At 65.1% G+C, this 55,410-nt stretch carries 57 protein-coding genes and 2 tRNA genes (2 of these 59 running past the window's edge); 26 read left to right on the plus strand and 33 right to left on the minus strand.

From position 1 onward, the window contains the following. Positions 1-573, minus strand: the 5' portion of a protein-coding gene (gene trpS, locus ACW9UR_RS11275; RefSeq protein WP_458917061.1) for a tryptophan--tRNA ligase. 480 nt of this gene lie to the left of the window's left edge; 573 of the gene's 1,053 nt are visible here — the first part of the coding sequence; its start codon is at positions 571-573; the stop codon falls past the left edge of the window. An 89-nt stretch (positions 574-662) separates the two neighbouring features. Between trpS and ACW9UR_RS11280 the strand changes: the two genes are divergently transcribed. Together ACW9UR_RS11280 and ACW9UR_RS11285 are read left to right on the plus strand one after the other, a co-directional pair. After that, entirely contained in the window at positions 663-1,352 is a 690-nt protein-coding gene (locus ACW9UR_RS11280; RefSeq protein ID WP_458917062.1) for a rhomboid family intramembrane serine protease, read from the plus strand. Between the two features lie 3 nt (positions 1,353-1,355). Next, positions 1,356-1,535, plus strand: a complete 180-nt coding sequence (locus ACW9UR_RS11285) for a hypothetical protein (protein WP_458917063.1) — start codon at positions 1,356-1,358, stop codon at positions 1,533-1,535. On the opposite strand, the gene murJ is transcribed toward ACW9UR_RS11285, so the two are convergent. The 3 genes from murJ to ACW9UR_RS11300 are packed head-to-tail and all read right to left on the minus strand — an operon-like array spanning position 1,532 to position 7,009. Beyond that, the gene (gene murJ, locus ACW9UR_RS11290) at positions 1,532-3,058 is read right to left on the minus strand and encodes a murein biosynthesis integral membrane protein MurJ (protein WP_458917185.1); all 1,527 of its coding nucleotides are present in this window, start codon (positions 3,056-3,058) and stop codon (positions 1,532-1,534) included. The genes ACW9UR_RS11285 and murJ overlap by 4 nt on opposite strands. Before the next feature lie 14 nt (positions 3,059-3,072). Next, positions 3,073-5,907: a [protein-PII] uridylyltransferase gene (locus tag ACW9UR_RS11295; protein WP_458917064.1), complete on the minus strand. Its 2,835-nt coding sequence runs from the start codon at positions 5,905-5,907 to the stop codon at positions 3,073-3,075. Further along, positions 5,837-7,009 (minus strand): penicillin-binding protein activator, encoded by a 1,173-nt coding sequence (locus ACW9UR_RS11300; protein WP_458917065.1) that lies wholly within the window; start codon positions 7,007-7,009, stop codon positions 5,837-5,839. The genes ACW9UR_RS11295 and ACW9UR_RS11300 overlap by 71 nt, the downstream gene beginning before the upstream one ends. 112 nt (positions 7,010-7,121) lie before the next feature. Here ACW9UR_RS11300 and rsmI point away from each other — a divergent pair, with 112 nt between their 5' ends. The 4 genes from rsmI to ACW9UR_RS11320 all read left to right on the plus strand — a co-directional run bounded on the left by rsmI (position 7,122) and on the right by ACW9UR_RS11320 (position 10,224). Beyond that, positions 7,122-7,967, plus strand: a complete 846-nt coding sequence (rsmI, locus tag ACW9UR_RS11305) for a 16S rRNA (cytidine(1402)-2'-O)-methyltransferase (protein WP_458917066.1) — start codon at positions 7,122-7,124, stop codon at positions 7,965-7,967. Further along, positions 7,964-8,317: a YraN family protein gene (locus ACW9UR_RS11310; RefSeq protein WP_458917067.1), complete on the plus strand. Its 354-nt coding sequence runs from the start codon at positions 7,964-7,966 to the stop codon at positions 8,315-8,317. The genes rsmI and ACW9UR_RS11310 overlap by 4 nt, the downstream gene beginning before the upstream one ends. 72 nt (positions 8,318-8,389) lie before the next feature. After that, positions 8,390-9,331: a glutathione synthase gene (gshB, locus tag ACW9UR_RS11315; RefSeq protein ID WP_458917068.1), complete on the plus strand. Its 942-nt coding sequence runs from the start codon at positions 8,390-8,392 to the stop codon at positions 9,329-9,331. Then, positions 9,331-10,224 carry an alpha/beta hydrolase fold domain-containing protein gene (locus ACW9UR_RS11320; RefSeq protein WP_458917069.1) on the plus strand — a complete coding sequence of 298 codons (894 nt, stop codon included), beginning with the start codon at positions 9,331-9,333 and terminating at the stop codon, positions 10,222-10,224. The genes gshB and ACW9UR_RS11320 overlap by 1 nt, the downstream gene beginning before the upstream one ends. On the opposite strand, the gene ACW9UR_RS11325 is transcribed toward ACW9UR_RS11320, so the two are convergent. From ACW9UR_RS11325 to ccrA, 7 genes are all read right to left on the minus strand, one after another. Beyond that, a complete protein-coding gene (locus ACW9UR_RS11325) occupies positions 10,221-11,000 on the minus strand; it encodes a DUF1194 domain-containing protein (RefSeq protein ID WP_458917070.1) in 780 nt (259 codons plus the stop codon). The genes ACW9UR_RS11320 and ACW9UR_RS11325 overlap by 4 nt on opposite strands. A gap of 129 nt (positions 11,001-11,129) precedes the next feature. Then, positions 11,130-11,630 carry a DUF992 domain-containing protein gene (locus ACW9UR_RS11330; protein ID WP_458917071.1) on the minus strand — a complete coding sequence of 167 codons (501 nt, stop codon included), beginning with the start codon at positions 11,628-11,630 and terminating at the stop codon, positions 11,130-11,132. A 93-nt stretch (positions 11,631-11,723) separates the two neighbouring features. After that, complete coding sequence (locus ACW9UR_RS11335; RefSeq protein WP_458917072.1) at positions 11,724-13,247, minus strand: AAA family ATPase; 1,524 nt, start codon at positions 13,245-13,247, stop codon at positions 11,724-11,726. 46 nt (positions 13,248-13,293) lie between these two features. Beyond that, positions 13,294-13,932: an acyl-homoserine-lactone synthase gene (locus ACW9UR_RS11340; RefSeq protein ID WP_458917073.1), complete on the minus strand. Its 639-nt coding sequence runs from the start codon at positions 13,930-13,932 to the stop codon at positions 13,294-13,296. A gap of 93 nt (positions 13,933-14,025) precedes the next feature. Then, complete coding sequence (locus tag ACW9UR_RS11345; protein WP_458917074.1) at positions 14,026-14,736, minus strand: helix-turn-helix transcriptional regulator; 711 nt, start codon at positions 14,734-14,736, stop codon at positions 14,026-14,028. Further along, complete coding sequence (locus tag ACW9UR_RS11350; RefSeq protein ID WP_458917075.1) at positions 14,684-14,881, minus strand: hypothetical protein; 198 nt, start codon at positions 14,879-14,881, stop codon at positions 14,684-14,686. The genes ACW9UR_RS11345 and ACW9UR_RS11350 overlap by 53 nt, the downstream gene beginning before the upstream one ends. Before the next feature lie 220 nt (positions 14,882-15,101). Further along, a complete protein-coding gene (gene ccrA / locus ACW9UR_RS11355) occupies positions 15,102-16,385 on the minus strand; it encodes a crotonyl-CoA carboxylase/reductase (RefSeq protein ID WP_458917076.1) in 1,284 nt (427 codons plus the stop codon). A gap of 271 nt (positions 16,386-16,656) precedes the next feature. Here ccrA and ACW9UR_RS11360 point away from each other — a divergent pair, with 271 nt between their 5' ends. Together ACW9UR_RS11360 and ACW9UR_RS11365 are read left to right on the plus strand one after the other, a co-directional pair. Further along, positions 16,657-18,645 carry a protein meaA gene (locus tag ACW9UR_RS11360; RefSeq protein ID WP_458917077.1) on the plus strand — a complete coding sequence of 663 codons (1,989 nt, stop codon included), beginning with the start codon at positions 16,657-16,659 and terminating at the stop codon, positions 18,643-18,645. 74 nt (positions 18,646-18,719) lie between these two features. Then, on the plus strand, positions 18,720-19,418 hold the full coding sequence (locus ACW9UR_RS11365) for a hypothetical protein (protein WP_458917078.1): 699 nt from the start codon (positions 18,720-18,722) through the stop codon (positions 19,416-19,418). Here ACW9UR_RS11365 and ACW9UR_RS11370 read toward each other — a convergent pair. From ACW9UR_RS11370 to ACW9UR_RS11430, 13 genes are all read right to left on the minus strand, one after another. After that, positions 19,403-20,134 (minus strand): hypothetical protein, encoded by a 732-nt coding sequence (locus ACW9UR_RS11370; protein ID WP_458917079.1) that lies wholly within the window; start codon positions 20,132-20,134, stop codon positions 19,403-19,405. The genes ACW9UR_RS11365 and ACW9UR_RS11370 overlap by 16 nt on opposite strands. A 10-nt stretch (positions 20,135-20,144) precedes the next feature. Then, positions 20,145-20,924 carry a succinate dehydrogenase iron-sulfur subunit gene (locus ACW9UR_RS11375; RefSeq protein WP_458917080.1) on the minus strand — a complete coding sequence of 260 codons (780 nt, stop codon included), beginning with the start codon at positions 20,922-20,924 and terminating at the stop codon, positions 20,145-20,147. 28 nt (positions 20,925-20,952) lie between these two features. Next, positions 20,953-21,717, minus strand: a complete 765-nt coding sequence (locus ACW9UR_RS11380) for a hypothetical protein (protein WP_458917081.1) — start codon at positions 21,715-21,717, stop codon at positions 20,953-20,955. Positions 21,718-21,874: 157 nt separating this feature from the next. Continuing rightward, entirely contained in the window at positions 21,875-22,267 is a 393-nt protein-coding gene (locus ACW9UR_RS11385; protein WP_458917082.1) for a hypothetical protein, read from the minus strand. Between the two features lie 17 nt (positions 22,268-22,284). Continuing rightward, positions 22,285-22,554, minus strand: a complete 270-nt coding sequence (locus ACW9UR_RS11390; protein ID WP_458917083.1) for a hypothetical protein — start codon at positions 22,552-22,554, stop codon at positions 22,285-22,287. Between the two features lie 62 nt (positions 22,555-22,616). Continuing rightward, the gene (gene sdhA, locus ACW9UR_RS11395) at positions 22,617-24,425 is read right to left on the minus strand and encodes a succinate dehydrogenase flavoprotein subunit (protein WP_458917084.1); all 1,809 of its coding nucleotides are present in this window, start codon (positions 24,423-24,425) and stop codon (positions 22,617-22,619) included. 21 nt (positions 24,426-24,446) lie between these two features. Further along, positions 24,447-24,818 carry a succinate dehydrogenase, hydrophobic membrane anchor protein gene (gene sdhD, locus ACW9UR_RS11400; RefSeq protein WP_458917085.1) on the minus strand — a complete coding sequence of 124 codons (372 nt, stop codon included), beginning with the start codon at positions 24,816-24,818 and terminating at the stop codon, positions 24,447-24,449. Between the two features lie 13 nt (positions 24,819-24,831). Beyond that, entirely contained in the window at positions 24,832-25,215 is a 384-nt protein-coding gene (sdhC, locus tag ACW9UR_RS11405; protein WP_458917086.1) for a succinate dehydrogenase, cytochrome b556 subunit, read from the minus strand. A 109-nt stretch (positions 25,216-25,324) separates the two neighbouring features. Then, positions 25,325-25,981 (minus strand): sulfotransferase, encoded by a 657-nt coding sequence (locus ACW9UR_RS11410; protein ID WP_458917087.1) that lies wholly within the window; start codon positions 25,979-25,981, stop codon positions 25,325-25,327. Beyond that, on the minus strand, positions 25,978-27,012 hold the full coding sequence (locus tag ACW9UR_RS11415) for a MaoC family dehydratase (RefSeq protein ID WP_458917088.1): 1,035 nt from the start codon (positions 27,010-27,012) through the stop codon (positions 25,978-25,980). The genes ACW9UR_RS11410 and ACW9UR_RS11415 overlap by 4 nt, the downstream gene beginning before the upstream one ends. Positions 27,013-27,016: 4 nt before the next feature. Beyond that, a complete protein-coding gene (locus ACW9UR_RS11420; RefSeq protein WP_458917089.1) occupies positions 27,017-27,220 on the minus strand; it encodes a DUF1737 domain-containing protein in 204 nt (67 codons plus the stop codon). Position 27,221: 1 nt separating this feature from the next. After that, positions 27,222-27,782: an NnrU family protein gene (locus ACW9UR_RS11425; protein ID WP_458917090.1), complete on the minus strand. Its 561-nt coding sequence runs from the start codon at positions 27,780-27,782 to the stop codon at positions 27,222-27,224. Between the two features lie 24 nt (positions 27,783-27,806). Further along, positions 27,807-28,718 (minus strand): HpcH/HpaI aldolase/citrate lyase family protein, encoded by a 912-nt coding sequence (locus ACW9UR_RS11430; RefSeq protein WP_458917091.1) that lies wholly within the window; start codon positions 28,716-28,718, stop codon positions 27,807-27,809. A gap of 198 nt (positions 28,719-28,916) precedes the next feature. Here ACW9UR_RS11430 and ACW9UR_RS11435 point away from each other — a divergent pair, with 198 nt between their 5' ends. After that, positions 28,917-29,222: a hypothetical protein gene (locus ACW9UR_RS11435; RefSeq protein ID WP_458917092.1), complete on the plus strand. Its 306-nt coding sequence runs from the start codon at positions 28,917-28,919 to the stop codon at positions 29,220-29,222. A gap of 4 nt (positions 29,223-29,226) precedes the next feature. On the opposite strand, the gene ACW9UR_RS11440 is transcribed toward ACW9UR_RS11435, so the two are convergent. Further along, on the minus strand, positions 29,227-29,979 hold the full coding sequence (locus tag ACW9UR_RS11440; RefSeq protein ID WP_458917093.1) for a sulfite exporter TauE/SafE family protein: 753 nt from the start codon (positions 29,977-29,979) through the stop codon (positions 29,227-29,229). 124 nt (positions 29,980-30,103) lie between these two features. Between ACW9UR_RS11440 and mdh the strand changes: the two genes are divergently transcribed. From mdh to ACW9UR_RS11475, 7 genes are all read left to right on the plus strand, one after another. After that, positions 30,104-31,066 carry a malate dehydrogenase gene (gene mdh / locus ACW9UR_RS11445; protein ID WP_458917094.1) on the plus strand — a complete coding sequence of 321 codons (963 nt, stop codon included), beginning with the start codon at positions 30,104-30,106 and terminating at the stop codon, positions 31,064-31,066. 283 nt (positions 31,067-31,349) lie between these two features. After that, positions 31,350-32,543 carry an ADP-forming succinate--CoA ligase subunit beta gene (gene sucC / locus ACW9UR_RS11450; protein ID WP_458917095.1) on the plus strand — a complete coding sequence of 398 codons (1,194 nt, stop codon included), beginning with the start codon at positions 31,350-31,352 and terminating at the stop codon, positions 32,541-32,543. Between the two features lie 72 nt (positions 32,544-32,615). After that, complete coding sequence (sucD, locus tag ACW9UR_RS11455) at positions 32,616-33,497, plus strand: succinate--CoA ligase subunit alpha (protein ID WP_458917096.1); 882 nt, start codon at positions 32,616-32,618, stop codon at positions 33,495-33,497. 22 nt (positions 33,498-33,519) lie between these two features. Next, positions 33,520-34,218, plus strand: a complete 699-nt coding sequence (locus tag ACW9UR_RS11460; protein WP_458917097.1) for a sulfotransferase family 2 domain-containing protein — start codon at positions 33,520-33,522, stop codon at positions 34,216-34,218. Between the two features lie 45 nt (positions 34,219-34,263). Then, positions 34,264-37,221, plus strand: coding sequence for a 2-oxoglutarate dehydrogenase E1 component (locus ACW9UR_RS11465; protein ID WP_458917098.1), 2,958 nt, complete (start codon positions 34,264-34,266; stop codon positions 37,219-37,221). Between the two features lies 1 nt (position 37,222). Continuing rightward, complete coding sequence (odhB, locus tag ACW9UR_RS11470; RefSeq protein ID WP_458917186.1) at positions 37,223-38,755, plus strand: 2-oxoglutarate dehydrogenase complex dihydrolipoyllysine-residue succinyltransferase; 1,533 nt, start codon at positions 37,223-37,225, stop codon at positions 38,753-38,755. Between the two features lie 33 nt (positions 38,756-38,788). Beyond that, a complete protein-coding gene (locus ACW9UR_RS11475) occupies positions 38,789-39,196 on the plus strand; it encodes an MAPEG family protein (RefSeq protein WP_458917099.1) in 408 nt (135 codons plus the stop codon). A gap of 20 nt (positions 39,197-39,216) precedes the next feature. On the opposite strand, the gene ACW9UR_RS11480 is transcribed toward ACW9UR_RS11475, so the two are convergent. After that, positions 39,217-39,399 carry a hypothetical protein gene (locus ACW9UR_RS11480; RefSeq protein ID WP_458917100.1) on the minus strand — a complete coding sequence of 61 codons (183 nt, stop codon included), beginning with the start codon at positions 39,397-39,399 and terminating at the stop codon, positions 39,217-39,219. Positions 39,400-39,536: 137 nt separating this feature from the next. Here ACW9UR_RS11480 and lpdA point away from each other — a divergent pair, with 137 nt between their 5' ends. Continuing rightward, positions 39,537-40,925, plus strand: coding sequence for a dihydrolipoyl dehydrogenase (gene lpdA, locus ACW9UR_RS11485; protein WP_458917101.1), 1,389 nt, complete (start codon positions 39,537-39,539; stop codon positions 40,923-40,925). Positions 40,926-40,935: 10 nt separating this feature from the next. Here the strand turns inward: lpdA and ACW9UR_RS11490 are convergent, their stop codons facing one another. Then, entirely contained in the window at positions 40,936-41,607 is a 672-nt protein-coding gene (locus tag ACW9UR_RS11490; RefSeq protein ID WP_458917102.1) for a GntR family transcriptional regulator, read from the minus strand. Positions 41,608-41,695: 88 nt separating this feature from the next. Between ACW9UR_RS11490 and ACW9UR_RS11495 the strand changes: the two genes are divergently transcribed. Beyond that, positions 41,696-42,253, plus strand: a complete 558-nt coding sequence (locus ACW9UR_RS11495) for an SH3 domain-containing protein (RefSeq protein ID WP_458917103.1) — start codon at positions 41,696-41,698, stop codon at positions 42,251-42,253. On the opposite strand, the gene ACW9UR_RS11500 is transcribed toward ACW9UR_RS11495, so the two are convergent. Beyond that, entirely contained in the window at positions 42,254-42,976 is a 723-nt protein-coding gene (locus ACW9UR_RS11500; RefSeq protein ID WP_458917104.1) for a M48 family metallopeptidase, read from the minus strand. It lies immediately after the preceding gene. Further along, on the minus strand, positions 42,973-44,259 hold the full coding sequence (locus ACW9UR_RS11505) for a polyhydroxyalkanoate depolymerase (protein WP_458917105.1): 1,287 nt from the start codon (positions 44,257-44,259) through the stop codon (positions 42,973-42,975). Before ACW9UR_RS11505 ends, ACW9UR_RS11500 begins: the two co-directional genes overlap by 4 nt. Positions 44,260-44,432: 173 nt before the next feature. Here ACW9UR_RS11505 and ACW9UR_RS11510 point away from each other — a divergent pair, with 173 nt between their 5' ends. From ACW9UR_RS11510 to ACW9UR_RS11520, 3 genes are all read left to right on the plus strand, one after another. After that, positions 44,433-44,765: a TIGR02300 family protein gene (locus ACW9UR_RS11510; RefSeq protein ID WP_458917106.1), complete on the plus strand. Its 333-nt coding sequence runs from the start codon at positions 44,433-44,435 to the stop codon at positions 44,763-44,765. Between the two features lie 83 nt (positions 44,766-44,848). Beyond that, positions 44,849-44,924 (plus strand) — tRNA-Ala (locus tag ACW9UR_RS11515). A gap of 353 nt (positions 44,925-45,277) precedes the next feature. Beyond that, positions 45,278-45,547, plus strand: a complete 270-nt coding sequence (locus ACW9UR_RS11520; RefSeq protein WP_458917107.1) for a hypothetical protein — start codon at positions 45,278-45,280, stop codon at positions 45,545-45,547. Between the two features lie 27 nt (positions 45,548-45,574). On the opposite strand, the gene ACW9UR_RS11525 is transcribed toward ACW9UR_RS11520, so the two are convergent. Together ACW9UR_RS11525 and ppsA are read right to left on the minus strand one after the other, a co-directional pair. Then, positions 45,575-45,751, minus strand: a complete 177-nt coding sequence (locus ACW9UR_RS11525) for a hypothetical protein (RefSeq protein WP_458917108.1) — start codon at positions 45,749-45,751, stop codon at positions 45,575-45,577. A gap of 75 nt (positions 45,752-45,826) precedes the next feature. After that, on the minus strand, positions 45,827-48,208 hold the full coding sequence (gene ppsA / locus ACW9UR_RS11530; RefSeq protein WP_458917109.1) for a phosphoenolpyruvate synthase: 2,382 nt from the start codon (positions 48,206-48,208) through the stop codon (positions 45,827-45,829). Positions 48,209-48,347: 139 nt separating this feature from the next. Between ppsA and ACW9UR_RS11535 the strand changes: the two genes are divergently transcribed. The 4 genes from ACW9UR_RS11535 (at position 48,348) to ACW9UR_RS11550 (ending at position 53,776) form a co-directional block, all read left to right on the plus strand. Next, a complete protein-coding gene (locus ACW9UR_RS11535; RefSeq protein WP_458917110.1) occupies positions 48,348-48,713 on the plus strand; it encodes a hypothetical protein in 366 nt (121 codons plus the stop codon). A 34-nt stretch (positions 48,714-48,747) separates the two neighbouring features. Continuing rightward, a complete protein-coding gene (locus ACW9UR_RS11540; protein WP_458917111.1) occupies positions 48,748-51,327 on the plus strand; it encodes a cation-translocating P-type ATPase in 2,580 nt (859 codons plus the stop codon). Between the two features lie 68 nt (positions 51,328-51,395). Continuing rightward, positions 51,396-53,336, plus strand: coding sequence for an ATP-dependent zinc metalloprotease FtsH (gene ftsH / locus ACW9UR_RS11545; RefSeq protein ID WP_458917112.1), 1,941 nt, complete (start codon positions 51,396-51,398; stop codon positions 53,334-53,336). After that, positions 53,333-53,776 (plus strand): DUF2267 domain-containing protein, encoded by a 444-nt coding sequence (locus ACW9UR_RS11550; RefSeq protein ID WP_458917113.1) that lies wholly within the window; start codon positions 53,333-53,335, stop codon positions 53,774-53,776. Before ftsH ends, ACW9UR_RS11550 begins: the two co-directional genes overlap by 4 nt. A gap of 4 nt (positions 53,777-53,780) precedes the next feature. Here ACW9UR_RS11550 and ACW9UR_RS11555 read toward each other — a convergent pair whose 3' ends face one another. Then, on the minus strand, positions 53,781-54,713 hold the full coding sequence (locus ACW9UR_RS11555) for a metallophosphoesterase (protein ID WP_458917114.1): 933 nt from the start codon (positions 54,711-54,713) through the stop codon (positions 53,781-53,783). Positions 54,714-54,890: 177 nt separating this feature from the next. After that, positions 54,891-54,966 (minus strand) — tRNA-Lys (locus ACW9UR_RS11560). A 115-nt stretch (positions 54,967-55,081) separates the two neighbouring features. Between ACW9UR_RS11560 and dapF the strand changes: the two genes are divergently transcribed. Beyond that, positions 55,082-55,410, plus strand: the 5' end (the start) of a protein-coding gene (gene dapF, locus ACW9UR_RS11565) for a diaminopimelate epimerase (protein ID WP_458917115.1). The gene runs 508 nt beyond the window's last position; the window shows 329 of its 837 coding nt (coding positions 1-329); its start codon is at positions 55,082-55,084; its stop codon lies beyond the right edge, outside the window.

The following is a 55,410-nucleotide window of genomic DNA, read 5'->3' on the forward strand; positions in this document are numbered from 1 at the left end:
GGGCAAAGGGAAGAAGTCGGGCGCACTATAGTCGTTGTTGAACTTCGCCGCGGTGTCGCGCGCGAACTCAAGGTGCTGCTTCTGGTCCTCGCCCACGGGCACGTGGGTGGCGTGATAGGTCAGGATGTCGGCCGCCATCAGCGCGGGATAGGTGTACAGTCCCACGCTGGCGTTTTCCGTGTTCTTCCCGGCCTTGTCCTTGAACTGGGTCATGCGGTTGGCCCAGCCGATCCGCGCGACGCAGTTGAAGATCCAGGCCAGCCGCGTATGCGCCGGGACCTGGCTCTGGTTGAACAGGATCGACTTCTGCGGATCGAGCCCGCAGGCGATGTAGGCGGCGGCCACGGCGCGCGTCGCGTCGGCCAGTTCCTGCTGCCCCGGCCAGCCGGCAGTGATCGCGTGCAAGTCGACCATGCAGTAGATGGTCTCGCAATCGTCCTGCTGGAAATCGACAAAGCGCTTCACCGCGCCCAGATAGTTGCCCAGGGTCAGCTTGCCCGTGGGCTGGACGCCGGAGAAGACGCGCCGAGTGTGATTTGCCGTGGACGTTTCGTCCGTGGTGGCCTCGCGCATGGAATTCGATCCGGAGTTGTGATTAAACCGCGGCGCTTATCGCCCCGTGCCCGATCCGCGTCAACAGGCCGGCTTACAAGGAGCGCCCGATGTACGATCCGAACCACAACGCCTCGCCGATCAACCCGATCCCGCCGGTGGTGCTGGGCATGGTAGCGATCATCGCCGTGGTCGAGATGGCCTTTCAGCTGGGCGCGCGCGGCCTGATCGGCGGCCCAACCGCGATCCAGTGGCGGGTACAGGCGCTGCAGAGCTTCGCATTCTACGACACCATCTGGCATTCCTTCACGGCAACCGGCACCCTGCCCGCCGGAAGCTGGTGGCGATTCCTGACCTACCCGGTGGTGCACGCCAGCTTCACCCACGCGCTGTTCGCCTGCGTGCTGCTGCTGGCGTTGGGGAACTTCACCGCCAGGATATTTCGCCCGGTCGCCTTCGTGCTGGTTCTCGTGGCCTGCACCATTGCGGGCGCGGTCGCGTTCGGGCTGACCAGCGACGCGGGCGCGCCGCTCTACGGGGCCTATCCCGTCGCCTACGGCCTGATCGGCATGTACACTTGGTGCCTCTGGACCATGGCGGACCGGATGGGTCGCAATCCCTATGCCGCGTTCCAGCTGATCGGCATTCTTGTCGGTCTGCAGCTGCTCTTCGTGGTGATCGAGGGACGGTGGTACAGTTTCTTCGCCGAGATCGCGGGCTTCGTGACCGGCTTCGTGCTGGCCGCCCCTGCCGCGCCGGGCGGGGTCCAGAGGCTGCGGGCCAAACTGCGCGGTCGCTGAGCGATGGGGCCGCGTTTCCTGATCATGATGAGCCGCTGGGCGCGGAACCCTCCGTCACCGCACAAGGCGCTGGTGATCGCGATCGTCCTGGGGATCACGCTCGCCGCAGTCGTGGTTGAGAAGACCATCGGATGGCCCGACGCGCTGACCGTCGAGCCGCGCAGCAATCGTATCGTTCGCTAGCCCCGGCGCATCATCTGTCGCATGTCAGTCGCAGTGAACGCGCCCGTGCCGTGGACCGTCAAGGCGTAGACCACCGCACCGCCCAGCACGATACCGACCAGCCCCAGATAGCGCATGCCGCTCGCTTCGAGCACCGGGCCGAGACCCCAAGCCATGGCCGCTATCACCGCCGCCATCACCGCCGAGGCCGCCAGCATGCCCAGCGCCGAACGGCGCAGCCGGGCATCGGGGCGGATCCCGCCTTCGATGCGGCGGGCGCCGCGCAGCAGCAGGAAGAACATCACCCAGCCCGCCGTCGTCGTCGCCACGGGGGCGGCGAGATAGCCCATCACCGGAGCAAGCCCGATGGCGAGCACGGCGTTCACCACCATCGCCACCACGGCATAGCGGAACGGGCTCCGGGTGTCCTCGCGGGCGAAGAACACCGGCTGGACGACCTTCTGCAGAACGAAGGCCGGCAGGCCGAGACCGTAGATCGCCAGCGCCGCCGCCGTCGCGGCGCTGTCCTCGGGGCCGAAAGCGCCACGTTCGAAGAGGACCGAGACCAGCGGGCCGGGGATCACGATCAGCGCCGCCGCCGCGGGCAGGGTCAGCGCGAGGGTGAACTCGGCGGCACGGTTGATCGTCGCCACGCTGCCGCTTTCGTCCCCCGCCGCCAGACGGCGCGAGAGATCCGGCAGCAGCACGACGCCGATGGCAATGCCGACAACGCCGAGCGGCAGCTGGTAGAGCCGGTCGGCATAGCTCAGCCAGGCGACCGCGCCTTCGGTGAACGAGGCGACCTGTCGCCCGACCAGCAGGTTGATCTGCACCACGCCCCCCGCCAGCGCAGCGGGGGCGGCGATAACCGCGAGGCGCTTCAACTCGGGCGTCAGACGGGGGCGGCGCGGCAGCAGGGTGATCCCGGCGCGGCGGGCAGCCTCCCACACGAGGGCAAGCTGCGCGATGCCCGCGACCGGGACTGCCCAGACCAGCGCCGCGACGACGTCCGCGCCCGCAAGCGCCGCGCCGCCCATCGCCGCGATCAGGATCACGTTGAGCATCACCGGCGCGGCAGCGGCGGCCCAGAACCGACCCGTCGCATTCAGCACCCCGCTCGCCAGCGCGGCCAGCGAGATGAAGAGGATATAGGGAAAGACGATCCGGCCCATCGCGACAGCCATGTCCAGCCGCTCGTCCGCCGCAAAGCCCGAGGCCATCGCCAGCACGAAGGCGGGCATGAAAAGCTGCGCCAGCAGAACCAGCGCCAGAACTGCCGCGCCAAGGCCCGTCAGCGCGTCGCGGGCGAAAGCCTCGGCATCGTCGCCCTGCTCGACCCGTTTCGAGAACATCGGGACGAAGGCGACGTTGAATGCGCCCTCGGCAAAGAAACGGCGGAACATGTTGGGCAGGGCAAACGCCACGAGGAAGGCATCGGCGGCGGGGCCGGCACCGAGGAACAACGCGATCAGGATGTCACGGCCGAAGCCGAGCACCCGGCTCAGCATCGTCCAGGCGCCGACGGTCATGAAGGCGCGCGCCATGCGGCGGGTGCCGCTCACGTATCGGCCCTCGCAGCGCCTTCGCGGATGGCGTTGCGCAGGACCGAGGCAATCTGGCTCTGCTTGGTTCGGCTGGTGACCTTCAGCCCGAAAGCGTCCTTGACGTAGAACGTATCGACGGCCTGCTCGCCATATGTCGCGATGATCGCAGACGAGATCCGCATGTGCGTTGCAGTCAAGCTGCGCGCCAGATCGTAGAGGAGCCCGGGACGGTCGCGGGTGTCCACGGTGATCATCGTGTAGATTTCCGAACCGTCGTTGTCGAAGGTGATCTCGGTCGGGACGACGAAACCCTTCTCGCGCTTCTTGAGCCGGTCACGTTCGGCAAAGGCGTCGCGGGCCACCACCTCGCCCGAAAGCGTGCGCTGGATCATTCGGCGCAGGCGCGGCAGGCGGGATTCCTCGAACGGGTGGCCGTCGTTGTCCTGGATCCAGAACACACATGTCGCGATCCCGTCCGACGAGGTATAGGACCGGGCGTCCTTCACATTGGCCCCGGACAGCGCCAGCGCACCCGCGATCCGCGCGAACACGCCCGGATGGTCGGGCATGGCGAAACTCGCACGCGTCGCGTCGCGGGACGGGTCCTGGTCGATGCGGACCGAGGGCTTGTCCTCTGACACTTCGCGGCAGAGCTGCGCCAGGGCGACATGCTCTTCGGTGGTCAGGCCCAGCCAGAACGAGGCGTAGTGGCGGCCCTGCTCGGCGGCGATCTCCTCGGCGCTCCAGTCGGGCAACGCGGCGGCGAAATCGTCCTTCGCCTCCTCGATCCGTTCCGGACGGCTCTGGCTGTCGGTCTCGCCGGTCATGTAGTCCATGGCCTGCCGGTAGAGATCCCGCAGCAGCATGGCCTTCCAGTTGTTCCAGACGCCGGGACCGACGCCGCGGATATCGCAGACGGTCAGCACGGTCAGCAGCCGCAACCGCGCGGGGCTGGCGACGATGTTCGCAAAATCGCGGACCGTGCGCGCATCGGCGAGGTCGCGCTTCTGGGCGAAGTCGGACATCACAAGGTGGTTGCGGACCAGCCAGGCGACGGTCTCGGTCTCGTCCTTGGCAAGGCCCAGGCGCGGGCACAGCTTCTCGGCGATCTCGGCGCCCACCTCGGAGTGCGGTCGGGCGCGGCCCTTGCCGATATCGTGCAATAGAAGCGCGACATAGAGGATCGGCCGGCTGACACCACGTTCGAGGATGCCGCTGGCGATCGGCAGTTCCTCTTGCAGGGCCCCGCGCTCGATATCGTGCAGCACGCCGATACATTGGATCGTGTGCTCGTCCACCGTGTAGTGGTGGTACATATTGTACTGCATCATCGCGACGATGCGGCCGAAATCGGGGATGAACGCGCCGAGCACGCCCATCTCGTTCATCCGGCGCAGCGCCCGCTCGGGGTCCTCGCGGTCCAGCAGCAACTGCATGAACAGCTCGTTGGCCTCAGGGCTCTTGCGCAGGCTGTCGTCGATCAGGTGCAGATTGCCGGTGACCAGCCGCATCGCGTTGGGATGGATCATGTAGCCGGTCCGCATGGCGATGCGGAACAGCCGCAGGAAGTTCACCGGGTCGGCCAGGAATTCGGCCGGATCGGCGACGTCGAGCCGGCCGTTCAGCAGCTTGTAACCCTCCGGCGCATTGCCCGAGGCAAGGCTGAACCGGTGCAGAAGGCTGCGCGCCATGCTCGGGCGGCGTTTCACATGCTCGGCCTCGAGCGCGGCGAGGAAGATCCGCGTCAGCTCGCCGACCTGCCGCGCGTAGGTGAAGTAGGTCTGCATGAAGCGCTCGACGGCGCGCTGACCCTCGGTATCGACAAAGCCCATGCGACTGGCGACCTCGACCTGGTGGTCGAAGGTCAGCGTCTCCATCGCGCGCCCGGCGATCAGGTGCAGCTGGCAGCGCGTCGCCCAGAGGAAGTTCTCGGCCTCGAGGAAGGTCTTCATCTCGGCTTCGGTGAACTGGCCGCTGCGAACGAGATCCTCATGCGTCACGGCCTGATTCAGGTACTTGGCGATCCAGAACAGTGTCTGCAGATCGCGCAGCCCGCCCTTGCCTTCCTTGACGTTGGGCTCGACCAGATAGCGCGAGCCGCCGTTGCGGCGGTGCCGATCCTCTCGTTCCTCCAGCTTGGCCTCGACGAACTCGGGACCGGTCTTGGCGAACAGATCCTTCCAGAGGCGCTTGTCCAGTTCCGCCGAAAGAGGTTCGTGCCCCGTGACGAAACGGTTCTCAAGCAGCGCCGTTCGGATCGTCAGGTCCTTCGCGCCAAGCCGGATGCACTCGTCCACCGTACGCACGGCCTGCCCGACCTTCAGCTTCAAGTCCCACAGGATGTAGAGCATGTGCTCGATCACGCTCTCGCACCATGCGGTCGGCTTCCAGGGCGTCAGGAACAGCAGGTCGACGTCGGAATAGGGCGCCATCTCGCCGCGGCCATAGCCTCCAACGGCGACGATGCAGACATGCTCGCCTGCGGTCGGGGTTGCGTTCGGCTCGGCGATGCGGGTGACGAAACGCCAGGCGGCCCTGATCAGCAGGTCGGTGAGCGCAGCATAGGACCGGACGGCGCGGCGGGCGGCATAGGGATAGTCGCCCAACTCGGCGGCGATGCGCGCCCGGCCTTCGGTGTTGGCTTCGGCCAGCAGGGAAATCAGCTCGGCGCGCAAAACGCTGTTGTCTTCGGTCCGGTCCATCTGGTCGATGCGCGCCAACAGCGCATCCGCATCGATCACGTCCGCCGGGTCGATCCCCGGTGCGCGCAGCGCGATATCAGAACCCACTTGCAGAGAAGCTCCTTGGGGCGGGCGAGACCTGCTGCGCGGTGCCGTCCACCACTTCATAGACCGCAAGCGCCCGCTCGTTCCGGCCATCCGGAAGCAACCGGAAGATCCCCATCACCCCCGCGAAGCCCGAAGGCTGGGTCAGCCGTGCCGCCGAGAACGGATCGTCGCGCCCCTGAGAGCGGGCCTCAGCGATCAGCGCTCCGACAGCGGCAACCCCGTCATAGGCAAGGCCAGACAGCGGGTGCGGCGCTTGCCCGAAGCGCGCCGCATATCGGCTTTCGAACTGCGTAGCGAGCGCCTGGTCCGGGGCGGCGAACCAGCCGCCCGAAAGCCCGGGCTGCGCCATCGCCTGCGCGCTGGTGTCCCAGCGTTGAAGCCCCAGGAAACGGGCCTGGCTGTCGCGCACGCCCAGTCCCCGAAGGGTCTCGGCCATGAAGGTCAGACCGCCCGTCGGCCCATCGGTCAGTACCACGGCGTTCGCCGCCGAACCGCGCAGTTGCTGGGCGATGCCGGGTGCGGTCTCGGTGATGCCCTGAACCGACAGCGGATAGCTGGCGTCGGCCACCAACCGCCCGCCGACGGCCTGGACCGCCTGCGCAACCGCGTCGCGGGCAAGCTCTCCCTCGGTGCCCTGCGGATGCACGACGGCGATGTCCAGCAGCCCCTCGTTCGCGGCATGATCCACAACCCGCCGCGCGGTATTGTCGAAGGTCACGCCCAGCACGTAGACGTTGCCGCCCGCGATGTCGGGGTTGTTAGACAGGCTCAGCACCGTCAGCCCCTGCGCCGCGGCGATCGGACCGACCTGCGCCGTCGCTTCGGAAAAGAGCGGCCCGAGCACCACGTCCGCGCCTTCCTGGATGGCGGTCTGCGCCGCATTCGCGGCGGCAGCGGCCTCTCCGGCGGTGGCGTAGACGCTGATCTCGAGATCGACGCCGGCCAGGTCGCCGCGCGCCATCTCCGCCGCGTTTACCAGGCTTTGCCCCAGCGCCTCGCGCTGGCTGTCGGTCGAGCCGATCGGGGTCAGAAGCGCCACGCGGATGGGACCTTCGGGATCGACGGACGGACCAGTTCCGGGGCCAGTCGTCGGCACGGTACAACCTGCCAGCACCAGCCCGGCCAGTAGCGATATGGTGCGAAGGCTTCGAACGAAGGGCATGTAACCTGTCCCTGTGGCTGCTCGTTCCAGTTCGGGCGTGCCTTGTGGCCCCCCCGGATTTCGGCGCACACTAGTGCCGAGCCTCGCCCCTGTAAACGGAACAATCCCCGACATGGCGCTACGCCCCGGACTCTACCTTGTTGCGACGCCAATCGGAACGGCGGACGACATCACATTGCGCGCATTGGCCATCCTGCGCGAGGCGGACATGCTGGCCGCCGAGGACACGCGGAATACCCGCAAGCTTATGGAAATCCACGGAGTTCCGCTGAACGGTCGGCGCGTGGTCCCCTATCACGACCACAACGGCGCGCAGGCCCGGCCCGGCCTGCTGAAAGCCGTCTCCGAGGGGCAGTCGGTCGCCTATGTCTCGGACGCCGGCACGCCGCTGATCGCCGATCCGGGATACCGGCTGGCGCAGGAGGCAATCGCCGAGGGTCTGCCGGTGACCGCCGCGCCGGGCGCGTCTGCGGTGCTGGCGGCGCTATCCGTGGCAGGGTTGCCGACCGACCGCTTCCTGTTCGCAGGCTTCCCGCCACCGAAATCCGCCGCCCGCAGAACCGAATTCGGGGAATTGGCGCAGGTCCCGGCAACGCTGGTGTTCTACGACTCCCCGCGCCGGCTGGCGGACTGCCTCGCGGACATGGCCGCAGTTCTTGGAGGCTCCCGACAGGTCGCGGTCTGCCGCGAGCTGACCAAGCGCTTCGAGGAGGTTCGGCGCGGCACGCTGGCGGAAATGGCCGAGACCTACGCCAACGAGGCCCCGCCGAAGGGCGAGGTGGTGATCGTCGTCGGCCCGCCCGAAAAGACCCAGGCCACCGCCGAGGACCTGGACAGCGCCCTGGTCGCCGCGATGCAGGACAACAGCCTGAAGGACGCCGCCGCGATTGTGGCCGAGGCCACCGGCCTGCCCCGCAAGCAGGTCTACGCCCGCGCGCTGGAGTTGCGCGGGAAATGAGCGGCAGCGGGCGGTATCATTCGGGACTGGCTGCCGAGGACTCGGCTCTGCGGCTCTATGAGGCCGAGGGCGGGCAGGAGCTGGACCGCCGAGCCCGCACGCAGGCGGGCGAGATCGACCTGATCGTCGGCCAGGGAGACGAGGTGATCTTCGTCGAGGTGAAGGCCCGCAAGACCCACGCCGCAGCGGCCGAATCCCTATCGCCCCGGCAGCAGCAACGAATCTTCACCGCCGCCCAGATCTGGCTGGATCAGACCGGCCGAACCTCGCTCACGGCTTGCCGGTTCGACGTGGTGACAGTGGACGCCACCGGTGAGGCCCGCAGGATCGTGAACGCCTTCGGAGGTTAACCGCGTCTTGCCATCGCCGCCCCGATGCACAATCTGTCACCCACACCGCGCATTCGACAACGGACCCAGCCCATGCCCCTGAACGTCGCCATCCAGATGGACCCGATCGAGTCCATCGACATCAACGCCGACAGCAGCTTCCGCATTCTCGAAGAAGCGCAGGCGCGCGGGCACAGCCTGTTCTACTACACGCCCGACAAGCTGATCTTCGACGGCGGCAAGGTGAAGGCGACCGGCTGGCCGCTGGAAGTGCGGCGCGAGAAGGGCAACCACTTCACGCTGGGCGAGCGGACAACCGTGGACCTGGCCGACTACGACGTCGTATGGCTGCGTCAGGATCCGCCCTTCGACATGAGCTACATCACCACGACGCATCTGCTGGACATGGTCCGCGACACGACGCTGGTGGTGAACGATCCGTTCTGGGTGCGGAACTACCCCGAGAAGCTGCTGGTCCTACAGTTCCCCGAGCTTACCCCGCCGACGATGATTGCACGCGATCTGGCCGCGCTGCGCGAGTTCAAGAACCGGCACGGCGACATCATTCTCAAGCCGCTATACGGCAATGGCGGCGCGGGTGTCTTTCGGCTGGAGCATGGCGACCGCAACCTGAACTCGCTCCATGAGTTGTTTGCGGGCATCAACCGCGAACCGCTGATCGCGCAGAAGTTCCTGCCGGACGTGTCGGGTGGCGACAAACGGGTGATCCTGGTCGACGGCGAGCCGGTGGGCGCGATTAATCGCGTTCCAGCCGAGGGCGAAACCCGCTCGAACATGCATGTCGGCGGCAGGGCGGAGAAGGTCGGGCTGACCGAGCGCGATCTGGAGATCTGCGCCGCGATCGGCCCGCTTCTGCGCGAGAAGGGCCAGATCTTCGTCGGCATCGACGTGATCGGCCGCTACCTGACCGAGATCAACGTGACCTCGCCCACCGGCCTTCAGGAACTCGAGCGCTTCGACGGGACCAATGTCACCGCGAAGATCTGGGAGGCGATCGAGGCGCGCCGCGCCTGATGGCGTCGCGCCGGCTGAACGCCGCGCGCTGGCTGTCGCGCACCTTCCAGCGCCCGATGCTGGAACGGGCGCGCAATCACCACTTTCAACGCCTGCGCGTGGAGCTTGGCGGGCGTGTATTTTTCCGGGGCCGCGCCTTGCTGGCCTTCCGAACCGAAACCCTCGGCGGCGTGCCGGTGCGGCGGCGTCGCGGGGCGTACCGCGGCACGCTTTTCTACATCCACGGCGGCGCGTTCATGTTCTTCAGCGGCCGCTCGCACCAGGGCATCGCCTCGCGCCTCGGGCTCCCGCTGAAGCTCGAGCCCGTACTACCGGACTATCGCCGCGCGCCGGAACACGGCTTTCCCGCAGCCATCGACGACGTGACCGACGCCTATGCAGCACTGGTCGCGACGCCGGGTGCCCTGCCGGTCGTGATCGCCGGGGAAAGCGCAGGCGGCGGTCTGGCACTGTCGCTGCTGCATCGGATTCTTGCGCGCGGCCTGACCCGGCCAGCCGCCGTGCTGACTTTCTCACCCTGGTGCGACCTGACGCTGTCGGGAGAAAGCCTGCGAACCAACGCCGACCGAGACCCGATGCTCCCCGCCACGCGCCTGCCCGAGGTCGCCGCGACATACCTGCAGGGCGCGAACCCGAGGCAACCCGACGCCTCGCCGCTGTTCGGTGTGTTCGGAGGCGCGCCGCCGATCCTGATACAGGCCTGTCGCGATGAGATCCTGTTCAGCGACGCGAAAGTCATGAGGAACCGGCTGAGGGAGCAGGGCGTGCCCGTGCGATTCGATCCGATCCGGCGCGGGCTTCATTCATACCAGGTGCTGCACGGCTGGGTGCCCGAGGCCACGCAGGCGGTCGAGCGCGCCATCACCTTCGCCGGGAACGCGCTGAAACGCTAGCGCTGGAACTGCTGCTGCCGCCTGAGTTTCTCGCCAATCAGGCAATCGGTGGCCGAAGCGCGCCTGAGCCGCGGTGGCGGCATGTTGCCGGAAATCTCCAGCACCAGTTTCTGCCGGATCGAGGCGACGAGGCGGTCGATCTCGAAAATCGGGATCACGAAAGCGCTTTCGCCGGTGATCACGCAGGTCTCGTAATAGATGTCGAGATCGGGGATCGCGTAGACGCCCGTCGGCTCCTTCAGCATGAACGGCAGCCCGTTGACCTCGATCCCGAGCGCGGCAACCTCGGCGCGGACTTCGACCACGGGCCGTCCGCGGTTGTTCGGGCCGTCGCCGGAGACGTCGATCACCTTGCGTCGCCCGTCATAGGCGTTGGTCTCGATCCAGTAGGCCGCCTGCTCCAGCGCACTGGAAATCGAGGTTCCGCGCTGCGCGGAAAGAGGCTGCGTGCGCAATTTCCGCGCCGCGGCGGCGGCATCCTCGGGCGTTTCGATCAGGGTCCAGTCCACCAGCACCCGGTGCCGCCCGACGCCGCCCCATTCGAAATACATGATCGCTGCGCGGCCCAACTGCCCCATGCTCAGCGCCGAGGTAACGGCGGGGTGTTCGAGCGCCATCGCGTAGCCTTCGCGCTGCAATCGAAGTTCATCGAAATCCATCGAACGCGAGGTGTCGACGGCAAGGACCAGTTCCAGATCGACGGGCATGCGCGGTGCGTCCTGGGCCACCGCAAGCCCGGCGAAAAGGCAAAGTCCACTAGCGATCCATCTGATCATCGCGAGCCTCCTCGGAGCGAGCATAGCACAAGGTTTCGCGACCGCGAGGAACTGGTTTCCCAGAAAGCAAAAAGGCGCGCCCGCAATAGGGCGCGCCAGTCAAACCACAGGCTCAGGCGTGTGCGGGTCTCAGCCCATGGATCCGACGAAATCAAGCGACATCTGCTCGACACCGGCGGCGATGCCCAGACCCTGACGGCCCGAGACGCTCAGCGGCTGCAGGGTGATGCTGTCGTCGAGGCCACCGACCTGGACGCGGGCGCCGGCGCCAAGGCCCAGCGCGGCGTCAGCGCTTGCGCCCACGTAGTTGCCGGTGATCAGGCCTTCGTCGAACGTGCCGGTCGCGGACAGAACGGCCCATTTCAGCGTCTCGGCCCGTTCGATGCTCAGATCGACGCCCAGCTTGTTGATCTTCGCGGTGTAGCGCTCGGCGGGGAGATCATTCCGGGCGGTGTCGAAGACGCAGTCGTAGGTAGCGTCCGAGATCACCACGAAGTTCGTCTTGTCGGTCAGCTCACAGGTCAGAACACCTGCCTCAAGGCCCCCGCCATCCGGGTCCTGGTTCTGCGCGAGCGCGCCCGAAACACCGATGGCCGCCGCAAGGGCGCCTGCAAAAATGGGGGTTTTCATAGTCTTGCCTCCAGTCAGTCGATTTGCGGTATTCGCCGCGTGACTGGGGGTTCAACTCGCCCCGCTGCGGGAGGGTTCCATGACCGCGCGGAATCACGCCGAGGCGGACAATTCCAGCGGGGCGGGGGTCAGCGCCTTGATGTCGTCTGTGCCAAGCGGTGCTTCCGGGCGGCCAAGCCGGTAGCGGGTCACCCACAGCAGCCGGGTCTCGGCGCGGGTAATGGCGACATAGGCAAGGCGCTTCCAAAGCGGAATGCCCGCCTCGGTCCGCCCGGCACGCGATGCGGCGTAGAGGTCCGGCGCGAAGACCTGCACCTCGGGCCATTGCGAGCCCTGCGCCTTGTGGATCGTGCAGGCCGCGCCATGCAGGAAGGCCGCGCCCATGTTGGCGGCGGTGGGGATGAACGGCTCTTCCTCGCCGGGTTTCTCGATCTTGATGATGGTCGCGGCGTTGACCTGAGGCTCTTGGGCGCCGACGACATGCAGACGCGCGAAACCGGGCCTGCGCCCGGCCCCCATGTAGATCGCCTGCGCACCCTTGATGAGACCGCGCGCCTCGAGGTCCAGCCGCTTCTTGCGGTGCTTCAGAGGCAGCTCGATCCCGTCGCAGATCAGGGGCTCGCCGGGCAAAAGCGCATCCTCGGGCGCGTTGTAGGCAGCGCGGAATGCCTGGATCAGCCGGATCCGCGTATTGTTGCGCCAGACCAGCACCGGCGAGCGCGCCATCGCCTGCGCATCGACGCGCGGAGAAATCACGATCCGGTCGTCCTCGGCGGCCAACTGCTCCAGCTTGCGCTCGAATTCGTGGAACTCCAGATCCGGGTCGGCGAGGCTGTGCGCAAGGTCGAGGATCGGGTTGTCCTGCGCCTGCCGGTGGATGCGGCTGAGCTGCAGCTTGCGCGGCTCGGGCAGCGCATCGAAGCACATCGCGCCCGACTGCCCCACTGGGGCCAGCTGCGCCGGATCGCCGAATAATACCAGTGTCGAGAAAATTTCCTGCAGGTCCTCGAACTGGCGGTCGTCCAGCATCGAGGCCTCGTCGATGAAACCGATGTCCAGCGGATCGTCGCGTCGCTTCCAGCCGGTGATGAAATCCGAGCCGCGCAACCCTGCCGCAGCCAGCGCGCCGGGGATGGATTTCTGCACTTCGAAGAACGCCTTGGCACGGTCGAGCGCGGCGTCGGTCAGCCCTTCGACCTCGGGGCGCTCGCCGCCTTCGGCCAGCCAGATCGCGATCTTCTCGTACTCCGGGTCATAGACCGGGGTATAGAGGATCCGGTGGATCGTCGTCGCGGCCACACCCCGCTGCCGCAGAACCGAGGCCGCCTTGTTCGTCGGCGCAAGGATCGCCAGCGTGCGCTTGTCGCGACGCCGCCGCCCCTCCCAGTCGCCCGAGACGGTCTCGACCCCCGCTTCGTTCAGCGCGTCGACCAGCCGGGCAAGCAGCATGGTCTTGCCCGATCCGGCCTTGCCCAGAACGGCCAGCGTGCTCTGCCGGTCCTCGGGACGCGGCATGAGCGTGTCGTCGGCCAGGTTGACGCCGGCCCCTTCGAGCGCGGCGGCAACGGCGTCGTAGGCCTCGGCCTGGTCGTCCGAGAGGGTCGGCAAGTTCTCCATGCTGCTTTCTAGCTTGACCCGAGAGGGGCGTACAGTCGGGATGACCTCAAGCGGCCATCGCGGGTCCGGCGGTCGGGAAGGCCGCCTCAAACCAGGGCGCGGCGGTCAGCGGATCAAGCCCCGCCCGCGCGGCGATGCTGTCGCGGATCGCCGTTCCGAACGGCCAGAGGCCAAGGCAGATCCGGCGGCGGTCCGGCCCGTCCGCACCGATGAACGACGGCTCCCAGCCGATGCTGCGATAGATCCGCGTCATGCGCTCGTCGTAGACGCCCAGCGCACGGGTCAGGCTGAACCGGATGCCCAGCTCCTGCCCGCCCAACATCAGCGTTCCGGCCCAGTTGCGCGCCTCGGTCCCAGCGCGCGGGGACAGGCAGAAACGGGTGCACTCCCAGATGAAGGGCGCGCGGATCTGGATGCCGTGGTTCAGGTGGCGGAAATGCTCGTTCACCATCGTCCGCCCAATGCTGGGCATCACTCGCATCGAGGCCGCGTGCCCGCCTCCGGGACGTTCGAGGATGATGTAGAGCGGGTTCATCGCGTCGTACTGGTCCCGCTCGCCGCCGTCGGCATCGCGGGCAAGGTCCCAGTCCAGCCTGTCGATGAACTGCGCCGCCCGGTCACGGAACATTTCAAGCGCAAGCTCGGGGTGGGACTTCAGCTGACTGGCGTAGAGGTAACGGATCATGGCGCGGCTCCGATGCAAGTGGAGCCTTTGGCCTAATCCGTACCGGGTTAACCTTTTCTCGCCGTGCGCCGGAACAGATTCCGCGCAACGGGGTCAGCGCATGAGCAGGCCCTGGGTCATGGCCAGCACCACCGCATGAGTGGTGTTCGTCGCCCCCAGCTTGAGCCGGGCCGCATCCAGGTAGGCGCGGAACGTGTGCTCGGAAATGCCCAGCTTGTCCGCCGCCTCGGAGCGCGAGTGACCGACCGCAAGGAACGTCAGAACGTCACGTTCACGCGGCGAGAGCGACGGTCCGAGCGCCAGCTGGTCCGCCCCCATGATCCGCGCGGTGTGCTGGTGGATGTAGTTACCCGCCAGAACCAGGTTCGCCAGATGTTGCCGCCCGAAACGGCCCCAGGTCGCCTCGGTATCGAAGGACGTGACCGAGAACATGGCCACCTGGCCGCGCAGACCACGGATCGGAACCGAGAACCCCTGTTTTCCGACCCCCTCACCCGCCGCCTCGCGCAGCAATCGCCGGGCCGGGGCAGGCGACCAGTCAAGCGCCTGCCAGTCGATCGGCCCGGTGGAGCGCATCGACATGTGCACCGTGGGATCGACGTTGAAATAGCGTTCGGTCTTGTAGCGGTCGATCCAGTCCGGATCGTAGGTCAGCGCACCGTACTCGCGGCCCGTGCCACCGACCTGATGATAGATCGCGTGCTCGACGTTCAGATCGTCCCGCAACCCTTCGACCAGCTTCTGGATGTCCTCAAGTGAGGTCGTAATCTCCAGCTGATCGAGAAAACTCTGTACCCAGCCCATCTTCACCGTCCGCCTCGATCTGGCAAACGGACGCGGCGCGTATCTCCCTGGCGGCGACGATCAGCACGTCATCGAGATGTTCGCAGAGCTCGAACATGGCGTTCTTCTCGGCAACGCCGCGCAGGTCTGACAGCAGGTCCAACATCCATTCTTGCGACATCGTTACTCTCGGCAGAAGGGGTTAATGGATCGTTAACACAACCTTAGCACGAGTAAAATGAATTAATAAACACGCGAAATTCGGCCCCCCCGAAACTGCGGGGGAATGCCCTTCAAGTGTTTGAATTTTCAGGAATAGGTTGCCGATTCCCACGGCGAAAGGATGATTCGGGCCGGGGTCGGCCCGAATTCCTGGCCCAATGGCCTTAGCCACGCTCGGCGCGCGCGTCCTCGATCGTGCGCAGGCCGGTCCGGGGCGCATTGACCAGCACCGCCATGTTGCCCGGCTTGTGAGCGTTGGCGCGCATCTTCATGTGCGCCTCGGGAATCGCCTGCCAAGGAAACACTTCGGACATGCAGGGATCAAGACGCCTTTCGACCATCAGCTGGTTTGCGGCGGCGGCCTGCTTGAGATTGGCGAAATGGCTGCCTTGAATGCGCTTCTGGTGCATCCAGACATAACGAGCGTCCATCGTGAGGTTGTATCCGGTGGTGCCGGCGCAGATCACGACCATGCCGCCCTTCTTGACCACGAAGGTCGAAACGGGGAACGTCGCCTCTCCGGGATGCTCGAACACCATGTCGACGTTCACGCCCTTGCCGGTGATCTCCCAGATCGCCTTGCCGAACTTCCGGACTTCGTTGAACCAGGTCTTGTACTCTTCCGAGTTCACCTTGGGCAGCTGGCCCCAGCAGTCGAAATCGCGCCGGTTGATGACGCCCTTGGCCCCCAGGCCCAGCACGAAGTCGCGCTTGTCTTCCTCCGAGATGATCCCGATCGCGTTCGCGCCCGCCGTGTTGATCAGCTGGATCGCATAGGAGCCCAGCCCACCCGACGCGCCCCAGACCAGCACATTCTGGCCCGGTCGCAACTCGTGCGGGGCATGGCCGAACAGCATCCTGTAAGCGGTGGCAAGCGTCAGCGTGTAGCAGGCCGACTCTTCCCAGGTCAGGTGACGGGGGCGGGGCATCAGCTGCTGGGACTGCACGCAGGTATACTGTGCGAAGCTGCCGTCGGGCGTCTCGTAGCCCCAGATCCGCTGGCTGGGCGAGTACATCGGGTCCCCGCCGTTGCAGTGCTCGTCGTCCCCGTCATCCTGGTTGCAGTGGATGACGACCTCGTCACCAACCTTCCAGCGGCGGACCTTGTCGCCCACCGCCCAGACGATGCCCGAGGCATCGGACCCGGCGATATGATAAGGTGCTTTGTGCACGTCGAAAACGCTGATCGGCTGGCCCAGCGCCGCCCAAACGCCGTTGTAGTTCACGCCCGCCGCCATCACGAGGACCACAACTTCGTTGCTATCCGGCTTCGGCGTATCGACGACTTCCAGCTGCATCGCCTTGTCGGGCTCGCCCTGCCGCTCGGGGCGAATGGTCCAAGCGTACATTTTCGGCGGCAGATGTCCCAGCGGGGGGATCTCGCCCAGTTCGTACAGGTCCTTGCCGGCCTGATCGCCGGCGGTGGCGCGGGTTTCGGTATCCAGCATCTCAGCGCTCCGGTGAGTAATTATATTGCCCAACAATGCTCACTGTGGACTATTTGTTGCGTAATATTATTTCGTAGGGATTGCAAGCGTCGTTTTCGCGATGCAGCAAGGTTTAAGCCGATCAGCCCCTGGTCTTGTGCACTGCGGGACGCGAAACCCCCGGATTCAATGACATTCCTGGACATCTTGGTAATTTTATGCCGATTGAATCACCGCTTGAGTAATATAATTGTCCATGTATGCTCGCTGCGCCGCAACAGGGAATCGCTCTATGACCGAGAATCGCGACAAGCCTTGGATCTTCCGGACCTATGCCGGTCATTCGACCGCACGGGACTCGAATGCGCTTTACCGGGCAAACCTGGGGCGCGGGCAGACCGGGCTTTCCGTTGCGTTCGATCTGCCGACGCAGACCGGCTATGACAGCGACCACCCGCTCGCGCGGGGTGAGGTCGGCAAGGTCGGCGTCCCGGTCAGCCATCTGGGCGACATGCGGACACTGTTCGACCAGATCCCGCTGGACCAGATGAACACGTCCATGACGATCAACGCGACGGCGCCGTGGCTGCTGGCGCTTTATGTAGCGCTGGCCGAGGAACGCGGCATCGACCCGGCCAGCCTTCAGGGCACGGTGCAGAACGACATCATCAAGGAATACCTGTCGCGCGGGACCTACATCTTCCCACCCGCACCCTCGCTGCGGCTGATCGGCGACGTGGCCGAATACTGTTATCGCAACGTGCCGCGCTGGAACCCGATGAACGTCTGCTCCTACCACCTGCAAGAGGCCGGCGCGACGCCCGAGCAGGAGCTGGCATATGCACTCGCGACCGCCATCGCGGTGCTCGACCAGGTTCAGGACCAAGTGCCGGCGGCGGACTTCCCGCGCGTCGTTGGACGGATCTCGTTTTTCGTCAATGCCGGCATCCGGTTCGTAACCGAGCTGTGCAAGATGCGCGCCTTTACCGAGCTTTGGGACGAGATTTGCCGCGAGCGCTATGGCGTCGCGGATCCGAAATACCGGCGCTTCCGCTATGGCGTGCAGGTCAACAGCCTCGGCCTGACCGAGCAGCAGCCCGAGAACAACGTGCCGCGTATCCTGATCGAGATGCTGGCGGTTACGCTCTCCAAGAACGCGCGCGCCCGCGCCGTACAGCTTCCCGCGTGGAACGAGGCACTCGGCCTGCCCCGCCCCTGGGACCAGCAGTGGTCCCTGCGGATGCAGCAGATCCTCGCCTACGAGACCGATCTGCTGGAGTATGGCGACCTTTTCGACGGCAACCCGGCCGTCGCCGCCAAGGTCGAGGACCTGAAGGCTGCCGCGCGTGAGGAACTGCGCACCATCGACGAGATGGGCGGCGCAATTGCATCGATCGAGCATATGAAAACGCAGCTTGTCGGCTCGAATGCCGAACGGCTGGCGCGGATCGAGCGGGGTGAGACCACCGTGGTCGGCGTCAACCGGTTCACGGATGGCGAGCCAAGCGCGCTGACAGCCGAGGGCAAGGGCATCCTGGTGGTCGATCCGGCCGTCGAGACACAGCAGATCGCCGCGCTGGGGGCCTGGCGCGCCGATCGAGACAGCGCCGCGGTGCAGGCGGCGCTGTCACACCTCACCACCGCCGCCAAGTCGGGCGAGAACATCATGCCCGCCTCGATCGAGGCGGCAAAGGCGGGGGCGACCACCGGAGAATGGGGTGCTGCGATGCGCGCCGCATTCGGCGAGTACCGTGCGCCGACCGGCGTTGGCACGGCGCCCTCAAACGCGGCCCAGGGGCTGGACGAAACGCGCGGAGCGGTCGCGACGCTCGCGGGCCCCTTGGGCGGGCAGATCCGTCTGCTCATCGGCAAACCCGGCCTCGACGGGCATTCCAACGGCGCCGAGCAGATCGCGGTACGCGCCCGCGACTGTGGCATCAAGGTGTTCTACGAGGGCATCCGCATGACCCCCGAGGCCATCGTGGACGCGGCACTCGAAAACGACGTGCACGTGCTCGGGCTGTCGGTGCTCTCCGGCTCTCACCTGCCGCTCGTTGCGGAGATCCTGGACAGGCTGATCGAAGCAGGTCGCGCAGACCTTCCGGTGATTGTCGGCGGGATCATTCCAACCGACGATGCCGCTGCGTTGCGGGATCGCGGGGTGCGGGGGGTCTATACGCCGAAGGATTTTGACCTCAACCGCATCATCATGGACATCGCGGGCTTTGCGGCAGGGGCGGAAAACTCCATCCCGACGCCTCAGGCCCTTGCAATCGGCTGAAACTTCACGGAAACCCTTTCGCGAAAGGGTGTCGAACGGCCGGTCACCCACCCAGCTCCGGGAGGTGCACCAGCATGATGATCATGACCGAGCTGAAGCTCGCGTTCATCCACATCTACAAGACGGGCGGCACGTCACTGACCCATCAGTTCGCCCCTTACACCGACCCCGAGTTTCGCGAGAAGGAAACGCGGCAAGGCGGCGAAGGCTTCCAGGGCACCTGGCACTTCCGCGGCGTGCAGCATTCCAAGTTCAACTCGAACGTCGGCGGCTTCCCTCCACGTCTGAGAAACCAGGTCGACCAGTGGAAATTCCTAGCGGTGATCCGGAACCCCTACACGTGGACGCATTCGGTCTATCGCGAGTTCTTCGCCCAGGACCGCGGCGGCGTTCGCGGAACCAGCTTCCTGTTCGGAAAGGTGAAGCCGAAGCGCACGCTCGAAGACTTCCATGAGTTCGTGCGCGATTTCATGCCCGGCTATTCTCATGAGATCGGGCTGGGCACGCAATCCAGCTTCGTGCAGGGTATCCCGCGCAAGCAATTGCACCTGATCCGCTTCGAAAACTACGAGGATGACGTGCGTCGCATCCTGCCGGAACTGGGTGTACCCGTCGAACAGGTGCGGCACGACCTGAACCGAGGCGACCGCAAGCGCAAGGAAGCCGAAGACCTGATGAAGAACCCCGACCACGTGGCGTTCGTGAACGAGGTCTATGCGGACGACTTCCGCAACTTCGACTACGAGATGGTTACGCCTCAGACCGCCGGGTAGCCCAGCACGTCGCGGTGGAACCACTCCACTGACGCAATCTGCGCGCGCAACTCCTCCGGAAGAGCCTCGACCGAAACTGGCTGGCTTCGGTCGGAACTGTTGATCCGCTCCGGACGATCCAGTTCCGCCAGCGCCGCCTCCGGGTCTTTCAGATGGCGCGCGAGTGGCCCACGCACCAGCGCGGCGAGTCCGGCATTCAGATGCTCCTGCCGGATCACGGCGCGGGGCAGACCCGACCGGGAATAGGCAGCCGCAATGCCCCGGGCATTCGAAAAGCGCGGCATGCGCCGGCGCGCGCGAGGCAGACAGAGCCTCAGGAACCGCGTACCCATGATCCCGAGATAGGGCGAATGATAGGGCAGCAGCGAGGGCGGCAGCAGCGCCTGGCGCCCCGGCCCTGTGACAGCATCGATCCAGCGCTCGAACCCGGCCTGGGTCGCATCATAAGCCTCGACGATCGGCGCCCCGGTGCGATCCAGGTTGATCCGGAAGATGCCCTTGCCCTCGCACCCGAAGGTGTAGAGCGAGACATACTGATCCGCCGGAGACCGCGCCGAGGCGAAATACAGCTTTCGCCACCGGTGCGCGTAGCGCGGAGGGCGGTGCTTGACGTCGCAGCGCGGCGCCGCCTTCGCGTGCCGCGCGAGAAACGCGCGAATGAAGGTGGACCCGGTCTTCTCGACGTCCAGGTAGCAGAAGCCGGGATAGTCCAGCATCGGCTGCCGATCAGAGCCGGCGCTCGACCATCTTCTTCTTGATGTCCGCGATCGACTTGGCCGGGTTCAGACCCTTCGGGCAAGTCTTGGTGCAGTTCATGATCGTATGGCAGCGGTACAGCTTGAACGGATCTTCCAGCTGATCAAGCCGTTCGCCCGTCGCCTCGTCACGGCTGTCGACGATCCAGCGGTGCGCGTGCAGCAGGGCGGCCGGGCCGAGGTAGCGGTCGCCGTTCCACCAGTAGCTCGGGCACGAGGTCGAGCACGAGGCGCACATGATGCATTCATAGAGACCGTCCAGCTTGCGGCGATCCTCGATCGACTGGCGCCATTCCTTCTCGGGAGTGTTCGACTTGGTTTCCAGCCACGGCATGATGCTGGCGTGCTGGGCGTAGAAATGCGTCAGGTCCGGCACCAGGTCCTTCACCACCGGCATGTGCGGCAGCGGATAGATCTTCACGTCGCCCTGCACTTCGTCGATGCCATAGGTACAGGCGATGGTGTTGATCCCGTCGATGTTCATCGCACAGGACCCGCAGATCCCCTCACGGCAGGAACGGCGGAAGGTCAGAGTCGGATCGATCTCGTTCTTGATCTTGATCAGCGCGTCCAGGATCATCGGTCCGCACTGATCGAGGTCTACGAAATAGGTGTCGACGCGCGGGTTCGCGCCCGAATCCGGATCGAAACGGTAGATCTTGAACGTCCGCACGTTGGTCGCGCCCTCGGGCTTCGGCCAGGTCTTGCCGACCGTGATGCGGGAGTTCTTGGGAAGCGTAAATTCGACCATGGTCCGATCCTCGATCCTGCGTCTCGTTTCACACCCGCTCGGCCGACAGGATGTCGGCATCGGTCGGGAAAACGGCAGCCAGCGCCGCCATGAATGACTCGTTCTGCGCCGCCTTTGCAAGCCATGCGCGGTATTCCGGGTCCGGCATCATCGCCTGCCAGCGATCTCCGGCACTCAGATCCTGCCCCCGCTTGACCTGTTCGAAGGACGATCCGCCACCATAGGGGCTGACCCGCCCGAGCCGGTTGTCGCGGACCGGCAAGCCAAGCGCGGCAAGGCGCTCGGCGCGGTAGTCCGCGGACTCGAACCAGCGGTCGTAGCAGACCGGGGTGCGCGGGTCATCCCGACCACCGCCGACCGAACGGAGCACGCCTTCGTAGCGCGCAAGCTGCTGTTCGATCATCTGCCGGGCAGGCTCTGGCTTGGACCTTCCTGCCTCGACTTTGCGCCGCTGCAGCATGACAAGCGAGGCCAGCCAGTTGAGGAAGCCCCGGTAGACCAGCACCTCGAAGGCGAAGCCACGCTCGTCCAGTTCGCCGGAAAGACCTCCGGTGCCGGTCGTCTCCATCCCCGGAACCCAGCGCTCATAGCTTACCAGCACAAAGGCAGGGGCTTCGCCTTCTATCGCATCCGCTGCGGGGCCGGAGTGACCCAGGTCGCGCATCCGCGAGCGGCAGCGCGTTCCGTTGACCTCGACCTCGCCATTGTGCGCGAACGGGTCCGCGAACGGCGTGCAGTTGTTCAGGAATACGGTGTTCTTCTGTGGCAGATTTCGCAGCAGCCACTTGATCACAGCATGGTTCCCGGATCGCGGCAGACCGAGGACTCGGCCCAGACCTGCAACCGGTACCGGCAGCTCAAGCGAAACCGGAGCGCTACGCTTCTGAGCGCGCGCTCCTGGCTGGGAGCTGTCATGTGGCGTGGTGATCAGGCTCAAACCGGTCTCCACCTCACAAAGCGACGAATTCCTGCAGCGTCCCGCCGCCCCGCATATAGATCAGAGCATCGCGCTTGGCGTCGTCTGTCAGGCTGTCCCAGATCGCCTGGTCCTGCGGCGAGAAGGTGATCGTGCCCATGTCGGAGATCGCATTCTCAGGCACGATCGTCGCCATGCACTGGTTGAACGCGGCCGACGTCCTGACATCGCGGACCTGGGCATTCACCGTCGTGACTTCCATGAACCAGCCATCGGCATTGCGCTGAAGCGTCCGCCCTTCCGGAAGGCTCGCGCTGACACGCTCGTAGCAGGCCTGTTCCTGCTGCGAGGTGAACGCGATCTGTTGCTTCGGGCCGCCACACGCGGCAACGGCGAGGCAGATCAACGCGGTTATGGCTGGCTTCATGGCTATGCCCCTAGACCTCAGATTGCGACGAACTGGGTCAGTGTCCCACCCGAGGCGATGTAATCGGCCGCAGCCTGTTTCGCCGACGGCGTAAGGCTGTTCCAGATCAGCCGCTCGTCCGAGCTGAGCCCGGCGGGCATAGGGACCTCACCCGTTGCGGCGGCGGCCTGCGTGGCCGACGCGTCGGCAGCAGCGGGTGCTTCGGCATCCGCAGCGGGCATGGGCTCGCAGGCGGCAAGGGTCAGGACGGAAACTGCCCCGGCGGCGACACGGCTGATGGCGAACATGCTGAAAGATCCTTTCACTGCTGTCAGCGGACCGACCGGTTGCCCGGACGGCCCGAATATACCTAGTAAACGCGCGCTTTCGGCGCGATCTTCTTCAGCTCGATCCCGCCCTTTTCCTCCTCGGTCAGCGGGTCGAGATGCACCGAACGGTAGCTGAGCGTGACGGTGTTGTCCTCGGCGACGGTGGCGAGCGTGTGCTTGCGCCAGTTTTCGTCGTCGCGGTCCGGGAAATCCTCGTGCGCATGCGCGCCGCGGCTTTCCTTGCGCGCCTCGGCCGAGACCACGGTGGTCAGGGCGTTGGGCATCAGGTTGGTCAGCTCCAGCGTTTCCATCAGGTCGCTGTTCCAGATCAGCGAACGGTCGGTGACCTTCAGATCGGCTACGCCCTCGGCGACCTTCGCCATGCGCTCGACACCGGCTTTCAGCGTTTCGCTGGTGCGGAAGACGGCAGCCTCTTCCTGCATTGTCTTCTGCATGGTCAGGCGCAACTCGGCAGTCGGCGTAGCGCCGTCGGCATGGCGCAACTTGTCGAAGCGGTCCATCGCCTTCTCGACCGAGGCCGTGTTCAGCGGGCGGTTCGCGCTGTCCCGGTCAACCACCTCGCCGGCGCGGATCGCGGCCGCGCGGCCAAAGACCACCAGGTCGATAAGCGAGTTCGAGCCCAGGCGGTTCGCACCATGCACGCTGGCACAACCAGCCTCGCCGACGGCCATCAGGCCGGGCAGAACGCGGTCCTCGTCACCCGGCACCGGGTTCAGAACCTCGCCCCAATAGTTCGTCGGAATACCGCCCATGTTGTAGTGCACGGTCGGCAGAACCGGGATCGGCTCTTTCGTGACGTCGACACCGGCGAAGATCTTGGCCGACTCGGAAATCCCCGGCAGACGCTCGGCCAAGGCCTCTTTCGGCAGATGGTCGAGATGCAGGTGGATGTGATCCTTCTGATCGCCAACACCGCGCCCTTCGCGGATCTCCATGGTCATGCAGCGCGAAACCACATCGCGCGACGCCAGATCCTTGTAGGTCGGCGCATAGCGCTCCATGAAGCGCTCGCCTTCCGAGTTGGTCAGGTAACCGCCCTCGCCCCGCGCGCCCTCGGTGATCAGGCAGCCGGCGCCGTAGATGCCGGTCGGGTGGAACTGCACGAACTCCATGTCCTGCAGCGGCAGGCCCTGGCGCGCGACCATGCCGCCGCCGTCGCCCGTGCAGGTGTGCGCACTGGTGGCGCTGAAGTAAGCGCGGCCGTATCCGCCGGTCGCCAGCACGACCATCTTGGCGTTGAAGCGGTGAATGGTACCGTCATCCAGTTTCCACGCGATCACGCCCTGGCACGAGCCGTCCTCGGCCATGATCAGGTCGATGGCGAAGTACTCGATGAAGAACTCGGCGTTGTGCTTCAGCGACTGGCCGTAGAGCGTGTGCAGGATGGCGTGGCCGGTGCGGTCCGCGGCGGCGCAGGTGCGCTGCACCGGGGGGCCTTCGCCGAACTCGGTGGTGTGGCCGCCGAACGGGCGCTGATAGATCTTGCCTTCTTCGGTGCGGCTGAAGGGCACACCATAGTGCTCAAGTTCGTAGACGGCCTTGGGCGCCTCTCGCGCGAGGTACTCCATTGCGTCGGTGTCGCCCAGCCAGTCGCTGCCCTTCACCGTGTCGTACATGTGCCACTGCCAGTGGTCCGGGCCCATGTTGCCCAGGCTGGCGGCGATCCCGCCCTGTGCAGCCACGGTGTGCGAGCGGGTCGGGAACACCTTGGTCACGCAGGCGGTGCGCAGCCCCTGCTCCGCCATGCCGAGGGTCGCGCGCAGGCCGGACCCGCCGGCGCCCACCACCACGACATCATAGGTGTGATCGACGTATTCGTATGCGGACATCCCGGGATGCTCCTTCGGAAATCAGAGGGCCAGGCGGGCGATGGCGAACAAGGCCACCGCGGCCGCGGCGTAGGAGAGGCAGGTCATGGCGATGATCCAGACCTCGCGGGCAAAGCCACCCACGTAATCCTCGATCAGTACCTTCACGCCGTTCTTGAAGTGCATGAAGCCGACGGCGAAGAACAGCGCCGCGACGATCGCGGGATAGGGGCGGGAATAATAGGCGACGACCTCTTCGTAGGGCGCGCCGAGGATCGAGCCGAAGCTGAGGATGAAGAGCGGTGTCAGGATCGCCAGCGCAACGGAACTGATCGTCATGTTCCAGTGTGCTTCGGTCGCGCCCCCGGCAGCGCCCATGCCTTCGGCGCGCTTGCGTGCGGTCAGGAATGCCATGATCCGGTCCCCCTCAGACGATAATGATTGTGAGCAGGGTCAGGACGACCGAGCCGATGACACAGCCCTTGCCCAGCAATTCGGCGGTCTCGAGCTCCAGCCCGCGGCCGCTATCCCAGTAGAGATGCCGAAGCCCGGCGAGGAAGTGATACCAGACGCCCAGCAACGACAGGAACATCACCAGATCGCCGAACCACGAGGTCAGGACGAAGTCTGCAGTGGCAAACGCGCTTTCCGAGGTCGCGGCCGCGATGAACCACCAGACGATCAGAAGCCCCGTCACCAGCAGCGCGTTCCCGGTGATCCGCGTCAGGATCGACGTCATCGATGTCCACTGCGGACGATAGATGGTCAGGTGGGGCGAAAGGGGGCGATTGCCGCGGTTCACGTCTGCCATGGGGGCTCCCGTAAAGGCTGTACCTCTGATTTTGCGGGAACATTAGTGCATTCGTCCCGCATTCGCAGCCCCCGCGACGGAGAGCCGCTTTTCGCAGATGCGTCATACGTCACGGAAGCGCCGCCCACAATCGTTTCATGACTGCGCGGGCCTCCGGACCGAGCCAACCGGCCCGCGCATTGCTCTTCGGAAACGGCGGCAGCATGTCCGGGCCGAGGAATTCCACCAACTCGTACCAGCCGCCGCCCCGCGCAAGATCCAGCTCCAGCAGGTCGGCCGGGCGGTCCGCGAAGTAGTCCCTGATGCGCTGGTTTTGCCGCAGGTAAACTTCGGCAAGCCGATTCTCCGCCCCGCGCAGGTTGTCCACACCGTACATCCAACGCCGCAGAGGCGAGGCGCGGTCGGGGAAGTAATCCCTCACGCTCTCGAGCCAGTCCTCGACTGGCCGGGTGGTCAGGATGAACTTCGAGCAGGGAAAGGCGCTATCGAACGCCTCGAACACGAAGGGACAGGGCGAATCCTGGATCGCGTCGTGCCGCTTCAGTTGTTTCACGGCCAGGCGCGTCACCACCTCGTCGATCTGCGGATCCTCCGGGTCCAATTTTCGCAAGGCTTTGTTGATGACCGGCCAGGCCTCGCCCACGTCATAGCCGAGGCGGCCGAGCGCAACGTCCATCGACGTGGTTCCGGTCTTCTGGAATCCGACAACGCAAACCTTGCGCTTGCGGGGCTTGTCGTTGCCCCCGGATCCCGCGCCCCGCGTCACCGCGGGACCAGCGCCCAAATGTCGAGGTCAAGCAGGACATGGCCAAGATACTTGGCATCCGGCCCACGTAGCTGCCCCGGCTCTGCCTTGCCGCGCGTAGCGACGAGGCGTAGGCGCAGCGCGCCGACGTCCGGCCGCGCGGTCTCGGCTTTGTCTAGAACCTCGGACCAGGCAAACACGGTATCTCCGGCGAAACAGGGGTTTGCATGCGCGCCTGCGTTGATCGCGGCCACCACCTGCGCGTTCGCCAGCCCGTTGAACGACAAAGCCCTTGCAAGGCTGATGACGTGGCCGCCGTAGATCAGCCGCTTGCCGTCCTCCCGCACGCCGGTGTCGAAGTGCACCTTGGCCGTGTTCTGCCAGAGGCGCGTTGCGATCATGTGCTCGGCATCCTCGATGGTCACGCCGTCGACATGGTCGATCAGCTCGCCGATCTCGTAGTCGTCGAACCGGTGCGGCGAGCCGGCCAGCGCGTCGTTGTAGGCAGAGAAGTCCAGCCCCTCGGGAACGACCAGACCCTGCGCCGGCACCGCATCGGCAAGTGTCGGAACCAGCGTCTCGGGGCAAGCCGCCATAGGATCGCGTTTGCGGACCATCACCCAGCGGCAGTATTCCAGCACGGTGCGCCCATCCTCGGCATGGCCCGAGGTACGGACCCAGACGATCCCCGTCCTGCCGTTGGAGTTCTGCTTGAGCCCGATCACTTCCGAGCGCGCGCTCAGCGTCTCTCCTGAGTAGACGGGCGACAGGAAGCGCCCTTCGGCATAGCCGAGGTTTGCAACCGCATTCAGCGAAATGTCCGGCACTGTCTTGCCGAACACCGTGTGGAACACAGCCAGATCCTCGATCGGGCTCCGGGGCAAGCCGCAGGCATGGGCGAAGCTGTCTGCCGAATAGAGCGCGAAGCGCGTCGGATAAAGCCCGGTGTAAAGCGCCCGGTCCCCGTCGGTCAGCGTGCGCGGCGTGGCATGTTCGAACACCTGGCCCAGTCGATAATCTTCGAAGAAGTGACCGGGGTTCGTCTTGCTCATCCGCTTACAGGCTCCCAAGCTTCACGTCAGGGTCATAGTCGCCCTCGACGTCCTTGATGACCGCCTGGGCGCATCGCATGATCCCGTTTGCCGCATCGAAGGCGTATTGCGGGTCGCCGTAAAGCTCCCACCCCTGATCGAGGGCCTTTGTGACCTTGTGGCAGAAAGCCGAGGTGTCTTCCTCGGTCAGTAGGCGATAGGCGCGCATGTCAGGCTCCGAATGGCGAGGGGCCGATCCAGCCGTGGATCAGGCCGATGATGACAAACAGCACCGCGGCGATGATGAGAAGTCGGATATCGCCCTTGGCCGGTCCCGGCTCGGGGCGGGCCCAGTCGGGGTCGGCCGCATTGATTATCCGGATCTCCAACACTGCCCAGGCCAGAAGGCCACCGAAGAGGATTATCGACGACAGATCGCCATTCACCAGCAGGTGCGAGCCTGCCCATGTGGCAAAGCCCAGAAGCATCGGGTGCCGGAACCAAGCGCGCATCCGGCCCTTCGACGACCCCATGCCGAACAGCACGACCGCGATATACATCAGCAGGTTGTTCAGATGGCGCAGCCAGACCGGCGGCTCCCACACGAACACGAAATCGCTGGACCTGTAGCCGATCACCATCAGGACGACCGACAGCAGCAACGCCACCGCTACGATCCCCTTCGACGCATCGCCCATCCGTTCCGCAAGGGCGGCGCGTTGCGCGGGCATCACCCGCTTAAAGAGATGCGCCGCCCACCATAGAGCCACGCCAAGGATCAGAACTGCCATCGCACCCTCCGCCGCTTGCGGTTCTCAGTCCATATCCGCAATCGCCTGCGCCTTGGCAAGCGTCTGGCGGGCGGTCTCGACATGCAGGTTCTCGACGATCTTGCCATCAAGTACGGCGACGCCCTCGCCCCGCGCTAGCGCAGCGTCGAAAGCCTCGACCTGGCGTTTCGCCTCGGCGATTTCGGCCTCGGTTGGAGCGAAAACGTCGTTGGCGATCGCGATCTGGGCGGGATGGATCAGCGTCTTGCCGTCAAAACCCAGATCCCTGCCTTGCTCGCACTCTGCGCGCAGCCCGGCGTCGTCCTTGAAGGCGTTGTAGACCCCATCGATGCACATGATACCCGCTGCACGCGCCGCCAAAAGGGTCTGCGACAGCGCTCCGATCAGCGGCAGCCGATCGCCACGTGTGCGGCAGCGCAGGTCCTTTGCGAGGTCGTTGGTGCCAAGGACGAACCCTTCCATCCGCGGCGCGCGGGCGATCTCGGCCGCGTTCAGGACGCCCTGCGGCGTTTCGATCATCGCCCAAAGGGCCGTCGGATGATTCGGGTCTGCCGCGGACAGCGTGTCCGCGACCACCGCGACATCCCGCGCACGAGAGATCTTCGGCAGAAGGATCGCATGGGGCCGGACCGAGAGCGCAGCTTCCAGATCCTCGGCCCCCCAACGCGTATCGAGACCGTTTATCCGCACTATCAGACGCCGGGCGCCATAACCGCCTTCCGCCACCGCGCCGGCGACAAGGCCCCTCGCCTCGGTCTTCGCATCGGGAGATACGGCATCTTCGAGGTCAAGGATCAGGGCATCCGCCGGAAGACTGCGCGCCTTTTCCAGCGCGCGTGCGTTGGAACCCGGCATGTAGAGCACTGAGCGATAAGGATTCACCCGCAGGACCTCCTGACTGTGTCGCCGCACCGCAAAATTTTTGCGGTGCAACATTTTATTCCGCCAGAAAGACGAATGCAAGCAGCGCACACGCATAACACGTTGTCATCACGAAGTGTTTCCATGTCCTTGGCCGGGACCATCGCGTCATCCGGCGCGTAGCGCACGCAAGGTTAACGGGAATTTCGCAGCTTGGCGTCAAGGCTGGGAACAACTCGGGCAGCCGCGCCCGCAAGGAAAGGCTAACCGAACATGCGTACCTCTCTGCCGATCATTTTCACCGTCGTGACCGGTATCGCCGGGCCTGGTCTCGCCTCTCCCGACGCTTGCGGTGAAAGGGATGGCGTGATCGACCGCCTGCAACATGTGTTTGGGGAGGAGCGTACGGGCGGGGGTCTGCAGGGCGAACACGGATTGGTCGAGGTTTTCGCTTCGTCGGAAACCGGGAGTTGGACAATCCTGCTGACCCGACCCGACGGTCGTGCCTGCCTGGTTGCGGCGGGCGCGACCTGGCATACCGTCCCGGCGGTGAAGCAGGTGGCCGCCGAACCGGCGTGAGACCTCAGGTCAGTCCGACCCAGATCAGGCGCGTCCCGGTGATCGCCAGCAGAACGTAGAGCGTCATGAAGAACACACTCTCCGGCACAATCCGGTGCGCCCAGACCCCCAGCATGGTGCCCAGGACCGCCACTGGCGCGAGAATCGCGACCGCAAGGGCCGTAGTCCCGCCAAACAGGCCCATCGCGATGTAGCAGAAAAATTTGAGCGCATTCACCACGGCGAATACGATCACCGTCGTGCCCTGGAACCGCGATTTGTCCAGACCTCGCCCCAGCAGGAACACGGATGCCGGTGGCCCTCCGGCATGGCTGACGAAACTGGTCAGGCCGGTCACCGCACCCCAGAACACCCCAGACGCGGACCCCGCGCGCCGCTGGGCGAACTCGTCGGACAGGCGGGATTTCAACAACTGCCACGCGACGAAACCGACGGCGATCACCCCGATCAGCACCCGCAACACGTCGTCCGAGATCACCGTGAACAGTGCCGCGCCCAGCGCGATGCCGATCAATCCGCCCAGAATCAGCAGGCGCGCACAATCCCGGTCCCACTTGCCCCACCAGGCGCGCAGCGCGGTCACGTCCATGATCATCAGCAGGGGCAACATCAGAACGACGGCCTGAGTCGGCTCCAGCACCAGCGCCAGCAGCGGCGTCGCGGCAAAGCCGGCACCGGACCCGAAACCACCCTTGGAAACGCCCGACAAAATGACGGCCGGCACGGTGGCCAGGAAAAAGGTCAGCGTGAGATCCACGAATGTCCCCTCGGGCAGGACGCCCGGTCGTGCCGTCGCGGGCGCGACGGCGATGCGTCTTGCGATAACGACCTTTTGCCGATACGCCAAGGCCCCGACGCAACCTGTTACCGGAGAGAACACCATGGCACGAGCCAAAATCGCGCTTATCGGGGCGGGCCAGATCGGGGGAACCCTGGCCCACCTCGCCGCGATGAAGGAACTTGGCGACGTCGTCCTGTTCGACATCGCCGAGGGCACGCCGCAGGGCAAGGCGCTGGATATCGCCGAAAGCTCGCCGGTGGACGGCTATGACGCCAAGCTCAAGGGCACCAACGACTATGCCGACATTGCCGGCGCAGACGTCTGCATCGTGACCGCCGGCGTGCCGCGCAAGCCGGGCATGAGCCGCGACGACCTTCTGGGCATCAACCTCAAGGTCATGAAATCGGTCGGCGAAGGCATCGCCGCCCACGCGCCAAACGCCTTCGTGATCTGCATCACCAACCCGCTCGACGCGATGGTCTGGGCCCTGCAGAAATTCTCGGGCCTGCCCGCGAACAAGGTCTGCGGCATGGCCGGCATCCTGGACAGCGCCCGCTTCCGTTACTTCCTGGCAGAGGAATTCGAGGTTTCGGTCAAGGACGTCTCGGCCTTCGTGCTGGGCGGCCACGGCGACACGATGGTTCCTCTGACCCGCTATTCGACCGTCGCCGGCATCCCGCTGCCGGACCTGGTAGAAATGGGCTGGTCGAGCCAGGAGAAGATCGACGCCATCGTGCAGCGCACCCGTGACGGCGGCGCCGAGATCGTCAAGCTTCTGGGCAACGGCTCGGCCTTCTACGCCCCCGCCGCCTCGGCGATCGAGATGGCCGAGGCCTACCTCAAGGACCAGAAGCGCGTTCTGCCCTGCGCGGCCGAAGTGAACGGTCCCTACGGCCTTAAGGGGATCTACGTCGGCGTGCCGACGGTGATCGGCGCCGACGGCATCGAGAAGGTCATCGAAATCAAGCTGGATCGCGACGAGAAGGCGATGCTCGACAAATCGATCGACTCGGTGAAGGGCCTTGTCGCGGCCTGCAAGGAAATCGACGAGTCGCTCGCCTGATCTTCCCAGGGGGTCGCTTCGGCGGCCCCCTTCATTTGAGACACGGGCTGGGGCGAGGTGATTCGCCCCCGCCAGCTCCGGCCGAAGCGGCCTCGCGCCACTATCCGTCGGATATGTGATCACAAAATTTCAGCCTGTGATCACAACGGGCGGAAACCTGCCCAAATCCCACAATTGCTGCCGGATTTTCCTTTGCAGGCTGCCCCCTATATGCCTATGGGAGGGCCAAGGACCCACGCGGGACCACCCGCCGGGTCGCAAAAAGCGAGAGGACCGGCAACCCATGAACATCCACGAGTACCAGGCCAAACAGCTTCTTCGCGAATACGGCGCCCCCGTTTCGGAAGGCGTACCCGTCATGCGCGCCGAGGAAGCCAAGACCGCTGCCAGCCAGCTGGACGGGCCGCTCTGGGTCGTCAAGGCGCAGATCCACGCCGGCGGACGCGGCAAGGGCAGCTTCAAGGAAGAGCAGGCCGGTGAAAAAGGTGGTGTGCGCCTGGCCAAGTCGGTCGAAGAGGCTGCCGAGGAAGCTCAGAAGATGCTCGGCCGCACGCTGGTCACGCACCAGACCGGCCCGGCGGGCAAGCAGGTCAACCGCATCTACATCGAAGACGGCTCGGACATCGAGCGCGAACTTTACCTTGCGCTGCTGGTCGACCGCGGCTCGTCGCGCGTATCCTTCGTCTGCTCGACCGAGGGCGGCATGGATATCGAGGAAGTCGCCGCGAACACGCCCGACAAGATTCTCAGCTTCTCGGTCGATCCGGCCAGCGGCATCTCGGGATTCCACGGTCGCCGCGTCGCTTTTGCCCTGGGCCTTCAAGGCCAGCAGGTGAAGCAGTGCGTCGCGCTGGTCAACACGCTCTACAAGATGTTCATCGAGCGCGACATGGAGATGCTCGAGATCAACCCGCTGATCATCACCACGGACGGCAACCTCAAGTGCCTCGACGCCAAGATGGGCTTCGACTCGAACGCACTCTACCGCCAGCCCGGGATCCTCGCGCTGCGTGACGAGACCGAGGAAGATCCCAAGGAACTGGCCGCCTCCAAGTTCGACCTGAACTACATCGCCCTCGATGGCGAGATCGGCTGCATGGTCAACGGCGCGGGCCTGGCCATGGCCACGATGGATATCATCAAGCTCTACGGCGCCGAGCCCGCGAACTTCCTCGACGTCGGCGGCGGCGCCACCAAGGACAAGGTAACCGAAGCCTTCAAGATCATCACCTCGGACCCGAACGTGAAGGGTATCCTGGTGAATATCTTCGGCGGCATCATGCGCTGCGACGTCATCGCCGAGGGCGTGGTCGCCGCGGTCAAGGAAGTCGGCCTGCAGGTCCCGCTGGTGGTCCGCCTCGAAGGCACCAACGTCGAAAAGGGCAAGGAGATCATCAACACTTCCGGCCTCGACGTGATCGCCGCCGACGACCTGTCGGATGCGGCCGAGAAGATCGTCAAGGCGGTCAAGGGTTAAGCGGCGCTCTCCCGAGCAGCCTGGACACGAATTGCACGGCTCGGCCGCGCACAGAATCAGGAGAACGCCAACATGGCCGTACTCGTCGACGAAAACACCAAGGTCATCTGCCAGGGCCTGACCGGCTCGCAGGGCACCTTCCACTCGGAACAGGCCATCGCCTACGGCACCAAGATGGTCGGCGGCGTCACGCCAGGCAAAGGCGGCAGCACCCATATCGGTCTGCCCGTCTTCGACACCGTGGCGCAGGCGCGCGAGGCTACCAAGGCCGACGCGACCGCGATCTACGTTCCGCCCAGCTTCGCGGCTGACGCGATCCTCGAGGCAATCGACGCCGAGATGGAGCTGATCGTCTGCATCACCGAAGGCATCCCGGTGCTCGACATGATGAAGGTCAAGCGCGCGCTGGAAGGCTCGAACTCGACCCTCATCGGTCCGAACTGCCCCGGTGTCATCACTCCTGACGCCTGCAAGATCGGGATCATGCCCGGCCACATCCACCGCCGCGGCAGCGTCGGCGTCGTCAGCCGCTCGGGCACCCTGACCTACGAGGCCGTGGCGCAGACCACCGCTGCGGGCCTCGGCCAGTCGACCTGCATCGGCATCGGCGGCGACCCGATCAAGGGCATGGAGCATATCGACGCGCTGGAACTGCTGCTGGCCGATGACGAGACCGAGTCGATCATCATGATCGGCGAGATCGGCGGCGCCGCCGAGGAAGAGGCCGCGCAGTTCATCAAGGACGAAGCCAAGCGCGGCCGCGCCAAGCCGATCGCCGGGTTCATCGCCGGCCGCACGGCACCTCCGGGCCGCCGCATGGGCCACGCCGGTGCGATCGTCGCCGGCGGCAAGGGCGGCGCCGAGGACAAGATCGAGGCGATGAAATCCGCCGGTATCGTCGTCGCCGACAGCCCGGCAGGCCTGGGCGAAGCGGTTCTCAAAGCCATCGGCTAGCAATTGGGGAGGGGGCCTGCGCATGACGCTGGTCTCGCATACACACCGGTTCGTCTATCTCAAGACGTTCAAGACGGCCTCGACCTCGATCGAGGCCTTCTTCGAACGCTACTGCGTGGACGATCCGGCCCGGCATCAGCCGGTGGAATACTGCCCCGAGATCGTGACCTCCGCCGGCGTCATCGGATGCCGGCGGGGCAAGGCCGAGAAACAGGCCGCGACCTGGCACGCCCACATGGCTGCCTGGGACGTCATGCGGCGCATGGGCATTGCACGCTGGCTGCGCTCGTTCCGCTTCACCAGCGTCCGCAATCCGTTCGAGCAGATGGTCGCCCGGTTCGTCTATTTCCACCGGAAGAACGAGTCGCTTCTGCGCGCGCCCCTGCCCGAGCGGCGCGAAGCCTTTTCCGACTGGTACGCCGCGCGGCGCGCCAAGTCCGACCGCTACATCTATACCATCGCAGGCCTGCCCGTGGTGCATGACGTGATACGCTACGAGACGCTTCAAGACGACGTCGCCCGCATCGCCCGGCGGCTCGGCCTGCCTGACGACGCGGCGCGGCTGCCGCGGTTCAAATCCCAGTGGTTCAAGCCGCCGGAACCCTACAGTGCCTATTACGACGACGACATGCGTGCCAAGGTGGGCCATGACCACCGGCACGCGCTTGCACGCTTTGGCTATCGTTTCGAGGAAAGGGAGCCTGTCCATGCAACGGCCTGACCCCCGCCCCGAAGACAGCGGCGCCAAGATACCAGGAGCCCCGAAATGACCGACCAATCCCCGAACGAGGCGTTCCGTTCCTCGTCCTTCCTGCAAGGACACAACGCCGCTTACGTCGACCAGCTTTACGCGCGCTATGCGCAGAACCCGCAGGCGGTGGACGAAAGCTGGCGCCAGTTCTTCGCCTCGCTGGCCGAGGACGAGCGCGACATCCAGCGCGAGGCGATCGGTGCCTCCTGGGCCCGCGCCGACTGGCCGCCGGTGCCCAATGACGAGCTGACCGCCGCGCTCGACGGCCAGTGGGCCGAGGATCCGGTCGGCAATGCGACCCAGAAAGTTCAGGCCAAGGCCGCCGAGAAGGGCGTCGAGGTCACCGATCAACAGATCAAGCGCGCCGTTGTCGACAGCCTTCGCGCGCTAATGCTGATCCGCGCGTACCGCATCCGCGGTCACCTGGCTGCGGACCTGGACCCGCTGAACCTGACCGATCCGACCGATCACCCCGAGCTCGACCCGAAGACCTACGGGTTCACCGATGCCGACCTGGACCGGCCGATCTTCATCGACATGGTCCTTGGCCTCGAGACCGCCACCCTGCGCGAGATCCTCGAGATCCTTAAGCGCACCTACTGCGGCACCTTCGCGCTGCAGTACATGCACATCTCGGACCCCGAGCAGGCCGCCTGGCTGAAAGAGCGGATCGAAGGTTACGGCAAGGAGATCGCCTTCACCCGCGAAGGCCGCAAGGCGATCCTGAACAAGCTGGTCGAGGCCGAGGGCTTCGAGAAGTTCCTGCACGTCAAGTACACCGGTACCAAGCGCTTCGGCCTCGACGGCGGCGAGGCGCTGGTTCCCGCGATGGAACAGATCATCAAGCGTGGCGGCAGCCTGGGCGTGAAGGAAATCGTCATCGGGATGCCTCACCGTGGTCGCCTCAGCATCCTGGCGAACGTGATGGGCAAGCCCTACAAGGCGATCTTCAACGAGTTCCAGGGCGGTAGCTTCAAACCGGACGAGGTCGAAGGCTCGGGTGATGTGAAATACCACCTCGGCGCCTCATCGGACCGCGAGTTCGACGGCAACGTGGTGCATCTGTCGCTGACCGCGAACCCCAGCCACCTCGAAGCGGTGAACCCGGTCGTGATCGGCAAGGCCCGCGCCAAGCAGGCCCAGCTCAACGACACCGAGCGCACGCAGGTGCTGCCCGTGCTGCTGCACGGCGACGCGGCCTTCGCGGGTCAGGGCGTCGTCGCTGAGTGCTTCGGCCTGTCGGGCCTGAAGGGGCATCGCACCGGCGGCACGATCCACATCGTCGTGAACAACCAGATCGGCTTCACCACGGCGCCGCACAACTCGCGCTCCAGCCCATACCCGACCGATATTGCGCTGATGGTCGAGGCGCCGATCTTCCACGTGAACGGCGACGATCCTGAGGCCGTGGTCCACGCAGCCAAGGTGGCGACGGAGTACCGGCAGAAGTTCGGCAAGGACGTCGTTCTCGACATGTTCTGCTATCGCCGTTTCGGCCACAACGAGGGTGACGAGCCGATGTTCACCCAGCCGTTGATGTACAAGGCGATCAAGACGCACAAGACGACACTCCAGCTCTACACAGAGCGGCTGATCCGTGACGGGCTGATCCCCGAGGGCGAGATCGAGGACATGAAGGCCGCCTTCCAGGCCCACCTGAACGAAGAGTTCGAGGCCGGTAAGGAGTTCAAGCCCAACAAGGCCGACTGGCTGGACGGGCGCTGGTCGCATCTCGACAAGCAGGGCACCAAGTATCAGCGCGGCAAGACCGCGGTGAAGATGGAGCGCCTGAAGGAAGTCGGCGCCGCCCTCACCCGTCTGCCCGACGGCTACAAGCCGCACCGCACCGTCGAGCGGATGCTGAAGGCCAAGCAGGAGATGATCGAGACCGGCCAGGGCATCGACTGGGCCACGGCCGAGGCGCTGGCTTTCGGCACGCTGCTGACCGAGGGCTACCCGGTTCGCCTGTCCGGTCAGGACTCGACCCGCGGCACGTTCAGCCAGCGGCACTCGGGCATCATCGACCAGGAAACCGAAGAGCGGTACCTGCCGCTAAACCACATCTCGAGCGAGCAGGCCTCCTACGAGGTGGTCGACTCGATGCTCTCGGAATACGCGGTGCTCGGGTTCGAGTATGGCTACTCGCTGGCCGAGCCGAACGCGCTGACGCTGTGGGAAGCCCAGTTCGGCGACTTCGCCAACGGCGCGCAGATCATGATCGACCAGTTCATCTCGTCCGGCGAGAAGAAATGGCTGCGCATGTCGGGCCTCGTGATGCTGCTGCCACACGGCTACGAGGGCCAGGGCCCCGAGCACAGCTCGGCGCGTCTTGAGCGGTTCCTGCAGATGTGCGCCGAGGACAACTGGATCGTCGCCAACTGCACGACCCCGGCGAACTATTTCCACATCCTGCGCCGCCAGCTACACCGCAGCTTCCGCAAGCCGCTGGTGATGATGACGCCGAAATCGCTGCTGCGGCACAAGAAAGCCGTCAGCACGCTCGAGGAAATGTCGACCGGTTCCAGCTTCCACCGCTGCCTGTGGGACGATGCGCAGCAGGGCAACTCCGACACCGTCCTGCGTGAGGACGACAAGATCCGCCGCGTTGTGATCTGCTCGGGCAAGGTCTACTTCGACCTGCTGGAGGCCCGCGACGAGCTGGGTCTGGAAGATGTCTACCTGCTGCGGCTGGAACAGTTCTACCCGTTCCCCGCACAGAGCCTTTCGGCAGAGCTTAAGCGCTTCCCCCAGGCCGAGGTCGTCTGGTGCCAGGAAGAGCCCAAGAACCAGGGCGCCTGGACCTTCGTCGAACCGAACATCGAATGGGTGCTGGGCCGTATCGGCGCCAAGTGGAAGCGACCGGCCTATTCGGGCCGCGCCGCCTCGGCTTCGCCCGCCACCGGCCTCGCCCGGGAACACAAGGCACAGCAGGACGCGTTGGTGAACGACGCCCTGACAGGCAAGAAGGACTGAACTGATGGCTGAGATTCGCGTACCCACGCTGGGCGAGAGCGTCACCGAGGCGACCATTGCAACCTGGTTCAAGAAACCCGGCGACAGCGTCGCCGTCGACGAGATGCTCTGCGAGCTGGAAACCGACAAGGTGACCGTCGAGGTACCATCATCGGTCGCAGGAACGCTTGAGGAAATCGTCGCCAAGGAAGGCGAGACCGTCGGCGTGGACGCCCTGCTGGCGACTGTCTCCGAGGGCGCTTCTTCCGGCGAAGCCAAGCCCGCCGCCAAGGCCGAAGAAGCCAAGTCCGACGCGCCTGCCGCCTCGGGCGACACCGGCACCGCGGTCGACGTGATGGTCCCCGCGCTCGGCGAGAGCGTGACCGAGGCTACCGTCGCAACCTGGTTCAAGAAGGTCGGCGATGCGGTTCAGGCCGACGAGATGCTCTGCGAGCTGGAAACCGACAAGGTTTCGGTCGAAGTGCCCGCCCCCGCGGCCGGTGTCCTTTCCGAGATCCTGGCCAGCGACGGCGCGACCGTCGAGGCTGGCGGCAAGCTGGGAGTGATCAGCGCTGGTGCCGCGCCGGGCGAAGCCGCGCCGAAAACCTCGCAGCCTGCAGCCGCGCCGGAAGCGACGACCAGCGCCGGCGGCAAGGACATCGAACACGCGCCCTCCGCCCGGAAGATCCTCGAGGAAAAGGGCATCGACCCGAGCCAGGTACAGGGCTCCGGCAAGGATGGCCGCGTGATGAAGGAGGACGCGTTGCGCGCTCAGCCCGGCCAGGCCGCGCCTGCACCCGCCGCCGCGCCGCAGCCCGCAGCGGTTCCGCGCGGTCCCGTATCGGCCGACGACGCCGCCCGCGAAGAGCGCGTGCGCATGACGCGCCTGCGCCAGACCATCGCGCGTCGCCTAAAGGATGCGCAGAACACCGCCGCCATGCTGACCACCTACAACGAGGTGGACATGACCGGCGTGATGGAGCTGCGCAACGAGTACAAGGACCTGTTCCTGAAGAAGCACGGCGTGAAACTGGGCTTCATGTCCTTCTTCACCAAGGCCTGCTGCCACGCGCTTAAGGAAGTCCCCGAGGTCAACGCCGAGATCGACGGCACCGACGTGGTCTACAAGAACTACGTCCACATGGGTATCGCGGTGGGCACTCCGACCGGCCTGGTGGTTCCGGTGGTGCGCGACGCCGACCAGATGAGCTTTGCCGACATCGAGAAGCGCATCAACGAGCTGGGCGCCAAGGCGCGCGACGGCAAGCTGTCCATGGCCGAGATGCAGGGCGGCAGCTTCACCATCTCGAACGGCGGCGTCTACGGCTCGCTGATGTCCTCGCCGATCCTGAACCCGCCGCAGTCGGGGATTCTGGGGATGCACAAGATCCAGGAACGACCGATGGTCGTGGGCGGCCAGATCGTCATCCGTCCGATGATGTATCTGGCGCTCAGCTACGACCACCGGATCGTCGACGGCAAGGGCGCCGTGACCTTCCTGGTGCGCGTGAAAGAGGCGCTGGAAGACCCCCGCCGCCTGCTGATGGACCTGTAAGGCAGACCCCTCTGCCCGGAGCGCCGCGAGATCATGGAAACGACAGCCGGACCCGAGCTGACCGTCCTGACGCTCGCCGCGCTCTGGCAGGTGGTCCAGGTGATCCTCATGGCGGTGCCCGCCAATCTGGAACTGGGCACCGCGCGCACCCTCGGGCCGCGCGACACCGAAATCGCCTCGCAGCTCAGCCCCCGGACGGGGCGGCTGCACCGGGCGATGAGCAATCACTTCGAAGGGCTGATCCTGTTCACCATCGCCGTGCTGGTGGTGGTGCTGAGTGGAAAAAGCTCGGCCCTGACCCTGGCCTGCGCCTGGATCTACCTCGCGGCGCGGGTGGCCTATGTCCCAGCCTATGCGTTCGGGCTGACGCCTTGGCGCTCGGTGGTTTGGTCCGTGGGGCTGGGCGCGACCACCCTGATGCTCTTGGTCGCGCTATGGTAGCGGGCAGGCAAATCGGTGCGTCAGTCGCGCAATTCGGCAAGCCGTTCGGCTACGGGGGCACCCGAAGCCTCAGTGGTAGCTGGCGCCTCGATCAAACCGATGACATCGCCCGCGGTGCCGCCGATATGAAAACCGACAACAAGACAGACGCTCAGCAGGGCCCATTTGGCGGTGGTGGTGTTCAAGAAGGCCATGATCGTCACGCTCCGTTTCGCTGTGACCTTGGTATGACGACCGGGTTCGCCGGTTTCGTGCACACTTCAAGGCAATTCCAAGTTGAATGGCCTGCAATTATGACAATCGAACACAATTCCGGCCCCAGCCGGAGGAAGGAGACAGCATGGCAAGCTACGACGTGATCGTGATCGGCGGCGGGCCGGGCGGCTACGTGTGCGCGATCCGCTGCGCGCAACTTGGCCTCAAGACCGCCTGCGTCGAATCGCGCGAGACGCTTGGCGGCACCTGCCTGAACGTGGGCTGCATCCCGTCGAAGGCGATGCTGAAGGCCAGCCACAACTACCACGAGGCAATCACCCATTTCGACGAGATGGGCCTGGTGGGCGGCAAGCCCTCGATCGATCTGCCGAAGATGCTGGAATACAAACAGTCGACGGTCGAATCGAACACCAAGGGCGTCGAGTTCCTTTTCAAGAAGAACAAGGTCGACTGGCTGAAGGGCCACGGCACGATCGAAGCCAAGGGCAAGGTCAAGGTCGGCGACGATGTGCACGAGGCGAAGCACATCGTGATCGCCACCGGCTCCGAGCCGACGCCGCTGAAGGGGATCGAGATCGACGAGGAACGCGTCGTCACCTCGACCGGCGCGCTGGAACTGAAGTCGGTGCCGAAGAAAATGGTCGTCATCGGCGCGGGCGTGATCGGGCTCGAGCTTGGCTCGGTCTATTCGCGGCTGGGTTCTGACGTAACCGTCGTTGAGTTCCTCGACCACGTCACCCCCGGCATGGACGGCGAGATCCAGAAGACCTTCCAGCGGATGCTGAAAAAGCAGGGGTTGGAGTTCGTGATGGGCGCCGCCGTGCAGTCGGTCGAGAAGCTGAAATCCAAGCTGAAGGTCACCTACAAGGCGCGCAAAAACGACGAAGAGACCACGGTCGATGCCGATGTCGTGCTGGTCGCGACCGGCCGCCGCCCCTACACCGAAGGGCTTGGCCTCGACAAGGTGGGCGTCGCACTGACCGAGCGTGGCCAGGTGAAGGTGGACGACCACCTGTCCACCGGGGTCGAGGGCGTCTGGGCGATCGGCGACGTGGTTGTCGGCCCGATGCTGGCCCACAAGGCCGAGGACGAGGGCATGGCCGTCGCCGAGCGTATTGCCGGTCAGGCGGGCCACGTGAACTACGACGTGATCCCCAGCGTGATCTACACCTTCCCCGAGGTTGCGGCGGTCGGAAAGACCGAGGAGCAGCTGAAGGAAGAGGGCCGCGCCTACAAGGTCGGCAAGTTCCCGTTCATGGGCAACGCACGGGCCAAGTCCTATTTCGCGGGCGACGGCTTCGTGAAGATCCTGGCCGACAAGGAGACCGACCGGGTTCTGGGCGCGCACATCATCGGCCCCTACGCGGGCGACCTGATCCACGAGATCTGCGTCGGCATGGAATTCGGCGCCGCCGCCGAGGATATCGCCCGGACGTGCCACGCGCACCCGACGTTCTCGGAAGCCGTGCGCGAAGCAGCACTCGCCTGCGGCGACGGCGCGATCCACGCCTGAGGCAACCGCCTCAGCTGAGCAGCATGCGCAGGCCGGCGGTGACGTCGGCCCGCACCGCGACACGAAGGCCGGGCTCGTCCCCGGCCCGCAGCGCCTGGATGATCTTCAGGTGACTTTCCGTCACCACGCTGCGCCGATCCTGCGAATAAAGCGAACGCATCGACGGCCCCAGCTGCAACCAGACCGATTCCGCCAGCGCCAGCATCGCCGGGGCCTGCGCGCGCAGGTAGAGGATCCGGTGAAACTCCAGGTTCAGCCGGACGTAGTTGATCGCATCCCCCGACCCCAGCACCACGTGAATCTGCCGATTCACGTCCTCCATCCGGTCGATCAGCGCAATATGCGCCCGCGGCAGCGCCCGCGAGGCCAGTTCCGGCTCCAGCAGCCCGCGCAAAGCGGCCAGTTCCTCGATGCGCTCGTTCGACAGGATCGGCGTGGTGATCCGCCCAGTGCTGGACAAGGTCAGCGCGCCTTCCGCCGACAGCCGCCGTACAGCTTCCCGCGCGGGGGTCATGGAGACGCCGAACTCCGCCGCGATTCCCCGAATGGTCATCGAATCCCCCGGGAGAACCTCGCCGTGCAGCACACGCGTGCGCAACCGGCGATAGATCAACTCATGGGTGGAACCTTTGTCCTTTTGTGGGCGTTCGGACTTAAATGGTCCCGAAGTGTGCACAATCATAACGCATTTCCTGCATAGGTCAGGGCACAAGAATCAATGAGGTCCGAGCGGGTATCTGGTATCTTCAAGAGGGGCGTGGGGAAAGACAATGGCGGACTTCTATTCCGACTTCGTAAACTGGACGACGGCAAGTGTCATCGGTGGTGCATTAATACTAAGCGCTACTGACCTGTCTACAAAAGATGATTCCGAAATCGAGGAGCCTGTTCTGCTGGCTGCTGCCGCAGATAGTACAGCTGACAGCTTGATGATCAGCGCGGTCCTCAACGATTCAGTCGCCGATCAGGCACCGCCGGAAGCCGAAACAGCAGCTGTACGGACCCGCGCCAAACTTCCGCAGATTCAGCAAGCCAAACTCGAGACCGTCGTCTTCACGACCGCGGGCGACAGTTCCGGTTTGCCCAAGATCCAGCAGCCCGCTCCTCAGGACCTCCTCGACAAGGGCCGCGTGACCGGCCAGTCGGTCAACCTTCGCAAGGGCCCTGGGACCCGATTCCCGGTGGTTGGCCGCGCCACGCAAAACGACCGGTTGCCGGTCACCGGCAAGACAGACGGGATCTGGGTTCAGGTCGTGATTGAAGGCAACGCCGACGCCTGGATTCACGGCAACTATTTCAGCACTCCCGAGCAGCTCGCCGCGAATTGATCAGCACTGGAAGCGATAGCGGTGAAGCTGCGCGCCGTGCGCCCGCAGCCATTGCCGTGGCTCCTCGTATCCCGGCAGAAGACCCGCCAACGTCCGCCAATACCCAGGGGAATGGTTCATCTCGGCCAGGTGCGCCACCTCGTGCGCGGCGACATAGTCCAGCACATTGGGCGGCGCGAGGATCAGCCGCCAGGACAACATGATGTTCCCTTCGGACGTGCATGACCCCCAACGTGAGCGCGGATCGCGGAGCGTCAGCCGCGCATAGGGCAGCCCCAGCGCTCCGGAATACCGATCCAGCGAGGCGCGCGCTTCCTCCCGCATCCGTTCCTTCAGCCACCCCTGAACAGCACCCAGGAACCGGGCGTCGTCACCTGGCACGAAGACCTCGTCCCCTTGTCGGATGATCCGACGCCCGCGTCCCTGCCGTAGCGTGAGCTGTTCGCCGCCAACCGTCAGTCGGAGCCCGGGTGCGGGCACCTGCACGTCGGGAAGCGCGGCGGTCCGGCTTTCGATCCATTGCCGATTCGCATGAAGGAAGCGCCGCATCTCGGACACCGGCACTCCGCGCGGTACCGTCAGCGTCAATCGCCCGGTTCCGGACGCGAGTCGCAAGGTCAGTCGCTTTGCCCGGGCTGATTGCCGGATCGCGACGGTCACATGGGGATCGTCGAGCTCAATGACCGGTGGAACCGGTTCGGCCCGCCGCAGCAAAGCTCTCACGCGGCGGGGAACCGCGTCACGTTGGAGCCCGCCGTGGCCGCGTCGGAATAATGACTGCGCACGAAGTCGCGGATCCGAGGTTGGATCTCGCTGCGCCAGCGAGAGCCGTTGAACACACCGTAGTGCCCCACCTTGCTCTGGACGTAGTGCGCACGCAGGGTCTCGGGCAACCCGGTCAGCAGGCGGTGCGCCGCCTCGGTCTGGCCTAGTCCGGTGATGTCATCCTTCTCGCCCTCGACGGTCATCACGGCGATGTCCGAGACCACGCCGGGATCGATCCGCTCGCCGCGATGCTCATAGCGGCCCGTGGCCAGCAGACGTTTCTGGAAAACACGTTCGATCGTCTGCAGATAGAATTCCGCGGCCAGGTCCATGACCGCCATGTACTCGTCATAGAAGTCCCGGTGCGAGGCGGCGCTGTCCCCGTCGCCCTTCACCAGGTTGTTGAAGTGCTGAAGGTGCGCATCGGTATGACGGTCGAGGTTCATCGCCATGAACCCGGTCAGCTGCAGAAAACCGGGGTAGACCCGGCGCAGGAAGCCCTTGTTGGGCCAGGGCACCTGAGTGATCACGTTCCGCTCGAACCAGCCGAGCGGGTTCTGTGTCGCCAGCTCGTTCGGTTTTTTCGGATTGCAGGCGGTGTCGATGGGCGAACCCATCAGGATCAGCGACGAGGGCCGCGCGGGATCTTCATCGGCTGCCATCAACGTCGCGGCCACCAGCGCCGGCACACCCGGCTGACACACGCCCATAACCGCCGGCCGCGAGCCATCCTCGCCCAGGAACTGGCAGAACTCGATCAGATACTCGGTGAAATCCTCGAGGTCGAAGCGACCATCGCTGACCGGCACGTCGCGCGCATCGGTCCAGTCGGTGATGTAGACATCATGCTCGGCAACCATGGACTGCACCGTACCGCGCAGCAGCGTGGCGTAGTGACCGGACATCGGCGCGATGATCAGCACCTTGGGATCGTTGCGCCGAGAGATGTGCGCGCCATCGCGGCGGAACCGCAACAGGGTACAGAACGGCATCTCATAAACCGGCTCGGGCTCGACAGGCGTTTCAACCCCGTCAATCATCACCGGTTCGAGGTTCCACTCGGGCTTGCCGTACCGACGCGTGGCCGAAATGAACATCTCGCACATTGCCGCCGTGGTACGGGCCGAGTAGGTATCCGCCATCGGGTTGATCGGACTGGTGAGCATGTCGCGCGTCATCCGGGCCGCGTTGCGCATCGGTGAGATCGCAGCATGGGTCATCTCGTAGGCGTGATACAGCATGCCGGGCCTCTCATGCATTAGTGCGTACGTTACCTGTTTAGAACTAAGCCCGCTTCTGCACCGCATCAAGGTATTTCGCACACGCAAACTGAAAGCGTGCTTTCCGAGTTTGACAAGACGAGAATGCTATGGCAGAGGGCGTCACTTGCCCAACAATGATGCGAGACTTGCTCATGCCGAAGGATGAATGGGGCGTAAAGCGCGTCTGCCCGTCGTGTTCGACGCGATTCTACGACCTGCAGCGTGACCCGATGACCTGCCCGAACTGCGGCGCGACGTTCGATCTCGAGAGCCTGCTGTCGAAGAAGGGCGCGAGCGTGCGGCCTGACAAGAAGGAACCCGAGCCCGCTTCGGTCTCGTCCAACACCGAGAACGACGACGACGTGGTTCTGGACGACGATGACGACGTCGAAATCGAAGACGATCTGCTGGACGACGATGACGACGATGACAATGTCAATCTCGACGACATCGCGGACGTGGCGAAAGACGACGACGAAAGCTGATCCGGGACGGGGCGAATTAGGGCTTGCACAAGCCTCGCCCCACCCATATGAAACGCCCACCCGAACGGATGGTGATTCATTCAGGGGCCATAGCTCAGTTGGGAGAGCGCTTGCATGGCATGCAAGAGGTCAGGGGTTCGACTCCCCTTGGCTCCACCATTCCCCTAAATCAGGAAGAAATTCAGTAACTTGCTGAATTTCAAAGGTGTTCCCCACAAGTTGTCACACTGAGGTGTCACAGTGGAGCTCCTTACAAAGATGCCGCGTCATACCCGGCTCTGCTGCCGTTGTGCCGCCTAATATGGTCGGGCGGCCATTCATCAGGACATCGCAGCCACCTACGGCAAGCGGGAAAAAAAACCTTCTCGCTGAAGACCAAGGACCATGCGAAAGCTGTTCGTAGGGTCCAAATCACGGCAGTCGGGGTGGATCAGAAATTTGATGAACACATGCTGTAGTTAGCGGGTCAGTAAGGACCAGCGCTTGACCAGCTGTCCTCTGAGCAGATCACCATGATCGAGGCCGTCCGTCTCCACCACCTGTTAGACGAGGACGAGGAAGTACGTCTAGATGGCTTCGAGGTGCTGGAGGGTGAAGATGACGTTCTCTGCCTGAGCTCACCACAGCAGCTCGACCCTCGCCCGAACTTCGAAGCGCGGGCGGAACTCGTTAAGGACATGGCCGCGTTCAACCGGGCGAACTACGCTTGCGGTAAGACACACTGTTTCTTCGAGATGAGTCAGAGGAGGCTCAGTCTTGGGAGGGTATCGGCCTTACGCTAGATCCCAAGTCAGCCTGTTGGGCGAAGCTCATGCTAGCTTTGCAGGAAGCGGCCACTGACGCCGCAGACGCACCGAAACAGCGAAGCGACGATGATATTGCCCCAGCACCTGTGGATTGACCGGGATCAGCAATGCCGCGACCCCGGGCACCAGCATTAAGGCGCCTGCAGCGACCGCAGCGCCCAGAATGAGACTCTCGCTCACCTGATCCTCCTTCGCCCCGTGACCGGTCGGCCACCTGCCCGGCAGATCATGCCTCTCAAACCATTTAGCGACGCCTCAGCCCCGCCGCTCGGCCTCGGCCACGTGGCGCTTCACTGCCAGAAAACTGTCCGGCGTCACCGAGATCGAGTCGATGCCCGCCGCCACCAAAAGCCGAGCGAACTCGGGATCGTTACTCGGCGCCTGCCCGCAGAGCCCGACCCGGGAACCCGCCGCTCGCGCCTTGGCAATCACCGTTTCGATCATCCACAGCACCGCCGGATCGCGTTCGCGGAAAAGCTCCGAGAGCGCCTCGGAATCCCGATCCACCCCGAGCGTCAGCTGCGTCAGGTCGTTCGAACCGATCGAGAACCCGTCGAAATGCGCCGCGAACGCCTCGGCGCGGATCACGTTCGAGGGGATCTCGCACATGACATAGACCTCGAGCCCGTTCTCTCCGCGGACAAGCCCGTTCTCGGCCATGACCTCCAGCACGCGCTCGGCCTCTTCTGTCGAGCGGCAAAACGGGATCATGATGATCACGTTACGGAAGCCCATCTCCTCACGCAGCCGCTTGATCGCACGGCATTCCAGGGCAAACCCGTCCCGATAGTTCGGCGAGTAGTAGCGCGACGCGCCGCGGAAGCCGATCATCGGGTTCTCTTCCGCCGGCTCGAATTGCGTACCGCCTAGAAGCTGCGCATATTCGTTGGTCTTGAAATCGCTCATCCGGACAATGGCCCGGTGTGGATACCAGGTCGCGGCGATCCGCGAGAGGCCCATGGCGAGCTCTTCGACGAAGTACTCGGTCCGGTCTGTATACCCCTTGGTCAGCGCGTCGATCCGCGCCCGCACCTCGGCATCTGTGATCTGGTTGTACCGGGTCAGCGCCAAGGGATGCACGCGGATCGCGTTGTTTATGACAAACTCCATCCGCGCCAGACCCACGCCGTCCGCAGGCAGACGCCACCAGCGCGCGGCGGCCGAGGGGTTCGCAAGGTTCAGCATCACCTTGGTTTTCGTATCGGGCACATCACCCAGCGCGATGTCCTCGACCTCGTAGTCCAGTTCGCCCTCGTAGATCGTCCCGCGGTCGCCCTCGGCGCAGCTGACTGTGACCGCCTGCTGGTCATGCAAGACATGCGTCGCGGTGCCGGTTCCGACTATGGCAGGCAAACCCAGCTCGCGGCTGACGATCGCGGCGTGCGAGGTGCGTCCGCCGTGATCGGTGATGATGGCCCTGGCGCGCTTCATGATCGGCACCCAGTCAGGATCTGTGGTCGCCGTCACCAGGATCGCGCCATCCACGAAACGCTCGATATCCTCGGGGCTTTCGATCAGGCAGACCTCGCCCGAGGCGATGGCCGATCCGACGCTGAGCCCCTTGAGCAGCACCGTGCCCGAACCCTTGAGGCTGTAAGACCGCATCGCACCGGTGTCGGCGCGCGACTGCACGGTCTCGGGGCGGGCCTGTACGATATAGAGCGCACCGGTATCGCCGTCGCGCGCCCACTCCATGTCCATCGGCTGACCGTAGTGTTCCTCGATGACGACCGCCTGCCGCGCCAGTTCCAGGATCTCGTCATCGGAGAGCACGAAGCGTTCCCGCTCGGCTTTCGAGGTCGGGACGTTGCGCGTCTCGCCGGCCCCTGGCGCGGCGTAGATCATCTTCTTTTCCTTCTCGCCCAGCGCCTTGGCAAGGATCGGCCGCAGCGCCGGGTCGGACAGGAACGGCTTGTAGACCTGGTATTCGTCGGGGTTCACTGCGCCCTGCACGACGTTCTCACCCAACCCCCAGGCCGCATTGATCAGCACCGCCTTGTCGAAGCCCGACTCGGTGTCGATCGAGAACATCACGCCCGAGCCGCCGGTATCGGCGCGCACCATCAACTGCACGCCCACCGAAAGCGCGACCTTCTGGTGCTCGAACCCCTTCACCTGACGGTAGGAAATCGCCCGATCAGTGAACAGCGAGGCAAAGCAGCGGCGGCAAGCATCGAGCAGTGCCTGCTCTCCTTGGACGTTGAGGAAAGTCTCCTGCTGACCCGCAAAACTCGCGTCCGGCAGATCCTCGGCGGTTGCGCTGGAACGCACCGCAACCGATGGCGCGGCCCGACCCGATCGCTCACCGAGCGTGTGATAGGCGGCCAGGATCTCCTCTCGCAGCGTCTTCGGCCACTCGCCTTCGAGGATCGCGCGGCGGATCGCGGTGCCCGCATCGTGCAGGGTGATGCGCCCGGTCGCCAGCCGGTCGAGCGCCTCGGCGATCCGGGCGTTCAGGTCGTTCTCGGACAAGTAGCCTCGGTAAGCATCCGCGCTGGTGGCAAAACCGGGCGGCACGCTGATGCCCTTCTGCCCGAGATTGCGTACCATCTCGCCAAGACTGGCGTTCTTGCCTCCGACCTTGGCGACATCGCCCCGTGCGAGGTCCTCGAACCAGAAGACCTGATCGCCTGCCATGGTGTATCCTCCCCCTTTTTATTGCGGCGATCTAGCCTGCCTGCGCCGGAAGCCGCCTTGATCCGCGTCAAAGAAGGGGTCCGCTCGCCGGGATAGACGGGACACTGGGGCACTTCGCCCGAAAGAGGGAGGCAAGGACATGAACCAATCAGAGCTCGAAGAACTCGCGCCCAAGGTCGAAGCGGCACCGGCGACCGACGGGGATCTGCGCGACGAAGTTATCACTGCGCTAAAGAACGTTCTGCCTGGCGGGACCCCGACAGCGATCAACACGGTGGACGGCGTGCTGCGCATCGTGGACGCGGCGGTTCCCGGTTGGGCGATCCACATCGAGGGTCGTGCGCAGGAGCCGGACGGGCATTGGCATTGCCAACTGCGCCATTCGAATTTCCGCGACAACGACGAGTTTATCGGACGCGGCCGCGGCGCCGTGCTCGAGCACGCGCTTCTGGCTGCCGTCCTGAGGGTCTACGCCTACCGTCTTCGGGACACCGCCGGCGCCTGATACCACAGGCGCCGCCCCGCACAGAGCAGCCGACATGACCGAGCAGGCGCCGATCCCGACAGCCGCTCTTCAAGGGCTCGACAGAGGCGCCATCGAGGCGGCCCGTGCACAATTCGGCTGGAACGAGCTGCCGCGCGCGAGGCGTGTTCCGGCGTGGCTCGTGTTCCTGCGTCAGTTCACCGGACTGCTGGTACTGATCCTCGTCGGCGCGGCTGTGATCGCGCTCGCCGTCGGCGAAACTGTCGACGCCATCACGATCGGCCTCGTCATCACCTTGAACGGCGTGCTCGGCTTCGTTCAGGAATGGCGCGCCGAGTCCGCGCTCGAGGCACTGCGCTCGATGATGGCGCCAACCGCGACCGTGCGGCGCGACGGGGCCGAGCGGACCATACCCGCACGTGAAATCGTCCCCGGCGACGTCGTTATCCTCGAGGCAGGCGACAGCGTCCCGGCGGACCTCGACCTGCTGAGCATCGTCAATCTGCAGATCGACGAAAGCGTCCTCACCGGCGAGTCGGTCCCCGTCGAGAAGGTGCTCGGCGCCGAACCGGCGCACGCCTTCACCGGAACGGCAGTAGTCTCGGGTCGAGGCGAGGGCGTCGTCTCGGCCATAGGTGCCGAGACCGAGTTCGGGCAGATCGCGGGGTTGACCGGTTCGGTCGGGATGAAGCGCACGCATCTGCAGGTGCAACTCGGCCGATTGGCGCGCAACCTCGGGATCGCGGCGGTCCTGCTGGCGGCCCTGGTCCTGGCGCTGGGGCTCGCCTCGGGCGGTGCGCCCCTCGAGATGTTCATGACCGGCCTGTCGCTTGCTGTCGCCATGGTGCCCGAGGGTCTGCCAGCGGTCGTGACGATCACGCTTGCCCTCGGCGCCTCGGCCATGGTCCGGCAGAACGCGCTGGCCCGCCGCTTGCAGGCCGTTGAGACGCTGGGCGCGGCATCCGTCATCTGTACCGACAAGACGGGCACCCTGACCGAGAACAAGATGACCGCGACGCGGATCTGGACGTCGGACGCGATCTACGAAGTCACCGGCACGGGCTACGACCCGACCGGCCACATCGCCCGCGACGGGGCGCGGGTCCGGGCAACCGACGATCCGGTGCTCGGCGCGCTGCTGACCACCGCACTGACCTGCACCCACGCGAGCCTCCGCCGCGAGGGGCACGACTGGGTGATGACTGGCGCGCCAACCGAAGGCGCGCTTGTGACGCTGGCGTACAAGGGCTGGGCCGAGGCGCCGAGCCAGGATGCCCACGAAGCGGAACTGCCGTTCTCGAGCGAGCGCAAGCGCATGACGGTTCTGGTGCGAACCGAAGCAGGTGAACGGCTCTTCACCAAGGGCGCGCCCGAGAAGGTGCTGGAGATCTGCACGACACTGGCCACCGGTTCCGGCGAGGTGGAGCTTGCCGAGGCGCTGCGAGAAGACATTCGTAGCGCCTATGCCGAGATGGCAGGCGCCGGCCTGCGGGTGATCGGCCTCGCCTCGCGCCCGGCGGGCGATGCCGGGCTGGTCGAGGAAAGCATGAGTTTCCTCGGTCTCGTCGGGCTGATCGACCCGCCCCGTGTCGAGGTTGCGGCTGCGATCCGCGGCGCCCGTGCCGCGGGCATCCGCGTGGTCATGATCACCGGCGACAGCCCGCTTACGGCGGCGGCCATCGCGAACCAGCTTGGCCTTGGCGCGCCGCGGTGCATCACCGGTGACCAACTGGAGGAACTGTCCGACACCGATCTGCACGACGCGCTCTCGGACAACGTGCTCTTCGCCCGCACCATGCCGATCCACAAGATGCGCATCGTCGAGACGCTGCAGGACATGGGCCATGTGGCGGCGATGACCGGCGACGGCGTGAACGACGCCCCGGCGCTGAAGCGCGCGGACATCGGTGTCGCGATGGGCATCCGAGGCACGGACGTCTCGAAGGACGCAGCCGATCTGGTGCTGCTCGATGACAACTTCGCCACCATCGTCCGCGCAATCGGCGAGGGCCGGAGGCAATTCGACAACGTCCGCAAATTCGTTCGCTATTTGCTGTCGTCCAACGCGGGCGAGGTCATTGCCATCGTCGCGAACCTGATGCTGGGCGGCCCGATCATCTTCTACGCAACGCAGATTCTTTGGATGAACCTTGTCACAGACGGCGTGACCGCCGTGGCGCTCGGCGCCGAGCGTGCCGAAGAGGGCCAGATGCGCCGACCGCCCCGCCACCGCGACGAGCCGGTGCTCGGCCTGAGCGGGCTGTGGATGATCCTGACCTTCGGCTCCTACACCGGGACGGCGAGCCTGTGGCTGTTCTACTCCCTCCAGCACCTCGGCGAGGACATTGCCCGGACGACGGCCTTCACCGGGCTCGTGGTGTTCGAGAAGATCAGCGTCTTCGCCTTCCGGTCCCACGACCAGCCCTGCAGCCGCATCGGCTGGTTCTCGAACCCGCTGCTTTTGGCGGCGCTGTCGGCCACACTTGCCGCGCAGCTTGCTGCCGTCTACTGGCCACCCATGCAGAAGCTGTTGCGTACGGTCCCGCTTGGGGCCGAGCAATGGCTGCTGATCGGCGCTCTCGCCCTGCCGCTGCTGGTGGTTCCCGAGGCGATCAAGATGTTGCGCAGCAAGTGAAGGGTCAGGCATCCTGCCTTTTGATCCACGTCAAGGCTCCCTGACCCGGCGCATGGCCGAATGGTGCCATGGAGGACCGCAACCCGAAACAACCCGAAGGCGGCCCCGGACAATGGGGCGGACCCGCCCTGCTGATCGGCTGGGTACTGATCGTGCTGCTGCTCGCCTATACCGCGACTGTGCAAGAGCGGGCGTCTGTAACACAGGTTTCCTACTCCGAGATGAAAGAACTGATCCGCAGCGGCGCGGCCACGAGCGCACTGCTGGAGGAGCACGCGATCACCGTCACATTGGGCGAGGGCGAGGCGCCGCAGCAGCGGGCGGTCGTGCCGGCGCAGGGCGATCCCGAGTTGCTACCGCTCCTGGAAACGCAGGGCGTCGAGATCGAGGCGCGGGCGCCGGTTGGCACCTCGGTCTTGGGTTTCATCCTGCCCTGGGTGGTTATCCTGCTCGTCTATCTCTGGCTTCAGCGGCGGATGCTGGGCGGGATCGGCGGTATGGGACCGCGCGGTCTGGGCGATCTGTTCACCGGCCGATTCTCAAAGCCCACTGCGCACACCTCAAGAGTGACTTTCGCCGACGTTGCCGGGCAGGACCAGGCCAAGAAGGAGGTCTCTGAACTGGTCGAATTCCTGCGCGAGCCTGAACGGTTCGAGGCGGTAGGCGCCGAGGTCCCGCACGGCGTGCTGCTGATGGGCCCGCCCGGCACCGGCAAGACGCTGCTGGCCAAGGCTCTCGCCGGAGAAGCGGACGTGCCGTTCTTCTCGACCTCTGGCTCGGAGTTCATCGAGGTATTCGTCGGCGTCGGCGCCGGCCGGGTACGGCGCATGTTTGAGGCTGCCCGCAAGGCCGCGCCTTCGGTCGTGTTCATTGACGAACTGGACAGCATCGGCCGCACGCGTGGCACCGGCCTTGGCGGCGGGCACGACGAGCGCGAGCAGACGCTGAACCAGATTCTGGCCGAGCTCGACGGGTTCGCCGCGCGCGAGGCGGTGGTGGTGCTGGCCGCGACAAACCGGCCGGACGTGCTCGACCCCGCGCTGTTGCGCCCCGGCCGCTTCGACCGGCATGTCACGCTGAACCTGCCCGACCGCGACGCGCGGCGAGCGATCCTGGATATTCACGCGCGCAAACTGCCACTGGAAGACACCGGGGACCTTGATGCGATCGCCGCCGGAACGCCCGGCTTCTCAGGCGCGGATCTCAAGAACCTTCTGAACGAGGCCGCCATAGCCGCCGCCCGTCGCCATGACGTGCTGGTGACCGAGGCCGACCTTCAAGACGCCCGCGACAAGGTGATGATGGGCACCGTCCGCACGCTCGCCATCCAGCCGGAGGAGCGGCACAGGCTGGCCGTACACGAGGCCGGGCACACGGCGGTCGCCTTCTTCACCCCCGGCGCGGACCCGCTCTACAAGGTCACCATCATTCCGCGGGGCCGCAGCCTCGGCGGGACGCACATGCTGAGCACCGAGGAACACCACACCCTGCCCGAGGATTACCTGCGCACGCAGCTCAAGATCCTGCTGGCGGGCCGCGCGGCGGAGCGGCTGTTCATCGGCTCGGTCAGTTCGGGCGCGGACGACGACATACGCAGGGCAACCGAGCTTGCCCGCTCGATGGTCGCGCGTTGGGGCATGACCGACGAGATCGGCCCCGTGGACTTGCGCCAGCGCGAGGATCATCCGTTCCTCGGCCAGTCGATCGCCCAGCCGAGGGAGCATTCCGACGAAACCGCGGCGCGGGTCGATACGGCGGTGGCGGAACTGCTGAAGTCATCCGAAGCCGCCGCGAAGGAGGTGCTGACCGACCACCGGGAGGAGGTGCTCTACCTGGTGCGTGAACTCGAGGCGCGCGAGGTGCTGGATATCGACGAGATCCAGACCTGCCTCGACTCCGGCGGCAAGGTCCGGCCGTTCGATCCGGACCGCAACGGCGGGCGGGACCGCACGGTCGATCCGACGCGGCCGCCCCGGACGGGGGCGAAACCCGAAGGGAGGGAGCAATGACCACGACAGGGCTGAAGGTCTTCGACGACACGATCCACACGACGAACGGCTGGCTGCACGAGCTGAACAGTCGCATGGGCTGGGATGACCGCCAGGCCGCGTGGCGGCTGCTGCGCGTTGGCCTGCACGCGATCCGTGACAGGATGCCGGTGAACGCGGCGGCGCACTTCAGCGCACAGCTTCCGATGCTTGTGCGGGGCATGTTCTACGAGGGCTGGCAACCGGCGAAGGTCCCCCACAAGGTCGAGACGCCCTACGCCTTTCTCGCGCCGCTACGCGAAGCGTTCTCCCACGATTTCAACTTCGACGCCGAAGCCGCGTTTCGCGAGCTTCTCGATGTGCTGCGCATGCACGTTTCGGCCGAGGAACTGGACAACATCAAGGCCGTCATGCCCGCCGAGTTGAAGCCGCTCTGGGAGAAAGCGCCGATCGGACCGTAAAACGCTAGTGCACGACAACCTGCTCCAAGGAGATCCCGCAATCCCCGAAAGATCCTGTATAGGTCACGAGCGGCCCGCCCTTGCCAGCGGAATAATCCAGGCACAGCGCGTTCGCCGCCTGAAGTTCGGGCTCGCCGGTCAGCCAGTAGTGACCGAAGAACACCGGTTTTCCGTCGACGGGGTAGGTTCGGGTTTGAACGTCTTTCGGTAGCTCGGCGTCCGGCAGTTCCTCGAGATCCGGCACCGAGGTCGCGATCTCGCGCCAGGTCCTTGCATTGGTGTTCCACCATTGCAGTCGAACCTCCCTCCTGACCGTCCCCTCCTTGTCGGAGATCGAGAACCCCGGCGGCAGGGCACACTCCGGCCCCTTTGTCGTCCGCTCGACAAGCTCGGCCAACTCATTGCCGCTTCCTGGACTTGCCGCATCCCGCAGTTGCTGCTCGGAAAGCACTCCGTCTCCGGTCAACTCGCGCAACCTGCCTATCGTGACCTCATCCCAGCAGGCATGAACCGCCCGAAACCCGCGCTCTTCGAGAAAAAGCGGCAGCCCCGCCATCCACGCAAGAACGTCCCGGGTCTGCGGAGCACCGAGCGGGAACTCCGTCAGAAAGCTCTCGTGCTGGCGAATATTCTTTGCCGAATGGGGCCGCAACGGCATCCCTGTCGCAGGGTCGAGAGTATGGAAATGCAGGGCGTTCAATTCGTGATTGCCCATGACGGCTCTTGCCTTGCCGGAATCCATCAGGCTGCGAACAGTCCCAAGGACAGCCCGGTTAGCGCGGCCCCGATCGATGAAGTCGCCCAGGAACACGATTTCCCGATCCGGCTGAACATGCAGCCACCCGCTTGGTTTCCTTTGCCAACCAAGCCGGCCAAGCGCCTTTTGCAGCTTCTCCGACTGACCGTGAATGTCAGGAATGATATCGAATGTTGTCATATGTTTTGTGACTCTGGATGGAAATGAGTGTTGGCCGAGCGACCTCGAGCCGCCAGCTATGACGCTGCCGGCTGTAGATTTCGAATTGTTCGGGGGACATCGGATTACCGACTTCGGGCGACCGACCTGCAAGCTTGCAGATCACGTGCGCCTGAGACAGCGGTACTTGGAGTAACGTGGTGAGCCGTGCAGGATTCGAACCTGCGACCCACTGATTAAAAGTCAGTTGCTCTACCAACTGAGCTAACGGCCCACGCAGGCCGCGGAGATAGACGGCACGGGCGATGGGGTCAAGACCAAACTTGAAGATTTCTGCCATGCTTCCGCGGGTCTGGCGCGAAAGCCCGGTTGCGCCTATATCACGCGCCATGAATCAGGCAGCCCAGACCTCGCCGGCCCTGCGTTTTGTAAAAATGCATGGCCTCGGCAATGATTTCGTGATCGTCGACGCCCGCGGGGCGGCCGACCCGGTCACACCTGCGCTGGCGCGCGCGCTTGGCGACCGGCACCGGGGCGTGGGCTTCGACCAACTCGCGGTGATTCACAACGATCCGCAGGAAACCGTGCGCCTGACGTTCTGGAATGCGGATGGCAGCCTGTCGGGAGCGTGCGGTAACGCCACCCGCTGCGTCGCGCGGCGACTGATGGACGAGACTGGCGCCGCCCGCGTCACCCTGCGCACGGATTTCGACGTTCT

The organism is Halovulum sp. GXIMD14794, from assembly GCF_054457455.1.

Excerpts from the sequence above, each read along its gene's own strand:
- ccrA (WP_458917076.1), bottom strand. The coding sequence starts at position 16,385 with ATGCTGGATACCGAAACCCGCGCCACCGCCGGCGATCAGGCCGGCAAG.
- ACW9UR_RS11495 (WP_458917103.1), top strand. The coding sequence starts at position 41,696 with ATGGCGGACTTCTATTCCGACTTCGTAAACTGGACGACGGCAAGTGTC.
- sucC (WP_458917095.1), top strand. The coding sequence starts at position 31,350 with ATGAACATCCACGAGTACCAGGCCAAACAGCTTCTTCGCGAATACGGC.
- gshB (WP_458917068.1), top strand. The coding sequence starts at position 8,390 with ATGCCCCTGAACGTCGCCATCCAGATGGACCCGATCGAGTCCATCGAC.
- ACW9UR_RS11475 (WP_458917099.1), top strand. The coding sequence starts at position 38,789 with ATGGAAACGACAGCCGGACCCGAGCTGACCGTCCTGACGCTCGCCGCG.
- ACW9UR_RS11330 (WP_458917071.1), bottom strand. The coding sequence starts at position 11,630 with ATGAAAACCCCCATTTTTGCAGGCGCCCTTGCGGCGGCCATCGGTGTT.
- ACW9UR_RS11490 (WP_458917102.1), bottom strand. The coding sequence starts at position 41,607 with ATGATTGTGCACACTTCGGGACCATTTAAGTCCGAACGCCCACAAAAG.
- sucD (WP_458917096.1), top strand. The coding sequence starts at position 32,616 with ATGGCCGTACTCGTCGACGAAAACACCAAGGTCATCTGCCAGGGCCTG.
- ACW9UR_RS11340 (WP_458917073.1), bottom strand. The coding sequence starts at position 13,932 with ATGATCCGTTACCTCTACGCCAGTCAGCTGAAGTCCCACCCCGAGCTT.
- ACW9UR_RS11365 (WP_458917078.1), top strand. The coding sequence starts at position 18,720 with ATGATGATCATGACCGAGCTGAAGCTCGCGTTCATCCACATCTACAAG.
- ACW9UR_RS11505 (WP_458917105.1), bottom strand. The coding sequence starts at position 44,259 with ATGCTGTATCACGCCTACGAGATGACCCATGCTGCGATCTCACCGATG.
- ACW9UR_RS11430 (WP_458917091.1), bottom strand. The coding sequence starts at position 28,718 with ATGTTGCACCGCAAAAATTTTGCGGTGCGGCGACACAGTCAGGAGGTC.
- ACW9UR_RS11345 (WP_458917074.1), bottom strand. The coding sequence starts at position 14,736 with ATGGGCTGGGTACAGAGTTTTCTCGATCAGCTGGAGATTACGACCTCA.
- ppsA (WP_458917109.1), bottom strand. The coding sequence starts at position 48,208 with ATGGCAGGCGATCAGGTCTTCTGGTTCGAGGACCTCGCACGGGGCGAT.
- ACW9UR_RS11375 (WP_458917080.1), bottom strand. The coding sequence starts at position 20,924 with ATGGTCGAATTTACGCTTCCCAAGAACTCCCGCATCACGGTCGGCAAG.
- ACW9UR_RS11390 (WP_458917083.1), bottom strand. The coding sequence starts at position 22,554 with ATGTTCGCCATCAGCCGTGTCGCCGCCGGGGCAGTTTCCGTCCTGACC.
- ACW9UR_RS11310 (WP_458917067.1), top strand. The coding sequence starts at position 7,964 with ATGAGCGGCAGCGGGCGGTATCATTCGGGACTGGCTGCCGAGGACTCG.
- ACW9UR_RS11385 (WP_458917082.1), bottom strand. The coding sequence starts at position 22,267 with ATGAAGCCAGCCATAACCGCGTTGATCTGCCTCGCCGTTGCCGCGTGT.
- mdh (WP_458917094.1), top strand. The coding sequence starts at position 30,104 with ATGGCACGAGCCAAAATCGCGCTTATCGGGGCGGGCCAGATCGGGGGA.
- ACW9UR_RS11425 (WP_458917090.1), bottom strand. The coding sequence starts at position 27,782 with ATGGCAGTTCTGATCCTTGGCGTGGCTCTATGGTGGGCGGCGCATCTC.
- ACW9UR_RS11550 (WP_458917113.1), top strand. The coding sequence starts at position 53,333 with ATGACCACGACAGGGCTGAAGGTCTTCGACGACACGATCCACACGACG.
- ACW9UR_RS11510 (WP_458917106.1), top strand. The coding sequence starts at position 44,433 with ATGCCGAAGGATGAATGGGGCGTAAAGCGCGTCTGCCCGTCGTGTTCG.
- ACW9UR_RS11360 (WP_458917077.1), top strand. The coding sequence starts at position 16,657 with ATGACCGAGAATCGCGACAAGCCTTGGATCTTCCGGACCTATGCCGGT.
- rsmI (WP_458917066.1), top strand. The coding sequence starts at position 7,122 with ATGGCGCTACGCCCCGGACTCTACCTTGTTGCGACGCCAATCGGAACG.
- ftsH (WP_458917112.1), top strand. The coding sequence starts at position 51,396 with ATGGAGGACCGCAACCCGAAACAACCCGAAGGCGGCCCCGGACAATGG.
- ACW9UR_RS11555 (WP_458917114.1), bottom strand. The coding sequence starts at position 54,713 with ATGACAACATTCGATATCATTCCTGACATTCACGGTCAGTCGGAGAAG.
- ACW9UR_RS11285 (WP_458917063.1), top strand. The coding sequence starts at position 1,356 with ATGGGGCCGCGTTTCCTGATCATGATGAGCCGCTGGGCGCGGAACCCT.
- ACW9UR_RS11280 (WP_458917062.1), top strand. The coding sequence starts at position 663 with ATGTACGATCCGAACCACAACGCCTCGCCGATCAACCCGATCCCGCCG.
- murJ (WP_458917185.1), bottom strand. The coding sequence starts at position 3,058 with ATGGCGCGCGCCTTCATGACCGTCGGCGCCTGGACGATGCTGAGCCGG.
- ACW9UR_RS11460 (WP_458917097.1), top strand. The coding sequence starts at position 33,520 with ATGACGCTGGTCTCGCATACACACCGGTTCGTCTATCTCAAGACGTTC.
- sdhC (WP_458917086.1), bottom strand. The coding sequence starts at position 25,215 with ATGGCAGACGTGAACCGCGGCAATCGCCCCCTTTCGCCCCACCTGACC.
- ACW9UR_RS11320 (WP_458917069.1), top strand. The coding sequence starts at position 9,331 with ATGGCGTCGCGCCGGCTGAACGCCGCGCGCTGGCTGTCGCGCACCTTC.
- ACW9UR_RS11335 (WP_458917072.1), bottom strand. The coding sequence starts at position 13,247 with ATGGAGAACTTGCCGACCCTCTCGGACGACCAGGCCGAGGCCTACGAC.
- ACW9UR_RS11435 (WP_458917092.1), top strand. The coding sequence starts at position 28,917 with ATGCGTACCTCTCTGCCGATCATTTTCACCGTCGTGACCGGTATCGCC.
- sdhA (WP_458917084.1), bottom strand. The coding sequence starts at position 24,425 with ATGTCCGCATACGAATACGTCGATCACACCTATGATGTCGTGGTGGTG.
- ACW9UR_RS11535 (WP_458917110.1), top strand. The coding sequence starts at position 48,348 with ATGAACCAATCAGAGCTCGAAGAACTCGCGCCCAAGGTCGAAGCGGCA.
- ACW9UR_RS11295 (WP_458917064.1), bottom strand. The coding sequence starts at position 5,907 with ATGAAGTGGTGGACGGCACCGCGCAGCAGGTCTCGCCCGCCCCAAGGA.
- ACW9UR_RS11370 (WP_458917079.1), bottom strand. The coding sequence starts at position 20,134 with ATGCTGGACTATCCCGGCTTCTGCTACCTGGACGTCGAGAAGACCGGG.
- ACW9UR_RS11300 (WP_458917065.1), bottom strand. The coding sequence starts at position 7,009 with ATGCCCTTCGTTCGAAGCCTTCGCACCATATCGCTACTGGCCGGGCTG.
- ACW9UR_RS11420 (WP_458917089.1), bottom strand. The coding sequence starts at position 27,220 with ATGCGCGCCTATCGCCTACTGACCGAGGAAGACACCTCGGCTTTCTGC.
- sdhD (WP_458917085.1), bottom strand. The coding sequence starts at position 24,818 with ATGGCATTCCTGACCGCACGCAAGCGCGCCGAAGGCATGGGCGCTGCC.
- ACW9UR_RS11520 (WP_458917107.1), top strand. The coding sequence starts at position 45,278 with ATGATCGAGGCCGTCCGTCTCCACCACCTGTTAGACGAGGACGAGGAA.
- lpdA (WP_458917101.1), top strand. The coding sequence starts at position 39,537 with ATGGCAAGCTACGACGTGATCGTGATCGGCGGCGGGCCGGGCGGCTAC.
- ACW9UR_RS11350 (WP_458917075.1), bottom strand. The coding sequence starts at position 14,881 with ATGTTGGACCTGCTGTCAGACCTGCGCGGCGTTGCCGAGAAGAACGCC.
- ACW9UR_RS11540 (WP_458917111.1), top strand. The coding sequence starts at position 48,748 with ATGACCGAGCAGGCGCCGATCCCGACAGCCGCTCTTCAAGGGCTCGAC.
- ACW9UR_RS11325 (WP_458917070.1), bottom strand. The coding sequence starts at position 11,000 with ATGATCAGATGGATCGCTAGTGGACTTTGCCTTTTCGCCGGGCTTGCG.
- ACW9UR_RS11415 (WP_458917088.1), bottom strand. The coding sequence starts at position 27,012 with ATGAGCAAGACGAACCCCGGTCACTTCTTCGAAGATTATCGACTGGGC.
- ACW9UR_RS11465 (WP_458917098.1), top strand. The coding sequence starts at position 34,264 with ATGACCGACCAATCCCCGAACGAGGCGTTCCGTTCCTCGTCCTTCCTG.